The sequence below is a fragment of the Candidatus Babeliales bacterium genome, from assembly GCA_016929235.1.
Taxonomy (GTDB): domain Bacteria; phylum Babelota; class Babeliae; order Babelales; family JABCYS01; genus JAFGJD01.
Genome location: JAFGJD010000006.1, coordinates 1 through 54,654, shown reverse-complemented (window position 1 = coordinate 54,654; position 54,654 = coordinate 1). Strand labels below are relative to the sequence as shown.

The window sequence follows — 54,654 nt, the reverse complement described above, 5'->3', positions numbered from 1 at the left end:
TGCCATCGCGCCAGGATGTGCGTCTCGAGGTGATGTCTGCTGAGCTTCAGGCTCAAGTGGATTCTTGGCCGAAAAGAATGAGTAATTTTAGCTTTTTTAAAGAGCATATTAATAGAAATATCTTAGAGAAGGCGTGGGTTTCTTTAAGAGCGGGGTAGTTTTGGTGTAGATAATCGGTTTCTAAGGGTGTTGGAGACTGGCTATTTCTGAATTGATGGAACACCGCCTGTTTTATTGTATGGGGAGCTTTCTATTATGAATAGAACTCTATGGATTTCATCTCTATTGTGCATAGGATTGTCGTGCAGTGCTATGGAAACTTATGATCCGAACTCATTTTTTAGGTTGTACCAAAGATGTTTGCAGGGTTATCAGCCTCCATCTATGAACGAATCCTTGACGCATTTTCTTGAGCGGGCACTTGCATACCAGCATAATCCTGAAAACCTTGAGATGGGGGATGAGTTATTGGTAGATGGGGCAAATCTTAATTGTATTCGCCTTGCACAATTGGAATATTGCCTGAAGCGATTTGATAAGGGCATTGAACATGTTTGGAGCGTACCTAATGACAGAAAGGGTGATTTTCTGGAATTTATACGTCACGAAATAAAGCGACCTGATATTGCCGAATATTATCTACAGGTATATATGAGTCCGAAACATGCGACTCGCTAGGATTTTGTGATCGTATGCTTTTTATTAAAGTTGCTTTTTTTGCGTAATACGCTCACTCTGTGAGACGCTGCCGAATCACACATATATGGTGCCAAGACACGGAGATATAACGTGAAACCATCAACTTTTTATGTTACGACTCCCATCTATTATGGGACTGCTAAACCTCATCTTGGGTCGCTGTATTCTACTCTGCTTGCTGATGTAGCGGCACGCTGGAATAAGCTCAAGGGTAAGGAGGTTTTCTTTCTGACTGGAACGGACGAGCACGGCCAAAAGATTGCCCAGGCTGCAGAGAAAGCTGGCAAGGAACCACAAGTGTTTGTCGATAGCTTTATCCCTGCTTATAAGGATGCGTGGAAAGCTTACAATATCGAGTATGATCACTTTATTCGAACTACAGATACGCATCACATTAAAGCGGTACAGCAGTGGTTGCAAGACCTGATTGATAAGGGTGATATCTATAAAGATTTTTATAAAGGCTGGTATTGTACGCCATGTGAAACCTTTGTCGATACGCAAGATGATGCGCCACCATGTCCATCATGTGGTCGTGCAACGCAGTTGGTGTCTGAAGAGAGCTACTTCTTTAAACTTTCCAAGTATCAGGATCGACTTCTTACTTTTTATGAAGAGTGCCCTGAATTTGTGATTCCTCGTGAGCGGCTTAACGAAGTGATTTCATTTGTGAAGGGAGGGCTTAAGGATTTAAGCATTTCGCGTACAACAGTTAAATGGGGAATTCCATTCCCGGGTGATCCCAAGCACGTTGTGTACGTGTGGGCGGATGCACTCAATAACTATATTACAGGTGTTGGTTATGGTGATCCCTCCAAAAAAGCAATGTTTGAAAAATGGTGGCCTGCCAATTTGCATGTCATGGCAAAAGATATCTTGAGATTCCATGCAGTTTATTGGCCTGCATTCCTGATGGCATCCAATCTTGCACTTCCAAAGCATATGTTGGTGCATGGATGGATTACCGTAAACAAACAGAAGATGTCAAAATCGTTTGGTAACGTTGTTGATCCTATGGAATTACAAGCAACGTACGGAGTCGATCCGGTTCGCTATTATCTTGTGCGCCAGATGGCGGTAACGCATGATGGTGATTTTAGTGATACCGAACTCGAACAAAAGATTGAAACTGATCTTGCCAACGATCTTGGTAATCTCTTGAACCGGACATTGAGCCTTTCATTACGATATGATCTAGAGAAGGTTGAAGCTCCTGATACATGGTCACCAGAGGCACACGAATTGCGCAATCATGCCAATGCTATGTTACTTGCCTATTGTGAGGCAATGGATGGATGTCTTTATCACCAAGCTCTCGGACACGTCTGGAAGTTCATCAATCAAACGAATGCATTTTTCCATGCACAAGAACCATGGAAGCTTGTTAAGAATGATAAGGCCGCATTTGCAGACCGAATTGCAGCAACCTGTCATGCACTCAAAACGATAGGCGTTATTTTATTGCCGGTAATGCCTGATAAAATGATGGTGCTGCTTGATGCGCTTGGATACTCGATCATCATTCAGCCAGGAATCGATAACATCGAACAGATGGCTGGTGCATGGTGCCATGTGTTTACATTAAAGAAGATACCAACCTTATTCGAAAAGTCAGGAATAGCTCATGGAGACTAAGACTGAACAGTCGGTAATCGATACAACGATCACTATTAACGACGTGGCAAAGGTTGAGCTGCGTGTTGGAACAATTGTGGCGTGCGAGGACGTTCCCAAGTCTAAAAAATTGTATCGTTTGGAGGTTGATTTTGGTGAGCTGGGGAATCGCCAGATTCTTGCAGGGCTGCGTTCCTTTTTTGAACCGGCTGACCTTGTCGATAAGCAGGGCGTATTTGTGTATAATTTAGCTCCACGTGCCATGATGGGATTTGAATCCCATGGCATGATTCTGTGTGCAGGAGATGAAGATGGCACTCCTCACATAACGACTATAACTGGACATGTACCAAACGGGACACGTTTGCGATAAGGAGTTCTCATGTTGAAATCACAAATGCAAGATGCGCTTAATAAACAGATCAATGCAGAGCTGCATTCTTCTTATATTTATCTAGCGATGGCAGCTTATTGTGCCCAAGCAGGGTTAATGGGGATGGCTCATTGGCTGAAACTGCAAGCTAAGGAAGAAGTAGGGCATGCGATGAAAATATTTCAGTACGTGATCGATCGTGGCGGTAACGTGGCACTTTCGAAAATAGATGTTCCTAAGGGATCTTGGGCCTCTCCGCTAGATGTGTTTGAGGCTGCGTACAAGCATGAGTGTTATGTAAGTTCATTGATAGATGGTTTGGTTGCAGATGCTCGCACTCATAATGATATTGCAACTGAAAACTTTCTCCAATGGTTTGTTGCCGAACAAGTCGAAGAAGAAGCATCAGCACAGGAAGTTGTGGACAAACTTGAGCTTGCGACAAATGGCGCAGCATTGCTTGTGATTGATCAATGGATGGCGTCTCGTAGCTAAACGGGGACGGTGTGATTTCGTTTTCTCGTATTCCGCACTATATAAAAAAAACCTGGGAATATGGCCCTCTTAAAACGGTTGGCATTGTTCGCCAACGCGTAAGTACATCTTGGTATCAAAGGAAAATTCGCAAACAAGCAGTAGATGGAACGGCTCACTACATTTGGGAGCAGATTGCTTCACGACATAATCTTGGTTTATTTGAACACGAATGGAAGCGTATCTCGACGTTATCATTGCCATATCTAGATGCGCTCTATGATCGACCGGCTGGTCTGATTGAGCAGGCGGATGCGTACGTGAATAAGACATTTGACCTGCTAGGTTCAGGGCCTCTTACGTTTGATCGTATACCGTGGCATGACGATTTTCGATTGCAGAATCAATCGCCTGGCAGTGACGTGACATTTGATTCGTCTGTATTTTACCGAGACATTATTATCACATCCGGTACAACAGAAACATTGTGCAAAGATATCAAAATTCCGTGGGAGCTTTCACGACTTCAGCATCTACTTGTGCTTGGTTTGGCATATCGCGAGACGGGTGAGCAGCGGTATGTTGATGCATTTCAAGAGCATGCGTCTGATTGGATAGAACGCAATCCATATCTTTTAGGGCCGAATTGGATATGTCCTATGGATGTGGGTATTCGTGCATACAACATGATTGTTGGGGTGCATTTTTTTAAAGATGTAACATCTATTCCGGGTTCATTTTGGCAAACGCTTGTCGAATCTCTTTACAATCATATGCTCTATCTAGAGCATAATTGGGAAGTGTATGATGGTCGCACGTCAAACCATTATCTATCAGATCTTGTTGGATACTTGTCGTTATGTTGGTTTTTTAATTTGTGGCCTGGTGTTGATCAAAAATTATCATGGGTTACTAAAGAGATTGAAACTGAGTTTGAAAAACAAGTGTTTGACGAGGGCGCCGATTACGAAGGGTCTACCGCATATCATGGTTTGGTAACGGAACTTTTTTATCATGCCGGGCTATTGCTGCAGGAATCTAGTATTCAGCTCTCCCTATCGTTTGAAAAAAAATTACGACGCATGTTTGATTTCATGGTCTGGTGCCCAGCGTCATTGATTCAGATCGGTGATGATGATTCGGGTAAACTGCTGCACTATGGCATTACGGATAAGATTCTTCAAGCGATGCAATCTAATGAAAAAAAATACGGCACGAAATTGTACCGTCAGTTTGGAGTGTCGGTCATAAAAACAGAACATCTGCATGTAAGTTTGCGTCATCATGCATATCAATCACAGCAGCCGTCTGGTCATTTCCACAATGATATGGGAAGCATAACACTTGCGGTTGATGATGAACCTTTTATTGTTGATCCTGGAAGCTATCTATATACGCCGTCAGGTATATGGCGGAATCGGTTTCGCTCAGTTACTGTGCATAATACATTCTGGAAAACGGGTGAAGAACCGGTTCCATTTGATGAGCGGTTATTTGCGCTTACTCTTCCTGAGCGAACTGTGGGTGTAACAGACGTGTTGCAGACATCGTGGATGTCTGGTAGCAGAAGAGCAACGAGGACTCTTGTGTGCGATGGGCAATCACTGAACATTGTGGACCAGTGGACCGGTGATGATGCAGTTGATACGACATGGAATTTTATTATTGGGCCGTCAGTAATGGCTTCGCGTGATGGGAATCTAATCATACTGCAATCAAACATATCAGGGGCTAAGGTGGCTCTGCATGTTGAAGGGGATACGGAGATTGTGGATGCATGGTATGCCCAGAAATATGGCTCAAAAATGCGATGTGCTGCAATTTGTGGTCGTAGTGTCTGTCAGACGTTACTTTTTCGCTTTTTGTGGATGTGAATAACCACATTCTTTTGTGCAATGAAGTATCGTATTGCCTTCTTTGTTAGTCTTCTTCATTAGATATGGCTTCTTACACTGTGGACACGGTTTCTCTTCAATATCGCTGAAGATTGCAAACTTACAGTCTGGATAGTTTACACAGCCCCAGAACGTTCCACCTTTCCAGCAGCGCTTTGCAACGTCGCCCTTGTCTTGCGGGCATTTAAACGATGCATATTGCTGATGGACATACTTACATTTTGGATAGCCGCTGCATGAAATAAATTCTCCACACTTACCAACTATGCGCCTGAGGGGCTCACCGCATTCGGGGCACTTTTCTTTGAGGACGGTAGGGTGGATGGTCTCGACAATTTCTATTTTGCCATCTTCATCTCGCTTGAAATTGGTTGTGAAATCACATGTTGGATACGTGCTACATCCTAGGAATGAGCCCGCCCTTCCAAACCTGATCAATAACTTACCTTCCTTACATTTTGGACAGGTGATATCAGTTTTCTCGGCTGTGCGTTTTCGTTTGCCTCGAAACTCTTCAAGATCCTCTTCGAATTCTTGATAGAAGGTTCGGAGTAATTTATCACGGTCCAATTTTTCATGCTCAATCTTGTCAAGCTCCTGTTCCATCTGTGCTGTAAACGAAATCTTCATAATTTTAGGAAGGTTATCACTGAGCAATTTTGAAACGGTCATACCTAATTCAGTTGGTACAAATCGTTTTCGATCATCGAGCTCTGTATAATCACGCGCTTGTATGGTGCTGATAATGGATGCATAGGTACTTGGGCGACCAATGCCTTCTTTTTCTAGCTCTTTTACTAGTGAACTTTCATTAAAACGTGGTGGTGGTTGGGTAAAATGTTGTTTGGGATCTGTTTTGGTAAGTTCGATTGGTTGCTTCTCTTCAAGCTCTTTTGGAATAATTGTTGTTTCATCCTTATCTTCGTCATCCTTGTATACCTTCAAAAAACCATCAAAGATTAATGTGGATCCAGTTGTTTTAAATGTGTATTTACCGCCTTGAATGGTAACTTGGCGTTGGGCATACTGTGCTGGTGTCATTTGACTGGCAACGCATCGTTTCCAAATCAGTTCATATAATTTGATTTCATCTGCACCTAGATATTGACGAAGTATTGTGGGTGTTAGCGCCACGTCGATCGGACGAATCGCTTCATGGGCATCTTGCGTTTTACTTTTACTTTTTTTGGAAAATACGTTTGCTTTTTGTGGAAGATATGCTTTCTCAAACTGTGATCCTATGTATGAGCGAGCCTGCTTGAGCGCTGTTTCTGAAAGACGGAGCGAGTCAGTTCTCATATATGTAATCAGTGCAACAGGGTGATCAGGATCTTTTAACGGAATGCCTTCATAAAGTTTTTGTGCAACTTGCATAGTTCGTTTAACCGAGAAGCCAAGTTGATTGTGTGCGGCCTGCTGAAGCGTACTTGTCATGAAGGGTGGAAGCGGATTTTTTGAGCGTTGTTTATCCACAATTGATTCAACGGCGAATTCTGTTTTCTTAAGGTCATCGAGAATCTTGTTAGCAGCTTTTTCATTTTTAATATCAGCTTTCTTTTTACTGATATGGGTAAGCATTGCTGATAGGCTTGCCTTGGCTTGTTTGAACAAGCCTTCAATAGTCCAATATTCTTCTGGTTTAAAATCACGAATTGCCTGTTCACGTTCGCAGATAATTTTGAGAGCAACCGATTGCACTCGGCCTGCAGATAATCCTGCTTTGATCTTTTGCCACAAGATGGGTGACACTTCGTATCCAACCCAACGATCGAGCACACGACGCGCCTGTTGAGCGGCTACACGGTGCAGGTCTACTTTTTCAGGATTGTTGATCGCTTCTTCAACTGCAGACTTTGTAATTTCATTGAACCCGATTCTGTGGATCTTTTTCTTGCTGCCTTTAGTTGCCTTCTTGATTTCTTGTTCAACGTGCCATGCAATGATTTCACCCTCACGATCAGGGTCAGGAGCCAGATAGATTTCATCAGCAGTCTTGGCTGCCTTTACAATATCAGCAATAATCTTTTCTTTGTCCTCTATGGGAACATACTCGAGCTTGATATCTGATTTGGTAATTTCAACACCGATGCTCTTTCGTGGCAAATCCATGATATGTCCAAGGGTGGACATAATCTTAAAATCCTTACCCAAGATCTTGGACAGGGTTTTGATTTTAGCGGGAGACTCGACAATTAAGAGCTTCTTCATGTATTCCTATGAGTGCTTGAGGCAGATTCTCCAGAAAATAATAAAGAGAAGTCACTGTAGCCTATTGTATTACATTTTTCAACGTGAGAGCCCATGTATACCACTATGCGACTCCTCTCTACTCCCTATCAGCTTAAAAATTATAATTTCTAAAAGTCAAGGCATATCTTGGTATGCGGGGCGCTATCACAAAGTGATAGGCTTTTTCGAGATCCTGTCTCGGTTTTATGATTGAGACGGGTTTGCATGCGTTGCCATCATGGTAGAGAAGGGTTTCTTTGTTCTTATTAATCGTTACTAATAGTGTATGATTGGCTTTTGCTATTGAGTTGTGGCTTGGGGTAGATTCGTGTGCGGGGATTGTATGTTTGTAGGTACTGTTGGTAGAGTACTTCGTAGTATCGAAGGCCTATAATAAAGGGAGAGACTATGAAGGTAGTGTTTAAGTCGTGGTGGGAGTTGCTTAAACTCATTTTTCAGTGGGAGTCCTTGAGACAGCTTCTGTGGGTGACAGGTAAGACGACAAAGGCGGTATATGTTACATTCTTAACGTATTTTTGGTGGTTGGTATGCCTTGCGATTCTTGCGGATTACCTAGAGAGTTATCTCTTGAGCGGGCTTGGCTGGTTTATGGTCTTATTTTTCTTGTTTCTTACGGTACGACCTTCTACGCGTAAGAAGAGTATCGGTTATTATCAGTCGTATTTCGGAAGCCATGGGCTTAAATTTTTTATCGCCTATAGTTTATTTGTCCTTTTGATTATGGTAGTTCCTATTTTCGCTCATTTTAAAGAGCTTACATTTGTTGATAGTCGTGTGCTTGAGCTTCTTGGAGATGGGCTGTTTTATCTGTGGTGGCCATTACACTTTATTGGCGTGTTCCCGGGCTATGTGAATCCGCTCTCCTCATTTTGTTCCCTAGTTCCACTTATTATGCCGGTATTTGTGTTTTTGATGCTCTTCGCATTAGATGATCGTCGAGGGATCCGCTCTCTCTGGCGAGCATTTGTGCGTGCTTATACTATGGTGTGGTATACGCTACCTCTTTCGATTCTTTCGTACTTGTTATTTCTCGGTGTCAGTATTCTAGTGCTTGAGGGGCTCTATCCTGTTTTGCGTTCCTTCTCGATGATTCCATCTCTTTCCTATAGTCCATGGTATGTGTTGATGGTATTGAGTCCGATTTCAGTTTCATTTTTAACAACGATATATACGATGGTGCTTTATAAGGATCATAAGCGGTATGTTAAAGGAGAGGAGATATGATGAGTGTAGGAAATATTTTAAGAACAGTGAGTTATGGCGTAGTCTTTCTGGTAGCGCTTATTGTATTTGCAATTCCGGGTGTGATAGTTGCGTTATTGCCAGAATCATTGCGATTCAAATGTACCTTTATCTATAAAATTGAACATTTTGTTTTCTGGTTATTTATCAAATCGTGGTGGGTTCCTGTTTCATATGAGGGTATGGCAAATATCCCAAAGCATACGCGGTGTGTGTTCATCGGGAATCATCGATCATCAATCGATGCGCCTTTATTAGGTATGGTTGCGCGTGGCGAGCCTCATGTTTTTTTATTTATTAACTGGTTAGCTCAGTATCCCATTTTTGGTTTTGTGATACGTAGGCTTGAGGTGATGGTTGACCCAAGTGCCCCGCGTAAAGCCGTGAGTGCTATTGAGCAGGCAGTTGATCGTGCAACCAAGTTGCACGGGCACGTCTTATTGTTTCCAGAGGGCGGTCGTTATACTGATGATGGTGTGCGTGATTTTTTTACTGGGTTTGCTATCATTGCGCAACAGACGGGGTATCCCGTGGTTCCGGTAATGATACGAAATAGTGATAAAGTTATGCCTCCAAAATCACTGTGGGTACATTGGGCTCCTATTACGGTAACCATAGGTGAGCCATTCACCTATAATCAAGGTGAGGATAAGGGTGCCTTTACAGCTCGTGTGCGCACTTGGTTCTTGGAGCAACAGGAGTTATAGCGCGTGGATCTTGCTCCACATCTTCAATATTCACTTCTTGCTATTGCGCTTACTGCGCTAGTTGCCCTTGTTGTGTGGTGTCGTATGCGTTGGCACCGACAGCCGGCGTATGTCTATCCACTTGCATCAGTGGTTAAGCATGTCTATTCCCATGGATTTCAAACATATCGTTGGATAATTTTTATGCTGCAGATGATTGTATTCGGTGGTTTAATTTTATTGACCAGTCGGGTCAAGCAATTGGATCCATCATCGCTGGTGCATGTCGAGGGTGTCGATATTATTCTAGTCATGGATGTATCGGGTAGTATGGCCTGTAGCGATGATGAACGTACACAGCTATCTCGTATCGAGATTGCCAAACAAGAGGCGATTCGCTTTATTAAACGTCGCGTGAATGATCCCATTGGTCTAGTAATCTTTGGTCGCGAATCCGCTTCACGTTGTCCGTTGACGCTCGATAAGCATGTGCTTGAGGAGATTGTTGCATCATTGGATATCGGTGTGATTGATGAAAAAGGCACAGTGCTTTCAACAGCGTTATTAACTGCGCTTGGCCGTCTGCGGCATGCGAAAGCAAAAAGCAAAATCATTATTCTATTAACAGATGGCGAACCAACAGCAGAGGATAGTAGTCCGCGACTCGCTGTTGAACTTGCACAAAAACTTGATGTGAAAATCTACACCATTGGTATTGGGAGTGAGAGTGGGGGCTTTATGGTTCATCCACAGTTTGGTTTGATTCCTGCAGGAGCTACGTTGAACAGACCTCTATTGGAAAAAATTGCACATGCAACGGGAGGTAAGTTTTTTGAAGCACGTAAGCCTAATGAGCTTCGATTAATTTATGATCAAATTGATCGATTAGAACGTACTAATCATGATGCATCATTGTTTGCACATTATAAGGATTATGTTGGCCCATTAGTATGGTTAGTTGTATTGGCATTGTTTATACAGTTGTGTATAACGACATTGATACGGTTTATGTTATGACATTGGGTAATCCTCTTGCAGTAAAGTTTATTTTTGTCTTTCTATTTATGCTTATGCTTGTCTGGTGGCGCAGTGTCAAGCGTGTGCGTTTAGCCAGGGTATTAGCTCACAAAAAATGGCAATCACTGTTGTTGCGTGGTTATTCATATAAGAAGGATTTTTTTAAATCAGCATTATTATCGGTTGGTATTGTGTGTTTGTTTCTTGTTTTATTACAACCACGCTGGGGTAAAAAAGATGAGCATGAGCAACAGCATGGGCGTGATCTATTTATTGCATTGGATATTTCTCGGAGCATGCTTGCGCAGGATGTGAAGCCAAATCGTTTAGAAGCTGCAAAAGATAAGATAAGAACATTACTTAAAAAACTTTCGTGTGAACGTGTAGGGTTGATTGTGTTTTCAGGTTCTGCATTTGTGCAATGTCCACTGACACAAGATTATGCTGCGTTTTATATGTTTCTAGATTCACTTGACGTGGAAACAATTTCATCTGGAACAACTGCACTCGATGCGGTGCTTATGAAAACGATTCAGTTGTTTGAATCAATGTCGCAGCGTCAAAATAAATTATTGGTTGTGTTGACCGATGGTGAAGATTTTTCATCTGATTTGGCAACGGTTAAACAACGTGCAAGTGAGTTGGGGCTGCGCATTTTTACCTTGGGTATTGGTACACCTGAGGGTGCGCCAGTTCCTGTATTAGATCAATCTGGAAAACAAGTTGGTGTGCAAAAAGATAGTAAGGGTTCGATTGTTATTTCACGGTTAAATGAAGGAATACTTCACACTCTGGCCGTTGATACTGGAGCGCGGTATTACCGTATGAGCCAAAGCGATAGTGATATATTACATCTTATTGCAGATGTGGAACGGTATGAAAAAGAGCTCCTAGATGTTAATAGGGTTGATGCTCTCGAGGATCGTTATTATTATTTTGCAGCGATCAGTTTGGTTTGTTTTTTGATAGAATGGGTAGTATAGATGCATGATGGAAATGGGGGTCTATTTTAAGATGGAGGATTATAGCATGGTAGGTCTTGATGGAGTCTTGATATGAAATATTGTTTTGTGTCTCTTATGAGTTTTTTTTGCTTCTCGATGCATGCAATGGATCGGGTCGTTGGTGACGTATTGCAGAAACCCGGTCCTTCGGAATACGCTGGTCCTGGAATAGGAGATATATTTGCATTTCACCTGCATGCTCATAATTTTGAAAAGGCCATGGGAGTGTTGGACTCTCTTAATCGAGGCTCAGGCATGACTGTGGCTTTTCTTCAGAGTGCTACGGGACCAACTGGTGATACACCATTACATTGTGTGTCTTTCTTATTAGGCAAAGCTGTCTATGAAAAGAACCTTTCTGTTGAAAAACTCGAAGAGCTGCAAAATCGACTTTTACAGCTTGGTGCGCGTAAAGATGCGCTGAATTTTTTGAGTGGTACTCCAGAACACAAGTATCGTTATGGTATGGCATGTGCGGCAGCCAGTCTGGGGATAAAACTTGATTTGAAGATGCTTCGGCGGGGTCGTATAGCAGTTGCTCTTCCACATGAGAATGACTAACTAATATGTAATATGCGCAGATTAATGTTGGGGTAGGAGAAGCGCTTTATAATAAACACAATTGTTAGAGAAGGCGGACACCTATGAAATATGTGATTATGATGAGCCTTGCATGTGTATGTGTGCATGCTATGGACGAACAAGAATCTTTAGTCCAAGCACACACTGCATTGGTACGTACTTCATTGAAACGCGCTCAAGAGGCGCGCGAGCACTTTGAAAAGCTTTTAGGACAGACAAAGTTTGTAGAGGCGTTGGAATTGTTACAGAAATTTAAACCAGGAGAGCCAGAAACTCGCGTGTTTCTTGATTCGCCAAGTTGTGAGTTAACGATGGTAAGAGGTAAGATGGAGGTTGAGGGAGATCAGCCATTGCACCTAGTCGCTCGTTGGAGTGGAAAGGCGATCTATAATAAATCTCTTTCACAGGAACAAATTATGGCGCTGAGAGAATGTCTTTTACAGCTTGGGGCCGATCCCAATGCCCTTAATGGCAAAGGCCGCAGCGCCCATGATGTACATATGTGTGAAATGTCAGACGCAGCAGCTCTGGGATATTAATCAGTGATGTTTAAGATCTGCTATGCGTTATTATGCTGGTGCACCTTGGTTCAGGCAGCAGGTCCTTTCGGTTACTATCAGCACGCGCGTCTTGTCAGCGATGATTGCAGTGTCTTACAAGAGCTGTGCAAAGATCTGCTAACAGAATTTTTTTCAGATCCTGTCGTGAACTATGATGCGGGATGTGTATATCACGCGCAGGGGGAGCATGAGCTTGCATATCATTGTTTTGATCGTGCAGTGCGATATGGTATCGACACACAACCGCAATCATTTCTGGAACAAGCATATTTCAATATGGGCAACGAATCGGTCCAGTTGAAAAATCTCCAATCAGCGCTGCAAGCATACACGGATGTCTTGCGGTTGCATCCAGGCCACAAACGAGCACAACATAACGCAGATGTTGTGCGGCAGATGCTTGAGAAGCAGGAACAGCAAGAGCAGGACCACCAACGACAAGAGCATGAAAAAAATCTCAAAAATAAACAAAAACAACAGCAACAACAAGAACAGCATCACTCAGACTCAGAAGATGGTGAATCTGAGCCTCACGATAAAAACGAAGATCGACAGCAACAACGACAAGATTCTGATAAACATCAAGAGGATAACGGTGATCGAAGCGATCCATCTGAATTAGAGGCAGGTGATTATTCTAAGAGCGATGATCCTCAAGACAATATCCGTGAAGATCAGAACAATGATCCACAGGAGCCTGATCAAAAGCAAAATGGTGACGATAGCACGCAGGAAAAACAATCTCCTAAACAGGATGTTGCATCAGAACAAGATCAGTTTGGTAATCGCCAAGATCAGAAAAAAGAACAGGCAGATATTGCGCGAGATGACATGAGTGGGCGCTCACCTCAAGATATTTCAACGGCGCAACAGAATGCCACTGATGGCCAAAAGATGGAACTTCAGTCGCATGACGTAGTTGAGCCACAGGCGGGTGAAATTTATGACGAAAAAACAGAAGCCTTGCTTGCACAGGTTGAACGTTACGACACGGTGCAGTATAAAAAAATGATCAGAGAACATGTCTTACAAACAATGTCGGGACAGTATGGTCAGAAGAATTGGTAGCCTTTTTTTGTGTATGATTGCGAGCAGCTTTGCTGGGAAGCCATCGGTGTCACTCTCGTTGTGTGATATTCATAAACAACCGCTTGAGCAGCCAGCAGTTGGAATCCCATTTTATCTTGTGGCAACGGTGACCAGCGAGCAGCAAATTGAAGAAGCTCCACAGATTGAGGGGCTGGAGGACTTTGAGCAAGGATCAGTGCATGTTGCGTCAACACTTCATGTTATCAACGGCGTAACAGAAAGTACGGTGAGCTATTATCACACTGTTAGATGTGATATGCAGGATACGTATACAGTTGGGCCCGCTGTTCTCAAGCTGGAGAGACAGATAAGTACATCAGAGCCTCTTGAGATTACGGTGGGTAATACTCCTGTGTATGATGAACCACAAATGGAACAGAAGGCTAGACTCGAATTAAAAGCAGAAAAAGATTCGGTATTTATTGGTGAACCGCTTAAGGTTACGATGTCCTTTTGCGCTGCCGAAGGAGTGCAGATCATACAGGCGCTAAATGCTGATTTTCCTGGTTGGGTTATTGGTGCAGTTGATCCAAGTACAACAAGAGAATTTGTGCGTAACCGTGAGCGTGTTATTGAACATACACTTGAGTTATATCAGTATACACCTGGTGAGCACATTGTGCCTTCGCTGTCGGTACCGTGTGCGGTTCCAGTCAAACGTCATCGTATGAGTTTCTTATTTGATGACATGTTTGGGCAATCAAAAGAACAAATTATTGTGCAATCTAATGCCTGTCCTATCAGGGTAAAACCATTGCCTTCCTACGATGGAGTGGTACACGGTATTGGCCATATCACGCGAACTGAACTTTCTTGTGAACACGAGAGCGCCAAAGTGGGAGAGGGTATTGTTGTGAGGCTGACGGTCTCGGGAGAAGGAAATGTTGAAGGGCTTGAAGCTCCACCGCTACATTTGCCGCAAGGATTACGCTATTACGATTCCACATCATCAATAATGCGCCATGAATATGGGTGGGATAAAACGTTTGAGTATGTGGTTCAGGCTTCTCAAGAAGGAGTACATGGGATTCCTGAACAAACTTACACGTTCTTTGATTATACGGTGGGTGAGTATTCTACGCATCCGACATTACCACATTTGCTTAAAATTACTTCGGCCTTATCTCAGAGTGGACCTGTGACATTGCAGTCATCGTCATTAGTTCAGGATGATCCTCATGGTGGAAAGGAGTCGCTTCGACCACTACCATTACATCGTGAATCATCCCGATTTGCATGGTGGCTTATAGTACTTGCATGTTGCGCGATCTTTGGTGGAGGCGGTGGTTACGGTATGTGGCGGTTGGGACGATGGTATCGCCGTAAGTATAATAGGCAGTTGCGATATCGATTTGCCTATCGGCGTGCCAGGAGGCGGTTTGCCGTCTGTGCGCGTGATCGTAATCCGGTTGCACTCTACAAGGCATGGATCTCATTGTTTGCGGATCGTTGTAGTGTCTCTGAGCAGGAGGTGTCGGAATTATTTATTGAGCAGTGTTTGCGAAAAATTGGCATGGAGGATTACCTTAAATCATGGCGTAAAGATTTTCTTCGTTATGCAGAGCATGCGTTTAGTGCAAAAGCGTATGATGAAGATCTAGTGCGGTCGTCAAAGGTGTGGTTGCAAAGATTTGAGAAGCGATTATGAAACGACTTGTACTCATATCATGTGTAATGATGTCGCTGCAGGCGAATGATACTGATTGGCGCAAAGTTGTACATGAGCACCAGGCGTTGGAGCAGAAAACCGTTGCAGATTGGTATATGATTGGATTGGGCTTATATCACCTTAATCGACTGCCTCGTGCATTAGTTGCATTTGAGCGAGCCGCGCGTGGTGCCGACGGTCAGATCTTACGTGATAGTCTCTATAATATTGATATTATCAAGAGTGAATTGGGACAACACATTGATCGTTCATGGCAGGGTTGGTACAAGCGTATGATGAACGAATGTTTGGTGGTGATTCCGCGTTGGGTGTGGCAGATTAGTGCGCTTATATGTGCATTATGCTTGATGCTTTTGTTGGTCTTTGGTTGGGGTGGTGTAGTGCTTCGATCAGGAATGATTATGGTTTCATTGCTATCTTTTTTTCTTGCGTACTTTGTGTATACTCGCGAGCAAAGCGCGCGAGCATTTGTTATCAATGATACAACGTTATACGCTGGTCCTGCATCAACCTATCCGCAACGCTGTAATGTTTCTGCTGCGTGCGAACTCGTTCTTTATCAACATGAACAAGGATGGTATAAAGTGAGAGCGGGGGATAGGAGTGTCCGTGGTTGGATTGAAGGAAGAGCTATTGAAGTCCTATGAGATATGATTCGGCCTTTTCGTTAAAAGTTATTACCGTTTTTCTTTTGGGTACGATGGCGTCGATGTCATGTTTATTGGTGTACTCGCATGGTAAATTACGACAACAGATGAACCGCGTAATGGAGCTTCAAGAAGAGTACCATACTTATACTGTTGCATTTCAAAAAGCGATTCCCGAATTTGCGCGGTCTCGTACTCCTGATGAGCTTGTCCCGTTTATTGCGAGTGACGATGAAAAAAAAAAAGAACAACCGTTCCTTGTTGTGAATCGTGAGCCAGCGTATCTCAAAGAGTCCCTAGAAGAGTATATTCGTGAGCGCAATCTGGGCAATTTGCTTGTTCATCTTGATGCACAGAATAAAAAAACTTCCTCTCGCAAACGTCGTTCTATCAGCAAACAGCATGGATCATTGTTATCGCGTCAATTGCGCTCCAAAAAACATACGAAACAGCCTCGTGATATTGAATTGTCATGGCCCCTGGATCGATCTAGGTTCTGGATAAGTTCGTTTTATGGTGCACGTCGCAATCCAAATCGCTCATGGGGTTTCCACTATGGAATTGATATGGCTGCGATGAAGGGAACGCCGGTGTATGCGGCACGGAGTGGTGTGGTGATTGAAGCTGGTGTGAATAAGGGATATGGAAAGACAGTTGTGGTTGCGCATAACAAAAAATACAAAACACGGTATGCACATTTACATAGTATTACGTGTCGCGTTGGTGATAGAGTACAACAGGGTCAAACATTGGGCCTTGTCGGAGACACGGGATTGGTTAGGAAGTCGGGTCGGCTTGCAGACCACTTACACTTTGAGGTGTATGCGCATGGTAAGCAGGTGAATCCATTGCATTATTTAGCATAAAAAGGGAGTGTGGAGTGATTCAGTGGTTAAAAAAAAGAAATTTGGATGTTGTTGTTGAATATATTCAGGCGTTAATTGTTGTTTTGCCGGTTGCATTACTTGTTCGTACATTTGGCTATGGTTTATATCAGGTACCAAGTAGCTCGATGGAGCCGACCATGTTGGTTGGTGAGAGATTCTTTGCTGATAAATTTAGTGTGCTTTTTCAGCCGGTACAGCGAGGTGATGTCATTACATTTAACGATCCTAATTTTGAATATGCATCGTCTGGAATGAAGCTTATTGTGCAGAAATATTTGTGGGGCCCGCGTAATTTAACAAAGCGTGTGATTGGTATTCCCGGGGACCATGTTGTTGGAAGAATTGAAAACGGAAAGCCGGTTATTTATCTGAATGGGAAACATTTGGATGAGCCGTATGTGAATACGTATCCACTTATGCCTATTGATCCGTATCGTGATACGTGGCGAGTGTATGATCCCGAATTGGCACTGGAAGAGCAACCATTTTATCGTTTTGATACTCAGCAGATTGAAAGCGCAAAAAAATGGTATGAAAATCATGGGCAGGAGGTTGTCAAACGTCCTGATGCACCAGTCGTTGGGGAGAGAGGGACGGATGAGTTTGATGTCTGGCTTGGTAAAGGGCAATATTGGGTAATGGGTGATAATCGTTTAGGAAGCTGTGATTCTCGTGATTGGGGCGTCTTGGATGAATCCTTGATTCATGGTAAGGTTATCTACCGTCTCTGGTCTGTTGATAGTCGCGCATCATGGTGGATCTTTGATTTGATTCACCATCCTTTTTCTTTTTGGAACTCGGTGCGCTGGAATCGTTCGTTTAAAAAACTATAAGGAAGATATCAATGCTAGAAGCCCTTAAGGCATGGTTGTTTACTGAAAGCAAAAAAGAACGACTAAAAAAAGAAGCTCGTGAACTTGTTGTTATTATTGTTATTGCCTTCTTGATTCGAACTGTTATTTTTGGTCTTTATCAGGTGCCAACGGGTTCTATGGAAACAACCATGTTGGTCGGTGAGCGCTTTTTTGCTGATAAGTTTACTATCATGTTTTCTCCTCCTAAAAATAGCGAAATTATTACCTTTAATGATCCGACATATGATTATTCGTCAAATTCTGTTGTATTCCTTTGGCAAAAATATGTTTGGGGACCTGCGAACTGGACCAAGCGTGTCATTGGTATTCCTGGCGATACCGTAGAGGGTAAGATTGAAGATGATAAGCCAGTGGTCTACGTTAACGGAAAAAAATTAGACGAACCATATCTTAACAAATACCCTCTCGTTCCTGTCTCTGCATATACATGGCGTTCGTATGATCCTAAGCGGCCATATTATGATCAGCCATTTTATAATATGGATGCATTTGACGTACGGCGTGCACAACGATACATCAAACAGGTTGGCATGCGTACCATAAAGCATCCTGGAACAAAGATTGATGCGCCTGGGGCAGATACGTTCAAAGTAGTACTTGGACCCGATCAGTATTGGGTTATGGGCGATAATCGATTGGGCAGCTCTGATTCGCGGACATGGGGCATTCTAGATGGGAATCTCATACACGGAAAAATTAAAGTGTGCATTTTCTCAGTAGATAGTTCTGAATCCTGGTGGATACTTGATCTGTTAAAACACCCTATCGGATTTTGGTCTAAAGTGAGATGGCGGCGCTGTCTTAAGGTGGTTTCATAAATGAGAGCTTGCCTCCTAAAATGATTCTGCTACTTTGTATCTCTCGTAACAAAGGATAGAAAATACTATGAAGAGACTTGGCATTTTGCTAGCAAGCTTATCGGTTATTCTCCTGGGATGTGCTGTGGGGAAGACGATTTACAATGATTCCTATTTGGTCATTAATGTTCTAGATAAAAAGCTATTTCTTGATTGCCACATCAAAGGATCAGTCAGTGTCCCATTTGATTTGGTAGATGATTTTGCTACCAAAGTGGATAAAAATGTTCCTGTTGTGTTCTATTGTTCTAATTATTCCTGTACAGCAAGTGGTATAGCCAGAGATCGACTCAAGGCTCTTGGATTTACCGATGTAAAGGCATACGAGGGTGGAATTGCTGAGTGGTATCAGCTTGGTTTTCCAACTGAAGGGCCGGCACAGTCTGGTTATTTAACAGGGGAAAATGAGCGGCCGCTGGATTATTGGGATGATGCAGATCATATCACGGCAGAGACCCTGCACCAGCATATGGTCGACTATGGATTATTATAGTAATATGAACGTAAAGGCGACATAGCCAAGTGGTAAGGCATGGGTCTGCAAAACCCTGATCCCCGGTTCGAATCCGGGTGTCGCCTCCAAATAAGTACCGGGGTGGCGGAATGGTAGACGCAAGGGACTTAAAATCCCTCGGGCTTTTGCTCGTGCCGGTTCGAGTCCGGCCCTCGGTACCAAAACGTGCTCCCAATCATGTCATGCAAAAAACCTTTTTTTACGGTAAAAACAACATAAAAATAATGTTGTATCTTCTTCCTTGACAAAAGAATTTTGTGTCACTATTGTTCATCCAGAGTACTAGTTTTATTTAGCCCTGCTCATGATGACATTTCAGGAGCAAAGGAAGTTAAATGAACAAAGCAATGGTAGTCGAAAAGATGGCTCGCTTGACCAAGACTTCCAAAACAAACTGTAAAGATTGTTTGGAAGCGTTCATCGAAGTCGTCGGCGGCGCTCTAAAAACCAACAAGCAAGTGGTTCTTACAGGTTTCGGGACGTTTACCAACATCAAGAGAAAAGCACGCACGGGTGTAAATCCAGCAACAGGTAAAAAGATGACCATCCCTGCGAAGAAGGTTCCTAAGTTCAAACCAGGTAAAGCCCTTCGTGGTAAGGTGCGCTAGACCGGTTCACTTGGAAGTATGGGGGACACCATCAAAGGTGTTCCCTTTTTTTTCTTGCTATACCCTCCTATCTCTCTTTATACTCAGCCATAATACGTATGGCATAAAGTTTCGATATGTGAGGAGATATAATGAATAATCTGGGCCCGGTACCTGTACAACCACAAGGATGGTTTTCGGGTTTTTCATGGGGTAACTTTTTGCAACGTTTTGACTTGTCCGCAAATACCGCAACAGAGCTCGTCTCATACGTAGGTGTTGGGTTTGCTTGCGGTTTTTTAATCAAACGGTATTTGCGTTCCGTTATAATTCTATTTCTTGCTATGTTTCTTTTGATTAAGGTAGTTGAGTATATGGGGGTTGGTTTTTTTATATTTAACTGGGATAAATTTAAAGACATGACAGGCATTGCGCCGACGGATACTATTGATGGTGTCACGCGGGTGTGGTTTGCGTGGGCACAATCGCATGTGACGCATGTTGTTTGTGTCGTAGTAGGTTTTATTTTTGGCACAAAAGTGGGGTAATGCTGTATGGCATCGTTTGTTGAAGGTCTCTCAAAAATTCTGTTGAATACGGGAAGCATAACGAAAGAGGATGCGCAAATCTACGTACAGGAATTTGAAAAAAGTTCAAAAGAAAGTTTTGATGATTTTCTTTTAGAAGAGGGGCTTGTAGATGAGCAAGCGCTCCTACGAGCTTTGAGCTCGTACTACAACGTTCCCGCAACAGATGTGATTGGACTCTTTTTTGATAGAGAGCTGCTTACCAATATTCCTGAAGATGTGCTTACACGGAATGCAATGATTCCTTATGAACTTGATGGAAACATTTTGATTGTGATTGCAAGTAATCCGAGTGATCCAAATTTACTACCAATTTTAGGCGATTATGTTTCCGCTGACATTCAATTTCATGTAGGACTTAAGCGCGATATTCTGGAAGTAATTCGAGAGTTCTATGAAAAGTCAGAAACAGAAATTGATGATGAAGAAGAGAATGAAGAACCAGAAACATTAGACGATATACTGGACAACGATTTTACTTTGTAGGTTGCAACAATGGCTTCGGGTGGTGGCATTGTTTCTTTAGTTGATTCTCTTATTGAAACGGCAATAGAACGTCACGCGTCTGATGTGCATTTAGAGCCATCAGATGACGGGCTTAGGGTGCGGTACCGTGTTGATGGTGTACTGTATCCGTATACCATAGTATCGTCAGAAACAATGCAACAAGTAGTGGCCCGTGTGAAGGTATTGTCGCGGATCAATACGACGGAACAGCGGATTCCCCAAGATGGTAAGTTTTGTGTGACATTACGAGGACGTACCATTGATTTACGTGTTTCTACCTTTCCCACGATTCATGGTGAAAAAGTTGTTATCCGTATTTTAGATCGTACGCATACCACGATGGATCTTGATCAATTGGGGTTTTCTATTGGCATGCTCTCACATTTTCATGATCTTATTACACGAGCAAGCGGATTCTTTTTAGTGACAGGACCGACAGGTTCTGGAAAGACGACGACTTTGTATGCGGCTCTTTCTGAGATTGTAACGCCAGAAAAAAATGTAGTGACGTTGGAAGATCCTGTTGAATACGATGTCGATGGAACTACTCAAGGGCAAGTACATCCTGAAGTTGGGTTTACGTTTGAAAAAGGTATTCGCGCCATTTTACGACAAGATCCTGATGTAGTTATGATCGGCGAGATCAGGGATAAACAAACCGCACGTATTGGCATTGAGGCTGCATTAACAGGACATTTGGTGTTTAGCACCTTGCATACAACTGACGCGCCTGGAGCATTAGTGCGACTGCTTGATATGGGTATAGAGCCATTTCTTCTAAATGCTGCTGTAACTGGTGTGCTAGCGCAGCGCTTAGTGAGAACTATTTGTCCTTTGTGTAAAACGGAGATGAGGCCTCGGCCTCAAGATCGTCTTATCATGGAACGGATCGGGCTGTATGCGACAACATTATACAAAGGTGCGGGATGTGATGCGTGTTTTATGCTTGGATATCGGGGAAGAACGGGAATCTTTGAATTGCTGCTTATGTCTCATGCATTGGGTGATTTAGTAGTCCATCAACCTCGTTATCATGAATTACAACAACAAGCTCGGCAGGAGGGTATGAAAACCCTCCTGGATGATGCAAAGCACAAAGTGATAGAGGGAACAATAACCCTCAACGAACTTGCACGTGTTTTATTATGATGTGAGGGCTGTCCTGATGTGACGATCATATCCCAAATGATGAATCAATCGCGTTAGGTGAGCAACAGCTGCTGTTGCGATAACACCCCGAGCGATGGTGCGTGGAATGAAGCCATTAAAAGCATAGGGTGCAACGTTAAATATTGATGCGCATAACAAGATCTTCACGGCATCAGGATTGAGCTTATCAAGAAAGAGCATATATTCAGCCATCATTGGCCATATTTTTTCTTGAAAATACGTCCAAGAATTCTTAGCGCTACCGACGTAATCCACCGATGATACCTGTTCCCAGATTGATGGGGAGGCCTCAGTTGTTGTTGGTTTTGGAGGACATGGAATTCTATTATCCGCAATTTCTTCGGCACAAATAGTTCCTGCAAATAACAATGTGCAGCATGTAATCAAACGAGTAGTCATATGGGACTCCTTCTTTGTGAGGTAACTAATGGCTGCATGATATAAAAATGGAGTGTTTGTTGTCTATCATTTTGTGCTATTAGGTAACAGAAAGAAATGCTTCTTTAAAGAATCGACTTGCTGCATAGACATGTAGATCCCAATATCCTTCAAGGTTATCCATCTTATTGGGGTCCATGCCGAGTAATGGTGCGAAGTATTCGGTATCAATACATACGAGTTTATTGGTATCTTTTTCTACAATGAAATTTTTCAAATTAGGATCCGGTCTGAAGTTGAAATCCTTACAGTACTTGAAGATAGAGCGCCCATAATATTTTTTAATGTGACCTAGTCGCACATCGGAGATGATCTGGTCAACAATAATACCATATGCACTTGGGAGTTGTGTGTAGAGTGGCTCTTCGCTGGTAAAGTTGTCACCTCGAACTTCAAACCAATCAACATCTTCAGGCAGCCAGTGCCATTTGCGTGGAAAATCTACAAAATCATTCCAGATTTCATTCTTGCTCATTTCTTCTTTGATCAATGCCATATTCTTAATGCGATATAACCCGGATAGGTATCGATTCATACCGCCTGATATGAGATACATGCCTTGGTGTTGGAGTCCTTTGTCTTGCGGTGTGATAAAGCTTTCCGGTGTTTCCATAAAAAGTTTGAGAATAAATGGGTAGTCATTGTATTTCAGGACAATCAGTCCTGTATTATCTGACATGTCGTAGTTTTTATTCTTTAACAGCTTGAAATGCGTGAGTTTTTTCTTGCCTTGTTTCAGTTCCTTTACTGCTTCTTCAGCTTGTTCCATAAGGACCTTGCCGTTGACTGATTGTGTCGGGTCATTTCGGAAGGTAATTGGCGCTTGAGGAACCATCGTATCTTCGAAAAAGTTACGATCAAATACTTCAAAAATAGATTCTGGTTTGTAGAAGGATTCATACCTAGAGAAGGTTTTCTCGTTATCGTGGAGCCAGTATGTAGTTACAGTTGGGGTTGTGTTTTGTCGGTATCGTTTCCCCTTCACACTTTCAGTCTTGATTGGGCAGAGCATGATGCCCGTAAGCACGAACAAAATAAGTGTTTTCTGGCGTATGTGCTTCATCAACAGCTCCCCTTTGGACTGCTTCCCTACTCTCTTAGAATAAGAAAATTAGCTCTTTAGGGTCAAGATTACTTAGCAGTTTCAGGGTAATGGCTGAGGGGGTGAAGAAATAACCATTGAAAAAGGGGTGTGTCTGTTTTAGATTGGATGATAGGTCTTTTAAGCCAGGAGGAGTAATGAAGAAACTGGAAGCACTATGCTTGATGGGATGGGTAGCTATGACACTAACAACAGAGCCAAAAATGGAACACCTCAGGAACGATTTTCCGTATTTGCGTGAGCAAATCAATGGGAGACCGATTGTCTATTTTGACAATGGGGCTACAACGCAAAAACCACAGCATGTTATCGATGCTCTTGTGGACTTTTATATCAATCATAATGCCAACGTGCATCGTGGTATCTATCAACGCGCAGAACGAGCGACTGCAATGTTTGAGGCAGCCCGAGAAACGGTAGCAGAGTTTATTGGCGCTCGCGAAGAAGAAATTGTCTTTACCAAGGGAACCACGGAATCATGTAATATTGTTGCCGACTCATGGCTGCGTTACCAGTTGCAGCCTGGCGATGAAGTCATTACGACAGCTCTTGAACACCACAGTAATCTCTTGCCTTGGCAGCAAGCGTGTAAGGCAGCAGGTGCTATTCTCAAAATAATTCCATTGAATGAAGATGGTTCATTGGATATGGAAGCCTATGCAGCAATGTTGAGTTCTAGGACCAAGTTTGTAGCGGCAACGCATGTATCCAATGTTTTGGGTACAGTAACTGATGTGCAGGCTATTACCGCTTTGGCGCACAAAGTTGGTGCAAAGGTGCTTATTGATGCTGCTCAATCAGTTGCGCGTAAGCTTGTTAATGTTAGTGATATTGGCTGTGAATTTGTTGTATTTTCTGGTCATAAAATGTTTGGCCCTACCAGTGTTGGGGTTCTCTATGTAGCCAAGAGTATGCATGCTCAGATGCAACCATATCAGTTTGGGGGAGCAATGGTGCTAGCCGCAGATTACCAACACGCTGCATGGATGCCTATGCCACAGCTGCTTGAAGCTGGTACGCCAGGTATCGCTCAAGTTATAGGTCTTGCGGCAGCCGTGGATTATATTGATCGTAATATTGACGCGGCAGAGGTTCGCGTGCACGAAGCGGCTCTCGTATCACGTTTGATTGAAGGACTTTCACAATATCCACGCGTGAAATTATTGGGGCCGGTGAATCACCTTAAAGAGCATGGTCATTTGGTAAGCTTTCTCATCGATGGCATGCACACCCATGATATTGCAGCATTCCTTGATACTAAGGGTATTTGCGTTCGTGCAGGAAAACAGTGTGCACAACCGCTTGGAAAATTACTTGGATTTGATACATCGGTTCGCGCAAGTTTTTGTTTCTATAATACGTTAGAAGAAGTTGATTACTTCCTTGAAGTTATTGATGAAATTGCCCGCTAAACCGTGATACAAGTTTTTTGATTATGCTGGAGCAGGGAGTACACCTAACTGCTCCAGCTTTTTTTTGACATCATCTATATTATGTTTGGTTAAATGAATAGCATGAATACCAAGTTCTTGTGCGCTTTGTACGTTCTCTTCAAGATCATCTAAAAAGACACACTCGTGTGCTTTGAGATGATGCTTATCAAGAGCATGTTTATAAAAGGCCTTAGATGGTTTCATAACACCGATATTTCCTGACCCGATGAAGTCATCAAATTGAGAAAATAATTCAGGGAATTGCTGCTGTACCTCAGGGATGCTTTCTTGATCGATGTTGCTGAAGATCAAGAGCTTGTAGCGTGGTTCACCAGATGCTGAGTGTTGCGCTTTAATGATGGGAATAAGGCTTGTAACCTGACGGTTTTCCTTACGTGTAATGGTTGATGCGTGCGCATCAAAAATAATCTGTGCTAGATGGAGTGCGATTCTTTGCTCTCGCTCGCTTTCAAAGAGACCCTTGCTGCGGAGTTCATGGATTGCTATTTCTACTTTTTGTAGCATTTGTTGGTTAGAGATTTTCCCTGTTTGCCACTCTCCCATACTCTTGGAGATGGGATGGCCCTTTTCGGTTGGGGGATTGTCGTCTGGATCTGCAACACCCTCTTTTTCTGTCATATAATCAATGATGCTGAGGGCTTTATTTTCAAGTTCGAGTGGATTTTTCATATCAAGGACCATATATGCTATGACATCCTTTGGTCCAATGTACCACAGCGTTTTAGCGATGTCGCGCTTGAGGAGTACACTTCCAATATCAAAACAAATGGCCTTGATGGGTGGAGTTTTGTGAGGAGGTTTTTGAGTTGTGTGTGTCCGGGGAATGAAGGTGTATAGAACGAGGGCTGCAAGAGCAGTTAGTATAGTGAGTGTTGAAAGTTGCCGTTTCATTCTTGTTCCTGTTCACGCAAGAATTTTTCTAGATCTACAAAATTGCTGAATTTTATGGCCTGCATCCCCAGCGATCGTGCGGTTGAGACATTGGCATCCTTTGCTTCAACGCAGAGGCATTCTTCTGGATTGAGTTGGTATCGACCAATAAGTTGACGATAGAATTCTGGACCAGGCTTGGTCGTGCGTATTTCACCAGAAATAAGAATCCCCTCAAATGCTTCAAACACATATGGGTATTTTTGTCGTAAGACCTCTAACGTTTCTTGATGGCAGTTAGCGGTGAGAAAGAGGCGATATCGGTGGTGTTGATGTAAAAATCGTTCTACTCCGTCAACTAGCGTATGCGTATCGCGATAGCCTATCGGACTGAGTGCCATGTGCGCTATTCGTGTAAGCACTGTACGTTCATTGCGCCATAAATGTCTGAATGTCTTTTCAGTGGCTTCAAGTAGTTGTTTGCAGGGTAGCGCTCCCTTTTGCCATGTTGCTAATACAGGGGGAACCCTATGACCCCAGTGAAAATCACCTTCATTATTATTGACGAGACCTGCGATACGGACTTTGGTAAGTTCCCTGAAAAATTTTCCGTATATCATCGAGTTAGGATCTATAGTTGGATGTTTTAATACATAGTACGCCATGGCGGTACCCAACTGTTTGATGGCCTCAAGTTTATCTGGTCGAAGCACAACATCTTCGAGCTCTATGATTAAGGCTCGTGGTGGAGTGCTGCAGAGATCGACTGATATAACGCATGCACTCAAAAGAAAAATAAGCTTCTTCATCTTTCTCGACTTTCAATTCGTGAATCTTAATAGGGGTATGACCTAGCCTAGCGAGATCTTGAGCAAGAGACAACTTGTGTCGTCTATATACCGGTTGAATCTTTTCCTAGTGGGGTAATTAAGTAAATGTAGCAGTGAGAGCTGTATCTTTATGTTGTACCTGAGCTTTTTTCGACTTAGGCTTTCTTGGAGTGGTTCTACGTGTAGATGTTGATAGCGTAAGGAGCTTGTCCTTGATGAGTCGCTGTCTAATCTGCAGATAATTAAAATTATTACAATGGATTCCCGTGAAGCCAACGCTCGTTGCTGCATGTACATTTTCGATTTGATCATCGATGAAATAGCAGTCATCGACGTCAAGATTGTACTCAGTAAGCAAGAGTTTATAAATGGCGGGATCTGGTTTGATAAGTCCCACATCTCCCGAGATCAATAATCCATCAAATAATTCGTCAAAAATATCAGTGTTATTGAGGTACAGTTCTCTAAATGCTTCATCATTATAATTCGAGAGGATGTAGAATTTGTGAATGCGATTGCCCGCTGCGTCAGTTTCTTTTCTCAGATCGCGAACCAACTGAAGAGCCGTTGGTACGAATTCCTGAATGGAGCAGTTGGTTTTGGGATCAAACATGGAATGATAGATTGCGCTAAAGATTGCCCGTGTTGTTTTGGATTGTATTTTGTCGAGGACTGCAGTTTGTGCCATAGCGAGTAACTTTTGGCATGGAATATCTCCTCGAAGCCATGCAGCCATAATATCTGGCAAGGGTGTGCCAAGATACGTAGATTTTTCGTGGTTTGGCCTAATCGATAAATCTTTGATAGTACGCAAGGCATTGAATGATTTTTCTTGAAGGTTTACAGGATTGTGGAATGAAAAAGTATATGATACGAGGTTGCCGTATCCCATCAAATTCATTGCTTTTTTTGTATTAGTTCTGAGGAGTACGCCCCCAATATCAAAAACCAATATTTTCGCTTGTATATCAGGGATAACGCTCATTAAGATCCATACAAAGAAAACAATAGACAGATAGCGACGTAAGTTCATTCCCATTCCCTTACTTTGATGCGGGGAGCATGCCAAGATCAGCAAGTCCAGTTCGTACTTGTTTGTAGCATCCCTTTTGTATTTTAATTGAGTGTATTCCAATGTCTTCGGCTGCTTCAATATTTTCTTGTGCGCTATCCAGGAATACACATTCTGATGGTTTTAAGTTGTACTTCTCGAGGATATAATCGTAGATATCTTCATCTGGTTTCATCATGCCAATATCACCAGACATTATGACATCATCAAAGATATTGAAGATATTTGGAAATCTTTGTGTAAGCAGTGGAATGAGTTCTGTTTCGGTGTTGGAAACTAAGATGAATATGTATTTACGTTTTCCAGATTTATCCTTTTGACTAGCAAGCATACGAATGATTTTGGTTGAATCTAGAATTTCATCTTTGCTTTTTGCTTGCGTTTCTGGATCAAGCAACGCCTTGGCCATATTAGTAGCAATACGCTTTTCGACTTCAGACTCAAATACTCCGTTTCTGTCCATATCCTCAACATGTAGAAGTGCTATTTCTAGCATAGCAACACTGGATAGTTTTCCTTTTTTCCATAGAATCATTGCTGGGGACATAGGATGGCCTTTGATGGTTGGTGTGCGTTTGCTACTTGATCGTTTTTCTTTGTTTTCGACTTCAGCCATATAATCAATAAATGAAAACATCATATTTTTCAGGTCATCTGTCGTATGTCCTCCTGTTGAGGTGTACCACATGACATCGCCTAGACCAATAGACCGAACCAATTTATATGAGGAGCTCTTGATGAGGACATCCCCTAAACCACACATAACCGCCTTAATCTGGGCAGGTTCATCTGGTGGTGGTTCTGGGAGAGGACAAGGTTCCGTTGGGGCCTCCAGCTCTGATGCTTCCCTAGAGATGAGGAGGCTCCGCCCTGCATAGATCACTATACCGAGGCCGATAAATCCCAAAACTACTCTGAGTAACCGGTTCATAGGGATGAATCTCCTTCTTTCATCATTACTGCCCGTCACATTTTGTTGGGCATTATCCTACGCCTACTATGGCTATTTGCAACAGCCTTAAGGTTCTCGAGGGCCATCGGGGCCTATGCCTACAGCGGAAAGTCCTATAGGTGTTGCTTGTTCTTCTAGTACAGTGATATCCCCGATTTGTGCTCCTACTGGTAATCCGGCTTCGCTGCGAGCTCTACCGCGACGTAAGAGCCGTGCCATGAGGCCCTGGTGATTGATGCCAAGGCGTGTTGCTACCTGCTGAAGAAGGCCTTGTATTGCCCGCTGAGTTTCCTCTGCGAGGTGTTGTCGTTCCGCACAACGATTAACAACTAGGAGCGCAGCCGCAAATTCTCGTTTTTGCTCATCTCGTTCATCTGAAACTTCCTGAAGGGCGTGTCTTACTGCAGTATCAAGTCTAGTTGCGAGAGCGACAGCCTCAACAGCATTGGCACGAATTTGCTGCCCATCATGCCTCATTTGCTCTTCATGACGAGCGAGAGCATCTTGTAGTTTCTTTTGAATTTTTTCTTCACGTCCCTGTGCTTCACGATCTATTTCTTTTATCTTCTTGCTTAAGGCATCGATTTGTTCTTGAGTTTTGCGTAGTTTCTTTTCGAAATCTCTTTCGAGGCCCATGCGCTTCATTTTATCTTCTGCTGTAAATGCCCATCTGATTTTAAGCATGATATATCCCCCAAGGGCGACGATAGCAGCAGGTTTAAGAAATGCTGCAGCAGCGGTGCCAGCTGCGCTTAGCGATCCTGCGATTGCGGCAGTTTCAAGACCAAAGAATTTACTACCTTCTTGGACCATTTGTCCTGCATCCCGTGCCTGCCTCATGCTGCGGTGGAATCGTCCGCTAAAGACAGCTAGTCCTGATACAGTAGCCATTGCGCCAGCAGCCCATCCCATTTCTCTGCGTGTTTCTCCGACTAATTGTGCAGCAGCATCATCGGATTCTAGAAATGATTGTACAGTTGGTTCGAGAGCCTCGTCTCTGAATTGTCTGAATCTATACTGTGTGCGAAGACTATCTACGCTGCGAGAAACGCCGCGTGCAGTCTCTCTGAGTTGCATTCCTAATTGTGGTGCCGATGCTATCAGTCTGTGTGCTGCTATTCTGCTGAGCCCTTGTGCAGGTTCTACCCATTCTCGTAGTGTTTTATCTTGTTCAGCTTCATCTGCTATTTCTTCTTCTGTGGCTACAGCCGCAGCAAGTCGGTTGCAGTCATCTAGTAATGGAAGCACCTCTACCTCTTGAACAGGAGAAGAGGCAATGAGGCGCGCATATCTTTTAAGAGGTCCCGGCGCTTCTTCCATCTCCAATGTTTGAATGTCTTCTTCTGTCAGAGTTGAAACCGTAGGGTCTGATAGTCTTCTTCTGAGTCGCTGCAATGCTTCAGGCATAGCATGTATGATTTGCACGCCGTGCGTGAGTATGAGTAACGATAATAACACCCGCTTCATATTGTCACTCCTTTCATAAAGGTATTATATGTTCACCACAGCATACAGAATGCGGTATACCTTTTTCTAGAGTTGGGATTGTTCACGCTCTCTTGTATACTGAAAATCTCATCATCAGAGGAAAGAAGATGACATCAAAATCAGATTCATTGTCTCGTTCATTGTATAACGAACGCATTGTCGATTACTTTAGGAATCCTCGTTATTACGGAACTGTTGCGCACCCAGATTTCTTTGCACTCGCAAGCGATGAAACCTGCGGTGATTCCATTGCGTATCAAGGAAAAATAGAAGATGGTATTGTTTCAGAGATAGCATTTACGGGTAAAGGGTGCATGATTAGCCAGGCAACTGCATCACTATTAGCGGAAGCGATTATTGGCAAACCGGTAGTAGAAATACAGCGCATGGATGAGACATCTATTCGTGAATTAATTCAATTGAATCTTGGTCCTAATCGGATACGGTGTGCACTTCTTGCACTCAAAGCATTGCATAGAGGGCTCAGCGATTACGAAAAAAAGGCAGTCTAATGCTTGACAGGGCACAACTTCTTAAAGCGTTCCAAGAGATTAGTTCCCATTTGTTTCAAGATACATCGCATGCACAAAATATTGCTCGTACTATGTGGGAGATGATCAGTGACGATCCGTTATTTATTCACAAAATTAAATCTGCGAATGCACCATGGATTCTACCGACATGGGATGGTTCCTTATCAGCCGTTTTCGATGCGTCATTGTCATTGCCATCCTATCAAGTAGCTGCAGTTGATGGATCTCAAGTGTATCCAGATCGGCATCAAGGGGTTGGCTGTTATTTACTCAATGTTGGTGAAATTCATTTAAGTTATGGCTTCGAAATAAGCTCTATGCGCGCACAGACTCATCCGTATGTCTTTACGTTGTATGATGATGACACTGGTATTGCTCAAACGGTTGATATGATCAATGCAAAGCGCGAAGCGTATGAGCTTGATGCGGGTGTAACATTAGGCATGAGACTCAAAGCTCAGAATGGTCAAATGCCGTATTGTGTGTTGTATGATGGGTCGTTGATTTTCTGGCATTTGGAATCCAAAGATAATGCGTTGCGTGAGAAATTTTTATCGTCCTATCTTCAGAGTCTTGAGCGTATGTATCAAGAGCGCATTCCGATGGCTAGTTACATTAGTTCGCCTAAGAGTAAAGAGTTAGTAAATCTTGTGCGTGTGGCATTATGTAATTTCACATACGAGGGGTGTACGGCTCATCATGCAGTCGATGGATTAGTGGATGCGCATATTGTGCGTTCGTACTTATCTAATACCCAGCGCACTGCGATTTTTTATAATCATTCCCCTATTACTCGATTTTATCCAGAGCATTTGCGTCCATGTTTTGTATACCTCAATGTAGGACGCGAGATAGGCCGCGTTGAGACTCCGTCGTGGGTGGCCCAGGATACAGAACTGTTAGATCGTGTTGTCTCTATTGTTGCAAATCAAGCCCTCAAGGGACGTGGATATCCTGTGTGCTTATCTGAGGCTCATGAACAAGCAGTTATTAAAGGCCCCGATCGTGAATTCTTTTATCATATCCTTCAAAAAGCCGGTATCGCGAACAGTCGTTCATACCAAGTGTCCGAGAAGGCTCTAAGGAAACTACGCATAGGTATTTAAGGACAAGGGGCCAACTATAGCCTCTAGTTGTTGTTGTAAGTGCGCAACATATTCTGCGTTGTCAGCGAGGAAGGAATCAGGATCCTCTTGATATATGTAATATTGGATTCCATGATCGATAAGACAAAGCAAATGACGTAGCTCTGATCGTTTTGTAATCAAGGATCTGCTACCAATTGCTTCATTTAGTATTCTCCTCATATTTTGAAGTCCTTCAAGTGTGGGAGTCCGGTAAGCAATGACAACAGGTTCAGCGTCTTCGAGCAAATTTAGGATGGAGAAAATGCTTTTTGTTCGTGGAATTGGCATTCTCATAACTCCTGGAGCGGCGTTACTTTGTGTTATACAAGTGAATGTAAAAAAGATGCAGAAATATTTAACCATGCTATGTTGCCTCCATCATGATGGTAAGAAAAAGGGTGTACATAATGAAACGATTACGTTTTATAACTATACTGTTTTTGTGTTTTAGCTCAATAGTGCATGTGGAGGCTGTTATTGATGGCGGGATTCCGCCGACTGAGGCCGAGGTATTTTTTCAAGATAATATTGAGAATGCAGTGGAAGAATGCGAAGGTCGTTCTTTGTTTGAAACGTTAAGTTTTGTTGGATTGATGGTCTGTGCATGTGACATTGTATTTCGTGCGATCTGGAATCTTAATAAGCAACGCAAGGGTGTTTATGAGTTAACTCCTGCTCGTGTAAAATCACTTCTTGGAGTTCTCGAAAATCAGGATAAGTTGACAACGTCTTTAGTAGAAATCAGTAGAACGATCAGATCGCTTGAAGGGCAAGTAAGAGCTATAAAAGAATCAGAATCAATGACAACTCGAGCAGCTGTGTTAGATGCAAAAAGAAAATTGATCCAGCGGTTATCGGCACTTGAGATGCAGCATGCTATTTTGGCTCAGGAATTGGTTAGGTTACAGAATCCTGACTGAGGTCAACCAAGAAACTTTTTAAAAAACCCAACAATACCACCATCTTTATCATTGACGGTTGTGCCAAGTTGCTCTGAGTATCTGGATAATGTTGCTTTGGTTGAAACATCGAGTTTTTTGGGAATATCGCATTTTGTAATTACGACAAGATTGCCGTATACGTTTGTACGAAGATTTTTGAATCCTTTGCCACGTACAATGATGTGTTCACCGACAGGGCATCCTTGAGGAATTTTGATGGTGTGCTTCTCGTCATCAAGACTCATAATCTCTACCTGACTGCCAAAGACCAACTGTGGATATGTGAGCATAACGTTGCATACAAGGTCATCACGAACACGCTTGAAATGTTTATCTGGTTGAACGGTTATTTTTATGAATAAGTTTCCTGCGGAACCACCATAGACTCCTGCATCGCCTTTACCGATGATACGCAATTCAGAACTATCGATAACACCGGCTGGTATTGTTACTGAAAATTTATCGAGTTTTTGAACGCGTGATTGCCCTTTACATGCCGAGCATGGTGATGGGATAGTATAACCAGCTCCGCCGCATGCATTACATGTTTGTGCATATGCAAAGAAGCCTTGGCGATAAGTAATTTGGCCAGAACCCTGGCATTGTGGACAGCTATTAACTGAGGTTCCGGTTTGAAGCCCTTTACTATTGCAGGTTGAGCAGCCGACAAAGTGATAGTACTGAAATTCTTTTTTGGTCCCTAGATATGAATCCTTGAGTGAGATTGTGACCTCTTTAGCGAGATCGTGCCCACGAGCTGGTACGGGTCCGGCTTTACGAGTGGAGCGTCGTTGGCGTCCGCCACCAAACATTCCCCCAAAAATATCTCCAAATTGCTCGAAGATGTCGTCCATATTCATATCTGTTGATGACCAGCCGCCACCGCCAGATGTTTGTTGCTCGTAGCCTGTATGACCAATCTGGTCGTAGCGGCTACGTTTGGTATCGTCGGAAAGAACCTCGTAGGCATGGGCGGCTTCCTTGAATTTTTCCTCAGCCTCTTTATTCCCTGGATTACGGTCAGGATGATACTTAAGCGCTAGCTTTTTGTATGCCTTTTTGATTTCGTCTTTTGAGGCAGAACGGGAAATGCCGAGTACGTCGTAAAAGTCGTTTTTGCTCATATACCATCTAGAATGTTAGGAATTATAAGATTGTGCCTATATATAAGTATACCAGAACGATTTTGTTGGTTAAGCCCTCCAAAGAGGCGTCGCTATAAGCTTCTAGATCCTGCTAGTAGCATAAATGACAGGGGCGCCTACTGATATGCGGATGTAGTTAGCTGTTCTGTATGTCTATGCGATAACGATTTGAGCTTGGTATGATACTTAGTGCAATCTGCTTGTGAGTGTAGAATATCGCCTTTGCGTGCAGGCTCAAATGATACCGTTGATGTTGAGTCGGGGTACTCTTGTTTAAGTTGTTCAATCAATTCAAGAAGGTTTACGCTGCGTCCAGTTGCAATATTATACACATCACCATCTGCATTAGGATCAAGTGCTAGTGTGAGATTCGCGTCTACTACCTGTGCAACAGGGATGAAGTCTCGTGTTTGTGTTCCATCTCCGTATACAATAATGGGTGCATTTGCCTTGAGTTGTTTTGTGAACTTGGCAACGACTGCTGCGTATGCACCATGTGGATTTTGGCGAGATCCGTACACATTGAAGTACCGTAGCGACGTTGTTTTGAGACCAAATGCCTTCGAGTACAATCGACAGTAGTTTTCTGCTATGAGCTTACTTAGCCCGTACGGAGACGTTGGATTGCAAGGTGAGGTTTCTGTGCATGCACCTGATAGGTTTCCATACACTGCCGATGACGATGAGAGCATCACGTGTTTAACGTATGCATGACGACATGCTTCTAAGATGTTCACTGTTCCTGTGACATTGGTTGCATGACATTGTGTAGGATTTGTCATAGAATCGGGTACCGATACAAATCCCGCAAGATGAAATACGTACTTACAATCTTCGACAGCGTATGTGCATGTTTGTATATCCGTTACGCTGCCTTCGATGACCGTTATGCCGTGAAGATGTGCTATATTGTTGTGGGTTCCTGTGGCAAAGTTATCCAATACAGTTACACGCGCACCAAGGCTGACCAGTCGTTCAACAATGTATGAGCCAATGAATCCTGCGCCACCCGTCACCAAGACTGAAGTATCACGATATGGTGCAGTGTGATGCCGGTTCATGATTATTGCACCTCGTATTCTTGTTGGGTATCGTACATGGTATGCGTGTATGATACTTGTTGGGCTGGGATAATGAGCAAACGATCAATCACAGCCTTGCCATCCAAGACTGATTCTTGCATGCTCGCATACTTCCATTCCCCATATCGTCCAATTGAGTGTATCTGGTGGTCATGAAGTGTTGCATGAATTTTTGGCAGGTGTTTTTCGCGCCAAAAATCATAGATAACATATGCATGTTCAATGGGAAGAATAGCCTCTGTTGCGATATCTCTTGAATTAATGCCAAGAACTTTCTTTGCTTCTTTGATGGAGCGCCTTACCTTAGCTGTAATCTGTTTTGGTGTTTCGTTGAGATATGCAAGTTCTCCGTATAATGAACTATGGCCATACGGTACGAGAGATTCTGCAAAATTATGGTAGAATCCTATGCGATAGAATGGATAGTGTTGTTCTGGGTAATAAATCCAGTGTTTTGATGAAACATCAGCATGTGCAATGCCTAAATTGAAGTTCACTACTTTATTGCAGAGCAACTTGTTTGCAGCTGGCTCCAGATGCATAGCGCTCGATTCTTTAAGCGAGTGAATTAGTCGATCAAGTGGCATAGTTGTTATGAGGTGTTCGTAGTGTTCTGTATGTCCATTGGTGAATGTGATGCATTTTTGAGATACATCAATTTCTTCCACACAAAAATCAGTATAGATAGGACTTTCAAGTTGTTGCGCTATTTGATTTACCCAGAATGAGATTCCTTCTGTTTTAGGATAAAAGAAGTTTGCATTATATCCGACTGAGGCGGCGTGCATATCACGGAGTGATCCACGGATGATATCGCGTAATGTTGTCTTGGGTACAAATCTGCCAGTCCATGCAGCAGATATTTTATGGAGATCATAAGAGAAGATCTTTTTTTGGTATGGAAAAAAGAAATGTTTTCCCATACCATTGCCAAAATTTTCTAGTACCCATTCATGGAATGATTTATTTTGTGTTTTCTTTTTTTTACGCGTTGCATAGCCTTCAATACAATCGACGATGACTTCATCTGGAAGACCGAATAGATTACTTTGAAATGGGTAGCGCGTATATGTGCCGTGTGAGTAAATAAATGAGCGACGTGTAATTGAGTTGAGGTTATGAAACCCGACCAGTTTTTCTAAAAATGAAGAGAAATAGGGATTGTTGACATGAAGAAGATGTCCTGTGAAATCAAACGTGAATCCATCTTGTTGAATGGATCGGCATAGTCCGCCGGGCATGCGTTCTTTTTCAAAGATTTTATAATCAAAGAATCCTTTTTTTTCTAAGTGATACGCTGCAGAAAGTCCGGTGGGGCCTGCTCCAATAATAACTATTTTTGCCATGCATTTCCTCGTTACTTCATTCTTCATCACGTGTGGCTCAAGTTATAAAATGAATGATGGTAAATGTCTAGGTAAATTAGGCCGTTGTGCATAACCGTGCATTAGGAGAAATAGTAGCGTATGAAAGGTTCAGTGATTTGTTTCTAAGTGCTCGTTGATATTGGTATGGAAGATGTCGTTTGTTTAAGGAGAAGGTTCCTGTTTTGAGTGTATCTTCTATATCCTTTGGGACCGTAAAAACAAGATAGAATTTATTAAGAGCAGATAGAGCGTATTTTTGGTCAAAGCGGAACTTAAGCGTTTGTTCTTTTTGAGACCAGTAGCCATCCGAGATTACGTGCTCTTGTATGGGCATAATTTGGTCATGTTCATCTTTTTTAAACAATGTGGCAGAAAGATGTTCAAGCGGTGCCCCTTGCCATTGAAGATCAAAGGCGTCGAGTTTAATCACATTCGGTGATTTATTTTTAAAGACAATATCTCCTGCAAGGATCCATGAACCACCAAAGCGTTCTGCTTTTTCGCTATCAGTATCTAGCTTAACCCACTGTGGGTTAATGTGTATTTCGTACACAGTTGCACCTAATGGGAAACTCATGGCTATGGTATACGCGAGTATGCCACATCCGATTACATACTTCATCTCTCACTCCTATGATACCGGATGTATCCGCTCCATGACCATCATATCATAGCGATAGCGCACGCTTAAAGGGTTTTATCCTTTAAAGGTAAAATGATACGAATGGGTGCCTTGTGCGGCTTCAACATAAATCGGAAGATGGAATTTATAGGTAGATCGGTTGAGGTGTGTCGGGATTGGCGGTACTGGGTGAGCGTTTTTGATAACCTTGAGAAGTAGATTATCTAGCTCACTCTCTCCAGTTTTAGGATGCATGTCGAGATTAAGGAGATTGCCGTTCTTATCAATTTCTATATAGAGCGTGATGTTTGTTTTAACTGGGTGAGCAAGTGTGAGAGGTTTGTTGTGGATACGAAATGAGTTTTGTAGATACCATCCAATTTTATTGTTGTATGCAAGCGTTTTGAGATCTTGGCTGTTAATATCGGTTGATGCTGCACGATTGACTTTAACGTAATCGATAAATCCTTCGGCAAGGTTGGCAAGCGTGAGTCCACTTACGGGCGATGCGGATTTTTTGTGGGCCCGCTCTTCCCAGAATGTTTTTGGAATCTCGGGCATGGATATAGTGTCTTCTTGCACCAGCATGGTATCTGATTGATATGGTTCTGGAGTTGTATCTGGTGTTTTAACTGATATCTCTTCATGGTTTAGTTTCATCAATTGTTCTGTTGGTTTTTCCTGATTGTCTTCTATAGTTTTTGTTGCTGATGTTAAGTCAAGTTCTGGAATCTCCTGAAACGCTTTTGTTGTCCCAAAATGCGAGCTTTCGTTCATAGCAAGTTCGAACAATTCAGAATCCATATCTGGTAGCGGCAGATCTTCTGAGGGGATTTCATGAAATAAAACGGGTGCAGCTTCTTGTGTAATGGGTTTCTCAGCTCTAAGGACTGGCGGTGTAAGTTCCAAGTGAACATACAAACCTGCACCAAAGATCAAGTGCAACAGCACTGATGCTTGGAACCATGTCATGAGTTGGGGATCATTATATGATGAGTACATTCCCTTCCTTCTTCATCACACCATCCATCTTTTTGTAGCATAGCCGATCAGGATATAATGAACAATGAAGTGGTTTATGCTTACAGCTCAATGTGTTTAAATGTGTAAGATTGCTTTGTAAATGGCATTTTATTGACATCGTTATGTTTGTCTGTACAGTGATGCCTGTTACTAAGTATTGCAGTACACGCTACGATTTGTGTATCTTGCATAGTAACAAAGGGTGTTGTGAAATGGCGGTTACCACACAATAGCTATATATGCGCATGGAAGAACTAAGGGCGTGCATTTGTCCTTAGATTTCTTCTGGTAAGCCTTGATACTTCTCAATAGAGCGAGGTGTGTTTTTATGTATAAAAAATGTCTTTTTATCTACGTTTTATGTGTTACGTGTGTTGGCGTTTGTATTTCTAAATCGCATCAAGAGAGCGTTTTATCGTCTTCACGAAAGGAGACTAGGGCTGACCGTGGTGCTGTCATCCGTCAACGCAACGTTCATGATAAATTGGTTCTTAGCGTGTATAGGATGAGGGAAAAGGTCAACAAAACAGTATCGCGTATGGTGGCTTCCGATGATTGGAGGGACTTGGATCGTATGATTGAGAAAGGTTGCAGATTGTGTGAGGCCCTACATGGTTCTTCCGAAGCGAAGACAATCTGTGCTTCCATGGTACGCGAGCTGTTAATCCTTAAAAGAGTAAATAGTATTGTTCAGGAGTGGGAAGAGGAGAAACTACGTTCTCTTGCTGCAGCAAAAATTCTTGCAAAGTTGGCTTTATAATAGAGTATTTTAATAACCTATATTGTAGGGGATTTATTATGAATAGGGGATTTGTTGTTCTCGCTCTTCTTGGCGGTTTCTCTGCTTCATATGGTATGGTGCCAGGGTATGCTAGAGAAGCAGAACGAAGAATTGTTAGTGCGGAGAAATATGAAGATGCTAGGACAGAAGGTCAGATTGGTCGTGCGTGCGATGCCATCGGTTGTGCATTAGCGGCGGTAAGTTTGGCTGGTCACCGGCACGATCATTATTCCCGACTTTATCGGCTTGCAGGGGCCTTGATGCCTGCAGCGAATATTGTCGGTAGTCATCGTAGGGTTAGAGAAATCCAAAAACGCATTGGTCGTCGGTTAGGTCTTGAACCTGCTCCGTGGGAGATTGCTGAAGAGGAAGTTGATTTCTATGCTGAATATGGATTGCATTGTGGAGTGTTACCAACGATTGCAATGGAAGTTGACTAAGATTACGAGAGGATATGTATCTGTGAATAGATTTATAGGCTTAAGCTTGATGATTTTTTCTATCTTGTTCATACCGTCGTATTCGAGCGCAATGGAAAAGCAGGTGCGGTATCCGCGTGTTAATCGTGATATTCCCGCAATGCACCCAGAGCTTAGTGACTATCCTGATCAAGAGGCTCAATCACGCATGTTGCCACACGAAAACGACTTATGGTGTGATGCTATAGAGTTACGGTGGCGTGAATTTGATACGGCGTTTGCGAACTGTGAAAAGCACCGCGAAGACGAGTTTAGAGAGAGATTTGCAAGGATGATTTTGAGATGCGCTTCTCTATGCTTGCTGCATGGGGACTCTTTTGTGCAGCACTTGTTTGCTAGAAGTGTTTTTTATCAATGCGGCGCAATGGAGTGTGGGATTCCCAAATCTGCATTTGGCTATCTTGGCAAAGTTATTTTTAAGTTGAAAGAGCCATATGCATGCGCATGGACAGGTAAGGAAGCTCGAACAAAAATGACAAAGGCGCTTCAGCGTGTGGTAGCGAGATATCCAGAATGTTTTCAGCAAGCTTCCTGTGAGTTGCAGGGTAGAGTGGGCCCTGAAAAGATTCTTTCCTTGCATGAAATTAGGACTATGTTTGGTATTGAGTCATGCCGGAATGTAACTGATGGCGATACCAGGCTATAAGGATTTTACGTTCGGGATTTCCTATACAAAAGTAATATGCAAGGTAGACGATGCGCAGCATTAAATATGGGTTATTGGTGGTTCTGTTGCCGGTAGCGTGTTTTGGAATGGAGGATTCTTTTGCAAAAGAATCGGTAAGTGATTTGTATGGTACCCTCCTTCAGGTCTGGGCTGCCACACTGCGTACACCATCGGATTCTTCGATGTCGTTTGTATTTAATACATGCAACAAGCTGCTCGAAGACTTGGTGCGCTATCATGAGGAATATAGGCATGCGCCTTTTTTCCCTCGCTATGTACGGTCGTTTTCTCAAGCGCTGGAAGGGGCGTGTGAGCGGTTTTCCGCTCCCGGCATTCCGGAAGAAGTGGGTGCGATTTCTCAGGATCATTTTGCAGAATTATATAGGAGAATTCAGTTCTTTAGACGGCCTGATCCTGTTGAGCTGCGTCTTTCTATTTCTGCGTTGTTCGGAGATCAAAGACTTGTATCGCTATCTGTGTGATCTATATAGCATGTGTCCTTCGTTTTCACGAGTTTCCATGTCTGATGCAGTGTATGAGCTTTGCTTGTAGGTTGGAGTAGGAACCGAATAATTTCATCAAGGAATGTATCAGTTGGTGTGAAGATGACTCGTTCTACAATCATCCAGAACATTAAAATGCGCTTTTGGAGATACGGATGTAATTGTAGCAGTGTTTTGTAGGTGAGCTGATATCCATCATTTTTTTTACTAGCAAGTTGTTGAAATGTTCCCAATGTTAACTGCTCAAGCACTTGTTCACTTGCTTGCAAGTTGTACATTGTTCGAGTGAAATTTTGGTCAAATCTTGAATCACATTCTTGTAGTGCAGGCATCACACGCTTTCTAATGCGATTCCGTAAGTATTCATCGGATACATTTGTTGGATCAGTTAGATATGCAATTTTATGGTCATCAAGATATTTGAGAATGTCAGATTTATTTGTTTCAAGAAGGGGACGAATGTATGCGCCATACTGTGGTCTCATTCCGGTCAATCCGCTGAGCGTGGTTCCACGAATCAAACGAATAAAAAATGTTTCTTGTTGATCCTGCGCATGATGTGCAAGAGCAATCAACTGCGCTTTATGTTCATAGGCCACCGTTTCGAGAAAATAGCGTCGCATGATGCGGCCCTGTTCCTCTTTAGAGCCCTTTTTCAAATTAAGATTTAATGATGCAGCTGTTGCAGATACAAACGGAACATTCAATTCATTGCAGGATTCTTTGCAGAATTCTGTGTCCTTGCCTGAATCTGTCCGCCATTGATGATCGAGATGTGCGCCTATTAGTTTAATGGTTCCTTTTTTGTAATATTCAGCAAGAAGATGAAGTAGAAAAATTGAATCGGGGCCGCCTGAAAGCCCAAGTACAATGGTCTCTCTGTCTTTAATGAGCTGATTATTTTTGATGAACGTTTTAATGTCTTTGTTCATGGAGGCCTCATCTTTTTAGATCGGACAATAATAGCTTCCTGAAATATTAAGTATCGCTGTTTGATGATGTTGCATCAAAATCTAGATGTCGAGATTCTTAACAAAGTGTCCAAATTGTTCAATATAGGCTTTCCGTCCGGTGACATCATCGCCCATCAAGGTAGCAAACCACGAATCAGCTTCGAGTGCATCTTCGATTGATACTTTGAGCATTAAGCGAGTCTTTGGATTCATGGCTGTTTCCCAAAGTTGGTCAGCATTCATTTCACCCAGACCCTTATAGCGCTGTACGCTCATGAAGCTCTTGCTTAACTTTGCAATAGTATTTATAAGCTTCAAGGTTCCTTTGGCAGATGTATCCTTTTCACGATCTTTAACGCCCAGTGTCCACTCCTTTGTTTCGAGAAATGTTAGTGGAGCAAATGCTTCTATAAGTGTCCTGATCATGCTTGATGAGAAAAAGTTTAAGCGTACCGACCATTCTTTGTTGTCTTTTTTGAAGACGATATGAATGTCAGTATCGGCTACTGGTTCTGTTGCGCCATCTTCATGAACTATTGGTTCTGGCTGAGTAATAGAGACCTTAAACGACGTAAATACTTCTTGGAGTTTGTCTCGAAGTGCTGTTTTCCCTTCTGCCTTGTCCCAGCTAAATGCCGTTAGGAATTTGACTAGTTTATGGCAGTTTGCCTCAGTAAGTCCAAAACGTTTGCTTGCTTCTTCAAGTTTGTCGGAGTAATCGGTAAGGGACCCAAAGAACTCATTCCATGCTGTTTCATCGAATGTTTTTTGTGGTGTTTTTAATTCTAAGTTTTCTCGAGCCCAATCAAATAAGAAATGTTTGAATGCTTGTTCGTTCTGTAAATATTGTTCTTTTTTGCCAATCTTTGCCTTGTAAAGAGGCGGCTGTGCAATATAGAGGTATCCAGCTTCAATGAGTGGATTCATGTATCGGAAGAACAAGGTTAAAAGTAATGTTCTAATATGTGCACCATCAACGTCAGCATCGGTACAGACAACGATCTTATGATAGCGGGCTTTGGTGACATCGAAATCATCACCAATTCCACAGCCGATCGCTGAAATTAGTGCTTTGATTTCTTCGTTAGAGAGCATGCGATCGAGTCGTGCTTTTTCTACGTTTAAAATTTTACCTTTAAGTGGTAATACGGCTTGAATATCGCGATCACGTGCTTGTTTACTTGAGTTGTGAACAAAGACTCCTGATGCAAGAGCAAAATTGTGAGTGCCTTCTACTTCAAGATCATACACATCAATCTTGCTACTGAGATACTGAATCGATTTAATCTTGTGATTATAGTGTTTCACTGCTTCTGTGAGCTGAGTATAATTTCCATCAAAGAATCGTTCGCAGACGGTGTCTAAGCGAAGAAGGATTTTATTGTTTTCTGCAATGCGGGTTTTGTCGTAATTATCTAAACAGTGGTCTTGTTCAAACACCTTCTTCAATAAGCCCATACTATGTTTGTAATATGCTTGGTTATAGGCTTTTTTTCGTTTTTCTCTGAACTCATCTGTCCATTGCTCAGAGGTTTTTTGTGACCGCCATTCTAGGAGTTCTAGATCTTGCCATTGCTGTTTTGCTAGGTCAGAAAGTTCTTCACGACGCTCAGGATGCTTTTTGAAAAATTTTGTGACACGTTGTGCTTGTTTGGTGCGGCTTTCTTCAGAGTTCCAATATTCCTGCTGTGCTTGATTGAGCTGTTCATTATTCTGTTTTCTGTAGTCCGCATTGGAGTGATAAAATTCGAGGAATTTAGAAGTCATGTAGTGCTTATATTCTTCATCTTCCCATTGCTTTTTGGCTCGACTACTTAAGAGTGACCTCATTTTAGATGTCGACATGAGCTTACTAATTTTTTTGCGATATTCTGGTTTGGCGTGCGCTTGTCGTGCCTTTTCCTTTACATCTTCGCGATGAATCGTTTTGTGAAGCATGCTTCGGTGAAGTGCTAGATGATCTTCTGGAATCATGCGGACAAGATTTTCAGGATTATTATTGTGCTTATTAAAGTCGATGTGGTGTTTGTGGGAACCATCTTCTAATTTATAGGTACCATGTCTGAGGTTGTAACGATCCGAGAGCAGATGAGTGAAGATCCATTTATGTTTTTTTGGATCCAGAACCATCTCATAATCTTTAATCGTGATACGGTGTTTAATCTCAGAGAGTTTTCTATTGAGAGGCATCAAGGAATCTTTTTTTGTTAAATCTTGGGCCTTTTTATATGAGCCATCTCGAAGCATAAATAAGTGGTCAGGTGTACAGGTAATACCTTTATCATTATCGAGTGTTATGCGAATAACAGAGGCATCGCGCTTGGTGATTCGTGGGTGCTTGATTGGTGCAATATCAATATTGCCATCCTTAGTAATCGTGTAGCAATAATTCTGCTTGCCTTGCTTATCTTCCTCAATGAGCTGCGCAAACGAAACCATTCTTCCATCAACAAGTGCAACCTTAGTATCACTAGAAAAACAGCCACCTGCAGAGTCACCCTCCACAATAAATAATTCTGTTTTTGTTGCATCTTCTTCGGAGCAATCAGCAAGTTTTCCGGGAAGAATCATGGAGTCAAGTGCTGTTTTTCTTCGTGTTAGATCACGAGCTTTTCGGGCTGCTTCACGAGCACGCTTTGCGAGCTCAGCCTTTTGAAAAATCTTTTTGGCGACAGCGGGGTTTTCTTCAAAGTATGTATCTAGGAATGAAAAGACCCATGAATCCACGAGACCTTTAACTTCACTATTACCCAACTTAGTTTTAGTTTGACCCTCAAACTGTGGTTCTGGTGCTTTCATGCTAATGACAGCCACCAGCCCTTCGCGGACGTCATCACTCGAGAAGCTATCGTTTGGTTTTAGTGCGCCGAGTTCTGATGCTTTGCGATTGCAAATTTTTGTGAGCGCAGACTTGAATCCAGATACATGGGTACCACCTTCGGCGGTATTAATATTGTTAACAAATGAGAAGACTTGTTCTCCGTAGCCATCATTATATTGAAGCGCAAGCTCGAGCATATATTGATCATCGTTGGTTTCAAGATGCATGATCTCTTTAAAAAGTGGAGTCTTCTTTTTATTGATATGTTCGACGAACGAAACGATGCCACCTTCAAAGAAAAACTTATTTTCTTTTTCATTGATTTCATCGGTAATCGTGATGTGTACGCCCTTATTAAGAAATGCGAGTTCGCGGAGGCGTGCTGAGAGTATGTCAAAGTTGAATGTTGTAGTTTCTTGAAAGATGGCTGGATCTGGCATGAAGCTAATGAGGGTTCCACGTTTTTCAGTTTCACCTATTACGGTTAGTTCAGAAAGTGGCTTTCCACGTTCAAATGAGATACTGTGAATTTTCCCTATACGATAAACCTCGGCGGTTAATTTGCTGGAGAGAGCATTGACAACTGAGACACCAACGCCATGAAGTCCCCCAGAGTACTTGTACGAATCTTTGTCGAATTTGCCGCCAGCGTGTAATTTTGTGAGTACAACTTGAGTAGCGGATACGCGTTCTGTTGGGTGCATATCGATTGGAATACCTCGTCCGTTATCTTCGACGGAACATGCGCCGTTTTTGTGAAGCGTAACGATGATAGTGTCGCAGTGGCCAGCGAGGGCTTCGTCGATTGAATTATCAACAACTTCATAGACAAGATGGTGGAGCCCATTAGGTCCTGTGCTACCGATGTACATTGCAGGACGTTTACGTACAGCCTCGAGTCCTTCCATAACACGAATGGACGAGGCACCATATTCTTTATTTGTTTTATTGGCCGAGTCATTACTCATGCTCACATCTCCTACCATTACTTGATCCTGACTGGTTGGTTCAGGTGAACGTATTTTAAAACGCTTATTTTGAGTGAAAAACCGCACTCAGGTAGCTTACTATTATCTGGTAATTTTTTCCAATATACTGGTGATAATAAGTCATGATTTTAAAATGCGTGCGGAGTATATTTGATGCAGATTCCCCAAAAAGTCCGAGAACGTTTTATGCAAGAGGCGCTTAAGCAGGCGCACAAGGCGTTCGATAAGGATGAGGTTCCTGTTGGTGCCGTTGTGGTTGACAAGCATGGTACACTGATTGCCCGTGCGCACAATCAAGTAGAGTCTACTGATACGCAAACCGCCCATGCTGAATTACTTGCTCTTCGCAAGGCAGGTGAAAAAAATGGGGATTGGAGACTAGACGGATTTTGGTTGTATGTGACGTTAGAGCCGTGTGCCATGTGTTTGCATGCCATAGCATTAAGCCGGCTTGCAGGAGTAATATACGGTGCAGATTCTCCTGTGTTTGGCTTTCATCTTGACAAGCTTGGAACACTTTCGATATACAGAGACAGGACGCTGCCTTTCGAGATAATCGGTGGGGTTAAAGCGCATGAAGCAGGAGAGTTGTTACGTGAATTTTTTAGAAAAAAAAGGGTAGGTAGTGAGCGCGGTAAAAAGTTCAGTAGAGGTGCGTCAGGATCTGGGGAGGATTAAGGATAAGCTGATGGAGCGTAAACAGCAGCTTGAACAAGAACTCGTTGAGCTTTATAGCGAAAAGTTCTCAGATGATCAGGTCCAGGATATAGGTGACCAGGCTCTCTCGTCGACTATGGAGGCTCTCAGGAGTTCACTCCAGGATAAGGAAATCGAAGAGTACAATATGATTCGCCAGGTAATAGATCGCATCGATTCGGGCGAATACGGTATCTGTGTGGATTGTGGGCAGCCCATCTCGGAAAAGCGATTAAGTGTTTACCTCAATGCAACTAGGTGTTTGGCTTGCCAAGAAGCCTTAGAAGGGTAGACTTAAAGGCCATAACCCAAGACAGTGCTGCCGATGTAGCTCAGCTGGTAGAGCGACTGATTCGTAATCAGTAGGTCGTCGGTTCAAATCCGATCATCGGCTCCAGGTTCATTTTGACAAATCAGGTCGTTGGGCTATCATATCTAGTGATATCATTGATAGAATCTGGTGATCGCTTTGGATCACCGTTTTTACATAGAACCAAGGATTAATCGGTATATGGTACAAAAGAAGGCAGCTCGCCCCACCAAGAAACCAGCGAAAGCAGTCAAAAAAACTCCCATTCAATCAGGGCATGGCGTAGGCCGTCGTAAGGCCGCCGTTGCGCGTGTATGGCTGTACCGCGGTGCGGGCAAGATGATGGTTAACGACTATCCTGCCGAATCATATTTTGATACCGAAGTGTCCCGTCTCTCAGCGACTGCTCCATTGCGAGTATGCGCTGAAGCGTCTCATTACGATGTTCGTGTTTCTGTTGAAGGTGGAGGTAAGGCTGGTCAGGCTGATGCCGTCAAACTTGGCTTTGCACGAGCTCTTCTTAGCACTGACGAATCCCTTAAATCTGTACTTCGTAAACATGGTCTCTTGACCGTGGACTCTCGCAACAAGGAACGTAAGAAGTATGGACAAAAAGCGGCTCGTCGTAAGTTCCAATTCGTGAAACGTTAATATTAGCGTGCAGTCAATTTTGAGTGCTCTTGCTTAGTCAACGATCGCCATGCGCCTCGCGCAAGACCGAAGTGCGTTAGCCCTGCGTAAGCTTTTCGATCGAGTGCCTTGACCTCATAGCCGATGTGCTCGAAGATCCTGCGAACGATTCTATTTTTACCGCTGTGTAGTGAGAGCCTAACCTTTTTACTGTGCTTTCTGTAAACAATGTGATCCACTTTGATTATACCGTCTGAGAGTCGAAGCCCTCGCTTGATGAGTTCATAATCCCTATGCTCAAATGGACGATCAAGGACCACGTCATAGACTTTGGCAACTTCGTAGCGGGGGTGTGAGAGTTTATGGGCTAAGTCTCCATCGTTGGTGATGAGTAATACACCAGTTGTGTCTTTATCGAGTCTTCCTATAGGAAAGAGTCGCTCTTTGATGTCGACAAACAGATCCATAACGGTTCTACGCTTGCGATCATCAGATGTGGTTGTTATGTATCCCTTAGGTTTATTGAGAATAAATACGTGTTTTACAATGATCTGATGAATTAACGCTCCGTTTACTTTGATTGTGTCATCACTGGATACTTGATGATAAGGCTCTTTAACGACATGGTTATTGACCGTTACAGCGCCTGACTTTATTAAGTCGACGGCCTTCCGCCGTGACGTTACGCCAGCTTGTGCCAAATATTTATTGAGTGGGTGGTTCATTATGCCTTTACTTCTTCTAGAACAAGTTCGTTACCATTCACAAATGTTTTCTTCAATAGTTTGATTGCATCAGTTCTGGCATTCCATGCTTGCGGGTTTAGGTTCAAGATATTAATACAGGTAAGTGTATCTTGAATTTGTGAATCACGCATGATCATTTCTTTACGACGCTCTTTCGTTGATTTTTTTTCAGTTTTTTCTTCGCCAGTATTTTTAGATTTTTTCTGAGCATCTTTTTCTTGCGCATTAGTTTTGATGGAATGTTTCAGCGCGCTTTCTCGGCCATAATGTTTATTGACCCAGACCATCTGTTCTGTTGGCGGCAGCTTACTATCAATCGTTATGTCGGGTGTTATACCGACACCTTGAATCGTGATGTTGTTTGGTAAAAAATATAATGATGTAGTTATTTTAACGGCGCAATCATTGCTGACTGGTATTACTTCTTGTACAGAGCCTTTTCCAAATGTAGTTGTGCCAACAAGGAAAACTAACAATCTATCCTGTTTTTTATTTTTTGATTGTTGTGCTATGCGATCGGCATAGGTTTGAAGACAGCCCGCAAGAATTTCTGCTGCGGATGCGGTATAGTTATTTACGAGGACAAAAAGAGGTATTCCTGAGATATTGATCGGATCGCGTGTGGTAGAGAACGTTTCCTGGATCGTATTGTTGCGATCGCGAGTTGTAACGACAACACTGCCCTTATCAATAAAAATACCCGCAAGATCAACTGCTGAGGGAAGAAGGCCTCCTGAGTTATTGCGTAGGTCGAGTATAATGCCTTTGCATGATTTTTTTTGAGCTTTTTGGAGAAGAGCTTCAATTTGTTGCGGAGCGTTTTGTGTGAACATTGCCAAATGAATGTAGTACACATCATTGTCTTTAAAGTGGTAACACAGTGAATTTTGATCCTTGACAACGTCACGAGTAATATCAAATTTCAGTGGCTCAGCGTATCCATCACGAATGACCTTTAAGTGAACTTTTGAATTACGCTCACCTTTTAATTTTGCAGTTGCTTCATCAGAAGTCATGCCTCTGAGCGCTAGGCCATCAATCTCAATAATCTTATCACCTTGCACCAGTCCAGCGTGATCTGCTGGGCCATCAGGAACAGTATCCAGGATAGGAAGAAATTCTTCCTCGGGGGCTTTGTTTGTTGAGATAACCACGCCGATTCCAAAAAACTCTCCGTTTGTTGAGTCAATGATATCTTTGTATGACTTTGGATTCATGAAGGAGCTGTGTGGATCTTGGCTCACAAATGAATCGATACAATTGGACATTGCATCTTGGATATCAAATTTCTTAACGTAATATTTTGTCTTCATGAGGTGGAATGCCTCAGAGAGCGTCTTAGTCCAGTTATAGATCTCCTTGTCGAATGCATCATGATTTTCTGGTTCTTGTGATGTGTCTGCAAGGATAGGTTCTTCTTGAGCAAGAATGGGCATGCAGAGGATAACAGAGAGAATTGCTGACTTCATTACTATTCCTTTTTTGATGATAACTCTGTACGTAAGGTACCATAATTGAGTACGGTGATGCTAGTTTATTCTTTAAGAAAGGGAGCGGGGTATGCTGTCCTTAAAACAAACACTGTTTCGTATTTTTTTTGGTATAGAAGTTGTTGTTTTTATTTTTATGTATTTATGTGGTACACATGGAATACAAGCTCGTCGACAACTTCATATTGAGAATCTCGGATTATCTGATAAAATCGCCGCCCAGAGGATTGAGGTGGCAAAGCTCGAGTGTGAAATAGATCGTTGGAAAACAGATTCATTTTATAAGGAAAAATTAGCACGAGAGCATCTCGGTTTAGCCCGCGAGGGCGATATTGTGTATTATCGCAGCAGTATTACTGAATAAGGAAAAGTGATTCAATGAAGAAATTATGTTTAGCTCTGATTATGACAGTTGGTTTTATTAATGTACATGCAGCTGTTCGATGCGATTCATATGAAACAATTCAAGAAGCATACGATCAGGGAGAGGTGTGGGGTGTGCTGACGAGTATTGATCTTCATGATTGTAATCCTGAGACGATACGTTCAGCTGATGCAATCCGTGATTATGTAGTACAATTATGCGAGTTGATTGAGATGCGACGATTTGGAGAATGCCAGGTCGTACACTTTGGGGATGATGAAAAAGTTTCTGGATTTTCCATGACTCAATTAATTGAAACCTCACTTATTTCAGGCCATTTTGCTAATTTTACCAACACTGCCTATATTGACGTCTTTAGCTGTAAACTTTATGATCCCACGCTTGTGATCGACTTTACCAAAAAGTTTTTTGAAGCCGCTGATGCAACAGCAAATATTGCTCTAAGGAACTAAAGGATATTCATGTTTGTTCTTCCTCCACTTCCTTATTCATATGATGCGCTTGAGCCATATCTTGACGCTCGAACAATGGAGATTCATTATGATCGACATCATCGTGGATATTTGAACAAGACCAATGAACTTCTTCAAAAACATCCAGAACTTTTCAAGCAAACCATTAATGATTTATTGCGGCATCTGGACTCGATTCCTGAAGATATTCGTCATGGCCTGCGGAATTTCGGAGGTGGTTTTGCAAATCATACCTTGTTCTGGACCTGCATGAAGCCGGGTGGTGGGGGTACTCCCCAAGGTGAGGTGGCACATGCAATTGAACAGGAATTTGGTAGTTTTGATTCCTTCAAGGATCGTTTTACAGGGGCGGCTCGGTCGTTGTTTGGAAGTGGCTGGACATGGTTAGTAGTGACATCAGAGCATACGCTTGAGATCATGACAACACAGGATCAAGATACGCCATTGTCTTATGGTAAGGAGCCTCTTCTTGCCCTCGATCTCTGGGAGCACGCGTACTACCTAAAATACCAGAATAAGCGGCCTGATTTTATTACTGCCTGGTGGCACGTCGTCAATTGGGATACCGTTGAGCAACTTTATAAAAATGCCGTTTCTTAGCAAAATAGCTTTGGTTTTGTATACTGCTTAGCAGTAGTCAAGCAAAAATAACCCGTAACTAATAAGAGCTTTGCGCTATGGATACAAAACCAACGTCCCAAAATACGATGCAAGACACGGATCGCAGTGAGCACGATGTACGTGTGGAAAAAGTTGCCAAGCTCAAAGAACAGGGTATAGAAGCATGGCCACCATGTATACCTGTTGGAATCACAACAAAAACAATCATTTCTCGCTTTGATGATGAGCAGGAGATTGTTGAATATTCGCTTGCTGGTCGACTTATGACTATTCGTCATCACGGCAAAACAATTTTTGCAAATCTCCAAGACCAAGATGATCGCTTACAACTCTACATTCGTCAAGATGTTGTAGGCGAAGAGGCATTTACCCTCTTTAACACCATGATAGATATGGGCGATATTGTCTGGGTAACGGGGACCTCATTTAAGACCAAGACGGGTGAGATAACTCTGAAGGTTGCTAAGTTTGTCCTCTTAAGTAAATGTCTACATCCGCTTCCAGAAAAATATCATGGTCTTGCTGATATAGAAGTACGATATCGTCAGCGGTACCTCGACCTGATGAGTAATCCAGAAACTAAAGATAAGTTTATAATTCGATCTAAGTTGGTCCGTGAGCTACGTCGTTATTTAGATGATCATGGTTATCTTGAAGTAGAAACACCAATGCTTCATCCGATTCCAGGTGGTGCGAATGCGCGACCGTTTGTAACGCACCATAATACTTATGATATGGATCTGTATTTGCGAATTGCTCCTGAACTATATTTGAAACGATTGGTTGTTGGGGGTTTTGAGCGTGTATATGAGATTAATCGTAATTTCAGAAATGAAGGGATTTCAACCAAGCATAATCCTGAATTTACCATGCTTGAATTTTATACGGCATATCAGGATTACGAATATGCGATGGCATTTGTCGAAGCGTTGATCCGTTCTGCCATGACGGAAGCTGTAGGAGCACTAAAGGTTTCATTTGGTGAGCAGACGATTGATTTCTCAGCATCATTTGCACGTATTCCGATGAGATCATCATTGATTGAGATTGGTGGTTTATCAGAGAAAGAAATCTCCGAAAAATTTATTGATGCTACCTTGAAAAAGCACAAGATTGCCGTACCGCGTCAACATGCTTCATATAATGAAAAGATCTATATATTGTTTGAAGAGTTGGTGGAAGGAAAATTAATTTATCCAACCTTTATCATAGATTTTCCAATTGAGGTCTCTCCGCTTGCAAAGCGTGATAAAGATAATCCAACAATTGCCGCACGGTTTGAGTTGTTTATCGGTGGCATGGAACTTGCTAATGGATTCAACGAGCTTAATGACCCATTTGATCAAGCAGAGCGTTTTAGGGAACAGGCACAAGCAAAAAGCGAGGGTGATGTTGAAGCGATGCACTATGATGATGACTATGTGCGTGCGCTTGAGTATGGTCTTCCTCCTACCGTTGGCGTTGGTGTTGGTATCGATCGTTTAACGATGTTGGTGACTAATACGACTTCCATTAAGGATGTGATTCTCTTTCCAACTTTGAAAACCAAAAATGAGTAATACCATTGTCTTAGATAATCTCTTCTTGTTACTGTGATGTTATGTGATGTGTACTGAGAGGAGAATCTATGAAGCTTACGATTAGTTTACTAGTGGGTATCTTATTATTATGTGGTACTGTATGTGGCTATGTGTATTTCCCCGTGGCTCAATACTGTGTCGAGGTCGATAGTTCTTTATCCAGTGATTTGAAAGATTTAAAACATTCTCGATGGCACACTGCGACTGCATTTGGAGAGGTTGTAAGAGGTAAATGGAAGTTAAGGCTTGAAGCTGTCGGAACTGGGTTAAGGGCAACTCTTTCAGAAAAAACGGGCACTGAAGAACCCTCCTTCAATAATCTCTGGACTCCACAAGATATCTGGACGAAGCGTGGCCAGGTAACCGGCGTGTCTGCTACTTCAAGAGATAAGATAAGAAAAAACCAGTATTACGTGATTAAAATCAATCCAGACACTCCATATCCAAAACTTTCGATCTCATGGGATCACGAAGACGGGCATCAATGATTTCTAGCTTGCGTCATACGCGGATCTATAGCATTATGTTGGGCATGTTATTATTCGAGGATAGACATGCCCAACACCTTTTTGCAGGGTGCTAAGTACATGTGGCTTTTGCCACATGTAGATGAACAACAGAGTTTAGACCTCGCATCTCTTTACAATCTTTCTCTTCCTATTGTGCAAGTTCTTCAATACCGCGGGTTAACATCGCGAGAAAAAATCGATTCGTTTCTATTTAGTTCGTATGAGAAAGATGTTGCGCATGCATCGTTGCTTCAAGATGCTGAAAAGGCAGTACAAAGAATTATTCGTGCGGTTGAAGCACAAGAAAAGATACTTATTTTTGGCGACTACGATGTTGATGGTATTTCATCAACTGCACTTGCACTTGAATGTCTCTTGCCATTGGGTGCTAAGGTAAATTTTTATCTGCCGCATCGAGTAAGAGATGGGTATGGTCTTTCGAAGAAAATTGTGGGGAAAGCTATCGATAGCGGCTATTCGTTGATTATTACCGTAGATAACGGAATTACGGCGCACGAAGCAGTTGAGCTAGCACAGGCAAATGATATTGATGTTGTTATAACAGATCACCATAAACCACATGATCAGCTGCCCAATGCGTATGCAATTGTTAATCCACAACGCCAGGATTGTGAATATCCATTTAAGTATCTCGCTGGAGTTGGTGTTATTTTTAAAGTGATGTCTCTCTTGTACGAATACAAAAAAATGCAATTGCCTGAGCGTGTCTATGAGTTTCTTTTGTTAGGTACAATAGCAGACGTTGTTCCATTATTAGGTGAAAATCGGTTCTGGGTGCGCGAAGGGTTGCGGATAGTCAAGGAGAATACGAGCTACTCATTGCAGGTGTTATGCAGTAATGTCAATCTTATAAAACCATCGGTGTCATCGAGCGATATTGGATTTGCGGTGGCTCCTCAATTGAATGCACTCGGTCGCCTGGAAGATCCACGGAAAGGTGTAAAGTTTCTTTTGGGAACAGATAAAAAAGAAACAGAGCATATTGGTGCAGTGTTGTATGAGCTAAATCAGGCTCGTAAGGATATCGAGAAATCTATCTTTAACGAGGTAGTAGCAGAAATTGAAGCGGGGCATATTAATCTTAAAAAAGAACATTGCATTATCGCTGCAAGCGAATCATGGCCGCCAGGTGTGATCGGATTGGTTGCGTCACGATTAGTTGGTGCCTACGGTAAGCCTACGATTCTCTTGCACCTCAGTAAGGATGGCATTGCAAAGGGATCGTGCCGTTCTATCCCTGAATTTGATATCTTTCAAGCATTGAAATCTGGCGAGCATCTTCTGACGAGTTTTGGCGGTCATGCGAATGCTGCTGGATTATCCTTACTTTTAACATCCGTTCCTGCTTTAAAAGAACATATGGAACACTGTATTCGTGAGCAATTGAGCGAAGAGGATCTTAAGCAAAAGCTCGTTATACATGCAGCACTTAAATTGCCTGATCTTAACAAACGCACTTTGCAGGATATGGCGTATCTTGAGCCGTTTGGCAATGCAAATGAGATGCCAGTCTTTGTGCTTCACGATGTGTCGTTGGTACAAGCGCCGCGTATTTTGAAAGATGCGCATGTCAAATGTCAGATCTTTGCTGAAGGAATTATAAAGCCAGTTATTTTTTTCAATAGGCCAGATCTATTTGACGTTTTACAAAACATGGGCACCGAATCGTTCTCAGTTGCAGCGCAGGTTCACGAAAATTATTGGAATGGAAAGACAAATATTGAATTAACCGGTATTGATATCGCTGTGTAACTATGGGGTTTTTATATGATAATTTCGATTGATGGTCCCGCGGCAAGCGGCAAATCAACGATGGCTCGTCTCCTGGCAAAAGAACTTTGTTTTTATTATGTTTCCACAGGGCTTCTGTACAGAGCTTTAGCATATATTTTATCAACGCATTACGGATACTCTGTCGCTACTATAGGAGCGCCTCGCCAAGAAGATGTCGCCGAGGCGCTTGCAAAAAATAACCTGAGCTATTTTTATAAACCTGAGACAGGGGCACAACTGGTTTTTAAGGGTGTAGATATAACCCAGCATCTAAAGACGGGTGTTATGGATGAGCTATCCTCCCGTGTCTCTACTAATCAATATGTTCGTGATTCACTCTTAAAATTTCAACGAGAGTTTTCGCGTAAACATGATATCGTGATGGAGGGTCGCGAT

Annotated in this window: 58 protein-coding genes and 3 tRNA genes; 43 read left to right on the top strand and 18 right to left on the bottom strand. The window is 42.6% G+C overall.

All coding sequences use genetic code 11. The features are described from left to right. Window positions 1-384 precede the first annotated feature (384 nt). The 5 genes from JW872_03410 to JW872_03390 all read left to right on the top strand — a co-directional run bounded on the left by JW872_03410 (window position 385) and on the right by JW872_03390 (window position 5,034). Window positions 385-678, top strand: coding sequence for a hypothetical protein (locus JW872_03410; protein ID MBN1549682.1), 294 nt, complete (start codon window positions 385-387; stop codon window positions 676-678). Window positions 679-789: 111 nt separating this feature from the next. Beyond that, window positions 790-2,334 carry a methionine--tRNA ligase gene (gene metG, locus JW872_03405; protein ID MBN1549681.1) on the top strand — a complete coding sequence of 515 codons (1,545 nt, stop codon included), beginning with the start codon at window positions 790-792 and terminating at the stop codon, window positions 2,332-2,334. Then, window positions 2,324-2,686: a hypothetical protein gene (locus JW872_03400; GenBank protein ID MBN1549680.1), complete on the top strand. Its 363-nt coding sequence runs from the start codon at window positions 2,324-2,326 to the stop codon at window positions 2,684-2,686. The genes metG and JW872_03400 overlap by 11 nt, the downstream gene beginning before the upstream one ends. A gap of 9 nt (window positions 2,687-2,695) precedes the next feature. Next, window positions 2,696-3,181 carry a ferritin gene (locus JW872_03395; protein ID MBN1549679.1) on the top strand — a complete coding sequence of 162 codons (486 nt, stop codon included), beginning with the start codon at window positions 2,696-2,698 and terminating at the stop codon, window positions 3,179-3,181. 11 nt (window positions 3,182-3,192) lie between these two features. Further along, window positions 3,193-5,034, top strand: a complete 1,842-nt coding sequence (locus JW872_03390; protein ID MBN1549678.1) for a heparinase II/III family protein — start codon at window positions 3,193-3,195, stop codon at window positions 5,032-5,034. On the opposite strand, the gene topA is transcribed toward JW872_03390, so the two are convergent. After that, window positions 5,008-7,263: a type I DNA topoisomerase gene (topA, locus tag JW872_03385; GenBank protein MBN1549677.1), complete on the bottom strand. Its 2,256-nt coding sequence runs from the start codon at window positions 7,261-7,263 to the stop codon at window positions 5,008-5,010. The genes JW872_03390 and topA overlap by 27 nt on opposite strands. Window positions 7,264-7,692: 429 nt before the next feature. Between topA and JW872_03380 the strand changes: the two genes are divergently transcribed. The 19 genes from JW872_03380 to JW872_03290 all read left to right on the top strand — a co-directional run bounded on the left by JW872_03380 (window position 7,693) and on the right by JW872_03290 (window position 21,764). Then, window positions 7,693-8,529: a hypothetical protein gene (locus JW872_03380; protein MBN1549676.1), complete on the top strand. Its 837-nt coding sequence runs from the start codon at window positions 7,693-7,695 to the stop codon at window positions 8,527-8,529. After that, on the top strand, window positions 8,526-9,254 hold the full coding sequence (locus JW872_03375) for a 1-acyl-sn-glycerol-3-phosphate acyltransferase (GenBank protein ID MBN1549675.1): 729 nt from the start codon (window positions 8,526-8,528) through the stop codon (window positions 9,252-9,254). Before JW872_03380 ends, JW872_03375 begins: the two co-directional genes overlap by 4 nt. Window positions 9,255-9,257: 3 nt before the next feature. Beyond that, window positions 9,258-10,250, top strand: a complete 993-nt coding sequence (locus JW872_03370; GenBank protein MBN1549674.1) for a VWA domain-containing protein — start codon at window positions 9,258-9,260, stop codon at window positions 10,248-10,250. Then, complete coding sequence (locus tag JW872_03365; GenBank protein MBN1549673.1) at window positions 10,184-11,233, top strand: VWA domain-containing protein; 1,050 nt, start codon at window positions 10,184-10,186, stop codon at window positions 11,231-11,233. The genes JW872_03370 and JW872_03365 overlap by 67 nt, the downstream gene beginning before the upstream one ends. A 72-nt stretch (window positions 11,234-11,305) precedes the next feature. Continuing rightward, window positions 11,306-11,815, top strand: a complete 510-nt coding sequence (locus tag JW872_03360; GenBank protein ID MBN1549672.1) for a hypothetical protein — start codon at window positions 11,306-11,308, stop codon at window positions 11,813-11,815. An 83-nt stretch (window positions 11,816-11,898) separates the two neighbouring features. Further along, complete coding sequence (locus JW872_03355) at window positions 11,899-12,375, top strand: hypothetical protein (protein ID MBN1549671.1); 477 nt, start codon at window positions 11,899-11,901, stop codon at window positions 12,373-12,375. A 3-nt stretch (window positions 12,376-12,378) separates the two neighbouring features. After that, window positions 12,379-13,464, top strand: coding sequence for a hypothetical protein (locus JW872_03350; GenBank protein MBN1549670.1), 1,086 nt, complete (start codon window positions 12,379-12,381; stop codon window positions 13,462-13,464). Further along, window positions 13,445-15,133: a BatD family protein gene (locus tag JW872_03345; GenBank protein MBN1549669.1), complete on the top strand. Its 1,689-nt coding sequence runs from the start codon at window positions 13,445-13,447 to the stop codon at window positions 15,131-15,133. Before JW872_03350 ends, JW872_03345 begins: the two co-directional genes overlap by 20 nt. Continuing rightward, window positions 15,130-15,801, top strand: coding sequence for an ABC transporter ATP-binding protein (locus JW872_03340; GenBank protein MBN1549668.1), 672 nt, complete (start codon window positions 15,130-15,132; stop codon window positions 15,799-15,801). The genes JW872_03345 and JW872_03340 overlap by 4 nt, the downstream gene beginning before the upstream one ends. Continuing rightward, window positions 15,798-16,667, top strand: a complete 870-nt coding sequence (locus JW872_03335; protein MBN1549667.1) for a M23 family metallopeptidase — start codon at window positions 15,798-15,800, stop codon at window positions 16,665-16,667. Before JW872_03340 ends, JW872_03335 begins: the two co-directional genes overlap by 4 nt. A 14-nt stretch (window positions 16,668-16,681) precedes the next feature. Next, on the top strand, window positions 16,682-17,521 hold the full coding sequence (gene lepB / locus JW872_03330; GenBank protein ID MBN1549666.1) for a signal peptidase I: 840 nt from the start codon (window positions 16,682-16,684) through the stop codon (window positions 17,519-17,521). Between the two features lie 11 nt (window positions 17,522-17,532). Beyond that, entirely contained in the window at window positions 17,533-18,381 is an 849-nt protein-coding gene (gene lepB, locus JW872_03325; protein ID MBN1549665.1) for a signal peptidase I, read from the top strand. 67 nt (window positions 18,382-18,448) lie between these two features. After that, window positions 18,449-18,913 (top strand): rhodanese-like domain-containing protein, encoded by a 465-nt coding sequence (locus JW872_03320; GenBank protein MBN1549664.1) that lies wholly within the window; start codon window positions 18,449-18,451, stop codon window positions 18,911-18,913. Window positions 18,914-18,928: 15 nt separating this feature from the next. Then, window positions 18,929-19,002, top strand: a tRNA-Cys gene (locus JW872_03315). 7 nt (window positions 19,003-19,009) lie between these two features. Then, window positions 19,010-19,095: transfer RNA gene (locus JW872_03310), tRNA-Leu, on the top strand. A gap of 174 nt (window positions 19,096-19,269) precedes the next feature. After that, window positions 19,270-19,542 (top strand): HU family DNA-binding protein, encoded by a 273-nt coding sequence (locus JW872_03305; GenBank protein ID MBN1549663.1) that lies wholly within the window; start codon window positions 19,270-19,272, stop codon window positions 19,540-19,542. 131 nt (window positions 19,543-19,673) lie between these two features. Further along, window positions 19,674-20,069, top strand: a complete 396-nt coding sequence (locus JW872_03300; GenBank protein ID MBN1549662.1) for a hypothetical protein — start codon at window positions 19,674-19,676, stop codon at window positions 20,067-20,069. Window positions 20,070-20,075: 6 nt separating this feature from the next. Continuing rightward, complete coding sequence (locus JW872_03295) at window positions 20,076-20,594, top strand: hypothetical protein (GenBank protein ID MBN1549661.1); 519 nt, start codon at window positions 20,076-20,078, stop codon at window positions 20,592-20,594. Window positions 20,595-20,603: 9 nt separating this feature from the next. After that, window positions 20,604-21,764 carry a type II/IV secretion system protein gene (locus JW872_03290; protein MBN1549660.1) on the top strand — a complete coding sequence of 387 codons (1,161 nt, stop codon included), beginning with the start codon at window positions 20,604-20,606 and terminating at the stop codon, window positions 21,762-21,764. Here the strand turns inward: JW872_03290 and JW872_03285 are convergent. Further along, window positions 21,759-22,184: a hypothetical protein gene (locus JW872_03285; GenBank protein ID MBN1549659.1), complete on the bottom strand. Its 426-nt coding sequence runs from the start codon at window positions 22,182-22,184 to the stop codon at window positions 21,759-21,761. The two genes, JW872_03290 and JW872_03285, sit on opposite strands and share 6 nt — an antisense overlap. Window positions 22,185-22,263: 79 nt before the next feature. Then, window positions 22,264-23,286 carry a hypothetical protein gene (locus JW872_03280; GenBank protein MBN1549658.1) on the bottom strand — a complete coding sequence of 341 codons (1,023 nt, stop codon included), beginning with the start codon at window positions 23,284-23,286 and terminating at the stop codon, window positions 22,264-22,266. A 176-nt stretch (window positions 23,287-23,462) separates the two neighbouring features. Between JW872_03280 and JW872_03275 the strand changes: the two genes are divergently transcribed. Further along, on the top strand, window positions 23,463-24,737 hold the full coding sequence (locus tag JW872_03275) for a cysteine desulfurase (protein MBN1549657.1): 1,275 nt from the start codon (window positions 23,463-23,465) through the stop codon (window positions 24,735-24,737). A gap of 21 nt (window positions 24,738-24,758) precedes the next feature. Here JW872_03275 and JW872_03270 read toward each other — a convergent pair whose 3' ends face one another. The 5 genes from JW872_03270 to JW872_03250 form a co-directional block, all read right to left on the bottom strand. Further along, window positions 24,759-25,670 carry an HAD family hydrolase gene (locus JW872_03270; GenBank protein ID MBN1549656.1) on the bottom strand — a complete coding sequence of 304 codons (912 nt, stop codon included), beginning with the start codon at window positions 25,668-25,670 and terminating at the stop codon, window positions 24,759-24,761. Continuing rightward, window positions 25,667-26,458 (bottom strand): HAD-IA family hydrolase, encoded by a 792-nt coding sequence (locus JW872_03265; GenBank protein MBN1549655.1) that lies wholly within the window; start codon window positions 26,456-26,458, stop codon window positions 25,667-25,669. Before JW872_03265 ends, JW872_03270 begins: the two co-directional genes overlap by 4 nt. A gap of 118 nt (window positions 26,459-26,576) precedes the next feature. Beyond that, window positions 26,577-27,512, bottom strand: a complete 936-nt coding sequence (locus JW872_03260) for an HAD-IA family hydrolase (protein ID MBN1549654.1) — start codon at window positions 27,510-27,512, stop codon at window positions 26,577-26,579. 10 nt (window positions 27,513-27,522) lie between these two features. After that, complete coding sequence (locus JW872_03255; protein MBN1549653.1) at window positions 27,523-28,482, bottom strand: HAD-IA family hydrolase; 960 nt, start codon at window positions 28,480-28,482, stop codon at window positions 27,523-27,525. Between the two features lie 87 nt (window positions 28,483-28,569). Beyond that, complete coding sequence (locus JW872_03250; protein ID MBN1549652.1) at window positions 28,570-29,970, bottom strand: hypothetical protein; 1,401 nt, start codon at window positions 29,968-29,970, stop codon at window positions 28,570-28,572. Window positions 29,971-30,098: 128 nt separating this feature from the next. On the opposite strand from JW872_03250, the gene JW872_03245 reads away from it, so the two are divergent. Both JW872_03245 and JW872_03240 read left to right on the top strand, forming a co-directional pair. Beyond that, window positions 30,099-30,503, top strand: a complete 405-nt coding sequence (locus JW872_03245) for an iron-sulfur cluster assembly scaffold protein (protein ID MBN1549651.1) — start codon at window positions 30,099-30,101, stop codon at window positions 30,501-30,503. After that, window positions 30,503-31,630, top strand: a complete 1,128-nt coding sequence (locus tag JW872_03240) for a DNA double-strand break repair nuclease NurA (protein MBN1549650.1) — start codon at window positions 30,503-30,505, stop codon at window positions 31,628-31,630. The genes JW872_03245 and JW872_03240 overlap by 1 nt, the downstream gene beginning before the upstream one ends. Here the strand turns inward: JW872_03240 and JW872_03235 are convergent. Next, window positions 31,613-31,831: a hypothetical protein gene (locus JW872_03235; protein ID MBN1549649.1), complete on the bottom strand. Its 219-nt coding sequence runs from the start codon at window positions 31,829-31,831 to the stop codon at window positions 31,613-31,615. The genes JW872_03240 and JW872_03235 overlap by 18 nt on opposite strands. 82 nt (window positions 31,832-31,913) lie before the next feature. Here JW872_03235 and JW872_03230 point away from each other — a divergent pair, with 82 nt between their 5' ends. Both JW872_03230 and JW872_03225 read left to right on the top strand, forming a co-directional pair. Continuing rightward, entirely contained in the window at window positions 31,914-32,102 is a 189-nt protein-coding gene (locus tag JW872_03230) for a hypothetical protein (protein MBN1549648.1), read from the top strand. Next, window positions 32,059-32,571, top strand: a complete 513-nt coding sequence (locus JW872_03225) for a hypothetical protein (GenBank protein MBN1549647.1) — start codon at window positions 32,059-32,061, stop codon at window positions 32,569-32,571. The genes JW872_03230 and JW872_03225 overlap by 44 nt, the downstream gene beginning before the upstream one ends. Window positions 32,572-32,573: 2 nt before the next feature. Here JW872_03225 and JW872_03220 read toward each other — a convergent pair whose 3' ends face one another. The 5 genes from JW872_03220 to JW872_03200 all read right to left on the bottom strand — a co-directional run bounded on the left by JW872_03220 (window position 32,574) and on the right by JW872_03200 (window position 37,810). After that, on the bottom strand, window positions 32,574-33,716 hold the full coding sequence (locus tag JW872_03220) for a J domain-containing protein (GenBank protein MBN1549646.1): 1,143 nt from the start codon (window positions 33,714-33,716) through the stop codon (window positions 32,574-32,576). A gap of 137 nt (window positions 33,717-33,853) precedes the next feature. Continuing rightward, complete coding sequence (locus JW872_03215) at window positions 33,854-34,798, bottom strand: SDR family NAD(P)-dependent oxidoreductase (protein MBN1549645.1); 945 nt, start codon at window positions 34,796-34,798, stop codon at window positions 33,854-33,856. Window positions 34,799-34,800: 2 nt separating this feature from the next. Beyond that, window positions 34,801-36,165 (bottom strand): FAD-dependent oxidoreductase, encoded by a 1,365-nt coding sequence (locus tag JW872_03210; GenBank protein MBN1549644.1) that lies wholly within the window; start codon window positions 36,163-36,165, stop codon window positions 34,801-34,803. Window positions 36,166-36,241: 76 nt separating this feature from the next. Then, window positions 36,242-36,808, bottom strand: coding sequence for a hypothetical protein (locus JW872_03205; GenBank protein MBN1549643.1), 567 nt, complete (start codon window positions 36,806-36,808; stop codon window positions 36,242-36,244). A 75-nt stretch (window positions 36,809-36,883) separates the two neighbouring features. Next, window positions 36,884-37,810 carry a TonB C-terminal domain-containing protein gene (locus JW872_03200; GenBank protein ID MBN1549642.1) on the bottom strand — a complete coding sequence of 309 codons (927 nt, stop codon included), beginning with the start codon at window positions 37,808-37,810 and terminating at the stop codon, window positions 36,884-36,886. Window positions 37,811-38,629: 819 nt separating this feature from the next. Between JW872_03200 and JW872_03195 the strand changes: the two genes are divergently transcribed. The 3 genes from JW872_03195 to JW872_03185 are packed head-to-tail and all read left to right on the top strand — an operon-like array spanning window position 38,630 to window position 40,240. Beyond that, window positions 38,630-39,052 carry a hypothetical protein gene (locus tag JW872_03195; protein ID MBN1549641.1) on the top strand — a complete coding sequence of 141 codons (423 nt, stop codon included), beginning with the start codon at window positions 38,630-38,632 and terminating at the stop codon, window positions 39,050-39,052. Between the two features lie 22 nt (window positions 39,053-39,074). Next, on the top strand, window positions 39,075-39,737 hold the full coding sequence (locus tag JW872_03190) for a hypothetical protein (GenBank protein MBN1549640.1): 663 nt from the start codon (window positions 39,075-39,077) through the stop codon (window positions 39,735-39,737). 50 nt (window positions 39,738-39,787) lie between these two features. Next, a complete protein-coding gene (locus JW872_03185; protein MBN1549639.1) occupies window positions 39,788-40,240 on the top strand; it encodes a hypothetical protein in 453 nt (150 codons plus the stop codon). Here the strand turns inward: JW872_03185 and tilS are convergent. Further along, on the bottom strand, window positions 40,213-41,193 hold the full coding sequence (tilS, locus tag JW872_03180) for a tRNA lysidine(34) synthetase TilS (GenBank protein MBN1549638.1): 981 nt from the start codon (window positions 41,191-41,193) through the stop codon (window positions 40,213-40,215). The two genes, JW872_03185 and tilS, sit on opposite strands and share 28 nt — an antisense overlap. A gap of 81 nt (window positions 41,194-41,274) precedes the next feature. Continuing rightward, complete coding sequence (gene gyrB, locus JW872_03175; protein MBN1549637.1) at window positions 41,275-45,003, bottom strand: DNA topoisomerase (ATP-hydrolyzing) subunit B; 3,729 nt, start codon at window positions 45,001-45,003, stop codon at window positions 41,275-41,277. Between the two features lie 174 nt (window positions 45,004-45,177). On the opposite strand from gyrB, the gene JW872_03170 reads away from it, so the two are divergent. From JW872_03170 to rpsI, 4 genes are all read left to right on the top strand, one after another. Continuing rightward, window positions 45,178-45,702, top strand: a complete 525-nt coding sequence (locus JW872_03170) for a nucleoside deaminase (GenBank protein MBN1549636.1) — start codon at window positions 45,178-45,180, stop codon at window positions 45,700-45,702. A gap of 10 nt (window positions 45,703-45,712) precedes the next feature. Then, a complete protein-coding gene (locus tag JW872_03165; protein ID MBN1549635.1) occupies window positions 45,713-46,012 on the top strand; it encodes a TraR/DksA family transcriptional regulator in 300 nt (99 codons plus the stop codon). A 29-nt stretch (window positions 46,013-46,041) separates the two neighbouring features. Continuing rightward, window positions 46,042-46,117 (top strand) — tRNA-Thr (locus tag JW872_03160). Between the two features lie 114 nt (window positions 46,118-46,231). After that, on the top strand, window positions 46,232-46,681 hold the full coding sequence (gene rpsI / locus JW872_03155) for a 30S ribosomal protein S9 (GenBank protein ID MBN1549634.1): 450 nt from the start codon (window positions 46,232-46,234) through the stop codon (window positions 46,679-46,681). Window positions 46,682-46,683: 2 nt separating this feature from the next. Here the strand turns inward: rpsI and JW872_03150 are convergent, their stop codons facing one another. Continuing rightward, window positions 46,684-47,385 (bottom strand): rRNA pseudouridine synthase, encoded by a 702-nt coding sequence (locus JW872_03150; GenBank protein ID MBN1549633.1) that lies wholly within the window; start codon window positions 47,383-47,385, stop codon window positions 46,684-46,686. Beyond that, window positions 47,385-48,875 (bottom strand): S41 family peptidase, encoded by a 1,491-nt coding sequence (locus JW872_03145; GenBank protein MBN1549632.1) that lies wholly within the window; start codon window positions 48,873-48,875, stop codon window positions 47,385-47,387. Before JW872_03145 ends, JW872_03150 begins: the two co-directional genes overlap by 1 nt. A 91-nt stretch (window positions 48,876-48,966) precedes the next feature. On the opposite strand from JW872_03145, the gene JW872_03140 reads away from it, so the two are divergent. The 7 genes from JW872_03140 to JW872_03110 form a co-directional block, all read left to right on the top strand. After that, the gene (locus tag JW872_03140; GenBank protein ID MBN1549631.1) at window positions 48,967-49,260 is read left to right on the top strand and encodes a septum formation initiator family protein; all 294 of its coding nucleotides are present in this window, start codon (window positions 48,967-48,969) and stop codon (window positions 49,258-49,260) included. 14 nt (window positions 49,261-49,274) lie between these two features. Further along, window positions 49,275-49,733 (top strand): S-adenosylmethionine decarboxylase, encoded by a 459-nt coding sequence (locus tag JW872_03135; GenBank protein MBN1549630.1) that lies wholly within the window; start codon window positions 49,275-49,277, stop codon window positions 49,731-49,733. A gap of 9 nt (window positions 49,734-49,742) precedes the next feature. Then, window positions 49,743-50,354 carry a superoxide dismutase gene (locus JW872_03130; protein ID MBN1549629.1) on the top strand — a complete coding sequence of 204 codons (612 nt, stop codon included), beginning with the start codon at window positions 49,743-49,745 and terminating at the stop codon, window positions 50,352-50,354. Window positions 50,355-50,461: 107 nt separating this feature from the next. Continuing rightward, window positions 50,462-51,934 carry a lysine--tRNA ligase gene (gene lysS / locus JW872_03125; GenBank protein ID MBN1549628.1) on the top strand — a complete coding sequence of 491 codons (1,473 nt, stop codon included), beginning with the start codon at window positions 50,462-50,464 and terminating at the stop codon, window positions 51,932-51,934. Between the two features lie 68 nt (window positions 51,935-52,002). Continuing rightward, window positions 52,003-52,443, top strand: coding sequence for a hypothetical protein (locus JW872_03120; protein ID MBN1549627.1), 441 nt, complete (start codon window positions 52,003-52,005; stop codon window positions 52,441-52,443). 66 nt (window positions 52,444-52,509) lie between these two features. Next, window positions 52,510-54,237 carry a single-stranded-DNA-specific exonuclease RecJ gene (recJ, locus tag JW872_03115; GenBank protein ID MBN1549626.1) on the top strand — a complete coding sequence of 576 codons (1,728 nt, stop codon included), beginning with the start codon at window positions 52,510-52,512 and terminating at the stop codon, window positions 54,235-54,237. 15 nt (window positions 54,238-54,252) lie between these two features. Continuing rightward, window positions 54,253-54,654 (top strand): (d)CMP kinase (locus JW872_03110; protein ID MBN1549625.1); only part of this gene is annotated, 402 nt, incomplete at its 3' end.

Coding starts and splice junctions, on each gene's coding strand:
- JW872_03410 (MBN1549682.1), top strand. CDS start 385: ATGAACGAATCCTTGACGCATTTTCTTGAGCGGGCACTTGCATACCAG.
- JW872_03400 (MBN1549680.1), top strand. CDS start 2,324: ATGGAGACTAAGACTGAACAGTCGGTAATCGATACAACGATCACTATT.
- JW872_03395 (MBN1549679.1), top strand. CDS start 2,696: ATGTTGAAATCACAAATGCAAGATGCGCTTAATAAACAGATCAATGCA.
- topA (MBN1549677.1), bottom strand. CDS start 7,263: ATGAAGAAGCTCTTAATTGTCGAGTCTCCCGCTAAAATCAAAACCCTG.
- JW872_03380 (MBN1549676.1), top strand. CDS start 7,693: ATGAAGGTAGTGTTTAAGTCGTGGTGGGAGTTGCTTAAACTCATTTTT.
- JW872_03375 (MBN1549675.1), top strand. CDS start 8,526: ATGATGAGTGTAGGAAATATTTTAAGAACAGTGAGTTATGGCGTAGTC.
- JW872_03365 (MBN1549673.1), top strand. CDS start 10,184: ATGGTTAGTTGTATTGGCATTGTTTATACAGTTGTGTATAACGACATT.
- JW872_03360 (MBN1549672.1), top strand. CDS start 11,306: ATGAAATATTGTTTTGTGTCTCTTATGAGTTTTTTTTGCTTCTCGATG.
- JW872_03355 (MBN1549671.1), top strand. CDS start 11,899: ATGAAATATGTGATTATGATGAGCCTTGCATGTGTATGTGTGCATGCT.
- JW872_03345 (MBN1549669.1), top strand. CDS start 13,445: ATGGTCAGAAGAATTGGTAGCCTTTTTTTGTGTATGATTGCGAGCAGC.
- JW872_03340 (MBN1549668.1), top strand. CDS start 15,130: ATGAAACGACTTGTACTCATATCATGTGTAATGATGTCGCTGCAGGCG.
- JW872_03335 (MBN1549667.1), top strand. CDS start 15,798: ATGAGATATGATTCGGCCTTTTCGTTAAAAGTTATTACCGTTTTTCTT.
- lepB (MBN1549665.1), top strand. CDS start 17,533: ATGCTAGAAGCCCTTAAGGCATGGTTGTTTACTGAAAGCAAAAAAGAA.
- JW872_03320 (MBN1549664.1), top strand. CDS start 18,449: ATGAAGAGACTTGGCATTTTGCTAGCAAGCTTATCGGTTATTCTCCTG.
- JW872_03305 (MBN1549663.1), top strand. CDS start 19,270: ATGAACAAAGCAATGGTAGTCGAAAAGATGGCTCGCTTGACCAAGACT.
- JW872_03300 (MBN1549662.1), top strand. CDS start 19,674: ATGAATAATCTGGGCCCGGTACCTGTACAACCACAAGGATGGTTTTCG.
- JW872_03295 (MBN1549661.1), top strand. CDS start 20,076: ATGGCATCGTTTGTTGAAGGTCTCTCAAAAATTCTGTTGAATACGGGA.
- JW872_03290 (MBN1549660.1), top strand. CDS start 20,604: ATGGCTTCGGGTGGTGGCATTGTTTCTTTAGTTGATTCTCTTATTGAA.
- JW872_03285 (MBN1549659.1), bottom strand. CDS start 22,184: ATGACTACTCGTTTGATTACATGCTGCACATTGTTATTTGCAGGAACT.
- JW872_03280 (MBN1549658.1), bottom strand. CDS start 23,286: ATGAAGCACATACGCCAGAAAACACTTATTTTGTTCGTGCTTACGGGC.
- JW872_03275 (MBN1549657.1), top strand. CDS start 23,463: ATGAAGAAACTGGAAGCACTATGCTTGATGGGATGGGTAGCTATGACA.
- JW872_03270 (MBN1549656.1), bottom strand. CDS start 25,670: ATGAAACGGCAACTTTCAACACTCACTATACTAACTGCTCTTGCAGCC.
- JW872_03265 (MBN1549655.1), bottom strand. CDS start 26,458: ATGAAGAAGCTTATTTTTCTTTTGAGTGCATGCGTTATATCAGTCGAT.
- JW872_03260 (MBN1549654.1), bottom strand. CDS start 27,512: ATGAACTTACGTCGCTATCTGTCTATTGTTTTCTTTGTATGGATCTTA.
- JW872_03255 (MBN1549653.1), bottom strand. CDS start 28,482: ATGAACCGGTTACTCAGAGTAGTTTTGGGATTTATCGGCCTCGGTATA.
- JW872_03250 (MBN1549652.1), bottom strand. CDS start 29,970: ATGAAGCGGGTGTTATTATCGTTACTCATACTCACGCACGGCGTGCAA.
- JW872_03245 (MBN1549651.1), top strand. CDS start 30,099: ATGACATCAAAATCAGATTCATTGTCTCGTTCATTGTATAACGAACGC.
- JW872_03240 (MBN1549650.1), top strand. CDS start 30,503: ATGCTTGACAGGGCACAACTTCTTAAAGCGTTCCAAGAGATTAGTTCC.
- JW872_03235 (MBN1549649.1), bottom strand. CDS start 31,831: ATGAGGAGAATACTAAATGAAGCAATTGGTAGCAGATCCTTGATTACA.
- JW872_03230 (MBN1549648.1), top strand. CDS start 31,914: ATGCTTTTTGTTCGTGGAATTGGCATTCTCATAACTCCTGGAGCGGCG.
- JW872_03225 (MBN1549647.1), top strand. CDS start 32,059: ATGAAACGATTACGTTTTATAACTATACTGTTTTTGTGTTTTAGCTCA.
- JW872_03220 (MBN1549646.1), bottom strand. CDS start 33,716: ATGAGCAAAAACGACTTTTACGACGTACTCGGCATTTCCCGTTCTGCC.
- JW872_03215 (MBN1549645.1), bottom strand. CDS start 34,798: ATGAACCGGCATCACACTGCACCATATCGTGATACTTCAGTCTTGGTG.
- JW872_03210 (MBN1549644.1), bottom strand. CDS start 36,165: ATGGCAAAAATAGTTATTATTGGAGCAGGCCCCACCGGACTTTCTGCA.
- JW872_03205 (MBN1549643.1), bottom strand. CDS start 36,808: ATGAAGTATGTAATCGGATGTGGCATACTCGCGTATACCATAGCCATG.
- JW872_03200 (MBN1549642.1), bottom strand. CDS start 37,810: ATGTACTCATCATATAATGATCCCCAACTCATGACATGGTTCCAAGCA.
- JW872_03195 (MBN1549641.1), top strand. CDS start 38,630: ATGAATAGGGGATTTGTTGTTCTCGCTCTTCTTGGCGGTTTCTCTGCT.
- JW872_03185 (MBN1549639.1), top strand. CDS start 39,788: ATGCGCAGCATTAAATATGGGTTATTGGTGGTTCTGTTGCCGGTAGCG.
- tilS (MBN1549638.1), bottom strand. CDS start 41,193: ATGAACAAAGACATTAAAACGTTCATCAAAAATAATCAGCTCATTAAA.
- gyrB (MBN1549637.1), bottom strand. CDS start 45,003: ATGAGTAATGACTCGGCCAATAAAACAAATAAAGAATATGGTGCCTCG.
- JW872_03170 (MBN1549636.1), top strand. CDS start 45,178: ATGCAGATTCCCCAAAAAGTCCGAGAACGTTTTATGCAAGAGGCGCTT.
- JW872_03165 (MBN1549635.1), top strand. CDS start 45,713: ATGGAGCGTAAACAGCAGCTTGAACAAGAACTCGTTGAGCTTTATAGC.
- rpsI (MBN1549634.1), top strand. CDS start 46,232: ATGGTACAAAAGAAGGCAGCTCGCCCCACCAAGAAACCAGCGAAAGCA.
- JW872_03150 (MBN1549633.1), bottom strand. CDS start 47,385: ATGAACCACCCACTCAATAAATATTTGGCACAAGCTGGCGTAACGTCA.
- JW872_03145 (MBN1549632.1), bottom strand. CDS start 48,875: ATGAAGTCAGCAATTCTCTCTGTTATCCTCTGCATGCCCATTCTTGCT.
- JW872_03140 (MBN1549631.1), top strand. CDS start 48,967: ATGCTGTCCTTAAAACAAACACTGTTTCGTATTTTTTTTGGTATAGAA.
- JW872_03135 (MBN1549630.1), top strand. CDS start 49,275: ATGAAGAAATTATGTTTAGCTCTGATTATGACAGTTGGTTTTATTAAT.
- JW872_03130 (MBN1549629.1), top strand. CDS start 49,743: ATGTTTGTTCTTCCTCCACTTCCTTATTCATATGATGCGCTTGAGCCA.
- lysS (MBN1549628.1), top strand. CDS start 50,462: ATGCAAGACACGGATCGCAGTGAGCACGATGTACGTGTGGAAAAAGTT.
- JW872_03120 (MBN1549627.1), top strand. CDS start 52,003: ATGAAGCTTACGATTAGTTTACTAGTGGGTATCTTATTATTATGTGGT.
- recJ (MBN1549626.1), top strand. CDS start 52,510: ATGCCCAACACCTTTTTGCAGGGTGCTAAGTACATGTGGCTTTTGCCA.